The following is a 54767-nucleotide window of genomic DNA, read 5'->3' as shown; positions in this document are numbered from 1 at the left end:
AAGGCTTCGATGGCCCACGGCTCGTCGGCGCCGTAGCCCTTCCAGTTGAGTACGTGCACCTCGTCGGCCTTGGCGGCAAATGCGAGTGCGGAGGTGAAGACGGCGGTCGCCGTCAGCAGGGCAGTCAAGTCGGGCATGCGCATGTTCGTTCCTCTCTGTGTTTGCCCGCTTCCCGGGCTTTGTCAGGCTGTCGGGCGTTTGGCCTCTTGCTTCCGGCCATGGAGGCCGATCGGCGGACCGCCGGCATGGCTTAGGAATGTCTGGATCTCGTGGTCGGTCGGCGCTGATGAACCACCGTGGCGGGTGACGGAAATGGCCGCCGCCGCATTGGCGTAGCGCGCTGCTTCAAAAGGCGGCACGCCGCGCGCCAGCGCACTCACGAAAGCGCCGATATGGGTGTCGCCGGCGCCATTGGTGTCGATGGCGTCGACCTTGAAGCCGGCACTCGTTTGCGCCGAGCCATCGGCCAGCCGTATGTGGCAGCCTTTCGCTCCGGCGCGAATAACGACGCCGACGGCCTTCGGGGAGTGGTCGCTAAGAAGCCGTGACGCGAGTGTCTCGACGCCGCCCGGACCGGCAATCGCGGCCGCTTCCGTCGTGTTGCAGCTCAACCAGTTGGTGCGGGCGAGTATCCGCGACAGGATAGGGCGGGGAATGTCGACGACGACAGGTGTCGGGTCGAGGACAAGCGGTGTGTCGGCCGGAAGTGCCTCGATCCAGTCGACAAGCGCGTCTCGGCTTCCCGGATAGCTAAGCGTATAGCCGGAGGTGAACACCCAATCCCCCGGTGCGACCGAGACGGGCGCCATCATGTCAAGGCTGAGCAAGCTCTCCGCACCAGGCCACGAGACGAAGGTGCGCTCGGCATCGCTGCTGATCATGGCGACGCAATTGCCGCTGTCCATGACGGGCGATGGCGGCGTCAGTGTCTCGATCCCCTCACTGGCTAAGGCCGTGCGCAGGAAGTCGCCATTGGGTCCGCTGCCGAGCTGGCCGCCGAACACCACCTTCATGCCGGTGCGGCTGGCCGCGACCATCATGTTGAAGCCGCCGCCGGCGACTTGCGTGTAGCTCGACGCCGTCTTCTCCGTACCCGGCGCCGGCAAGGCGTCGATGCGATAGACATAGTTGACCACCGTGCTGCCGATATGGACGAGACGCCCACTCATGCCGCCGCATCCTTGCCGGGACCGGTCCTGTCCGCACGGCGCTTGGATATACGGGCCGCAACAAGGTCGGCGGTGAGCGCGCCAACCGCCGCTATGTCGATGCCCTTGAGGTCAGCAATGCGGTTCTGAAGCAATCGGGAAAAGCCGGTGCAGGCGCCGGCCATGCCGGTCGCGATGGCGCCGATCGTATCGGTGTCGCCACCGAGATTGGCACTAATCACCGCCGCTTGCCAGGGATCACCGCCGGCGATTTCCAGCACCGCGAATGCAGCCGGAATGGACTCCTGACTGGCGACGCCGGTGCCGACCAGATCGGTGATCAGCCGGATCGCGTCCTTCGTCGCCTTGCCGCGCACAAGCTCCTGCGCCCACCCAATGCGCGCGGCAATGTCACCGCCGGTCACCCAATGGCCGAGCGTTGCTCCGCCCCTCGCCGCGGCGATGGCGCTGTCGGAAGCGGCGCGCCAGTCGCCGCCGGCGACGCCGCGGCTGACGGCCGCCGCAACGGCGGCTGCGGCCGCAATGGCAATCGAGGTGTTGTGCGTGGCCCGGCAGGTCTCGGCAACTTTGGCGACCAGCGCGTCCAGCGGCTCTGGCGGCATCATGATGCCGACCGGCGCAATGCGCATGGCCGCACCATTTGTGTCGCCGCTGCGCCCCGCTTCCTCGGCCGGCACGCCATTGTTGATGGCGTCGATGGCGCGTTTGGTCGATGGTCCCAGCAGATCGTAGCTGCCGCGCGCTTTGACGTCGCGCTCCCAGTCGAGCAGCGCGTTGACCCACCGCGCATGATCGAAGCGGTTACCGGATTCGACCAGGATACGGCCAAGCAGAAGCGCCTGTTCGGTGTCGTCGGTGATCGTTCCAGCGGGAAGCCCCTTCGACACCGGATGGTCGGCGAAAGGAGCAATGAAGCCCTCTACATGGGCGTAGAGTTCGGCAATCCGGGCCGGCGACAAAAGCTGCGTCGGCATGCCCAGCGCATCCCCCAGTGCCCCGCCGACAAGCGCCCCCATGGCCCGATCAGTCATATTCCCGGTGTTGTCGTCCGGCATCACTCAGAACCTCATATGCAGCGCAAAATGCGCCGGGTTGAGCAGGCTGGTCACATATTCGATCGGCCGGTCATCGGCGGCGCGGGTCAACCGGCGACCGCGAAGGAACGGCGTGCCTTGCGGGCAACCGAGGATTGCAGAGTCCTCGGCGTTGAGCATTTCGATGCCGACCCATTCCTCGCCATGGTCGGGAATGAGGCCGGCGCCGCGCAGCGTCTGGTGCAGCGAGCCTTCGCGCAGCCCGCGTAACGGCACGTCCTCCAGTTCCGGCGACAATGGCAGGCGGCTGCGCTCGATGGAGATGGCGTGGCCGTCGCTGGCATTGGTGCGCACCCGGTCGACAGCGATGAAAAACGGGTTTTCTATACCAAGCAGTGCGGCAAGATCGGGATCCTCGATCACCTCGAGCCGCAGCGTCCGCGTCTCTGCATTGGCGCCGGCATTGGCGAGCGCCCGCGACCAACCGATGGAGTCATCAACGGGCTTGCCATCGAAGGTGACGAAAGAGCCGATGCCGACTTTGGTGGTGATCAGCCCGCGGCTGGACAGTTCCTCGAGGCCTTTGCGGACGGTGTTGCGGCTGACGGAGAAACGATGGACGAGCTCGTTCTCGCTTTGCAGCCGGTCGCCGAAGCCGAGAACACCGGAGCGGATTTCATGTTCGAGAACGGTGGCGATCTGTTCGGGCTTGCCCGTGCCGGGAGACAGTTGAACCGAGCGTCGCTTCATATGGGTACCTGTTCAGTGAGCCTGTATAATCCTGTTCATATCACGGCAGGCTTGTCAACGAGTGCCGCATGGAGCTGCTATCGGGCTTGATTAGGCGTCGCGACGAGCAGTCGCCGGTTCCGTCGTCGTGGGACCTGGCGTCCAGCGCCAGCTCCGCATCATCGGCAACATAGCGGGCGTTGCGGTAGTCGCGAATGAAGCTGATCCGACCTTCACACCACTCGAGCCACATAAAGTGGTTGGGTTCGCGTCGGCTCGGTCTCGAACACCGCGATCACCTCCCGGCCCTCGTGCCAAGCCGGCTTGAGCCACACGCCCTCGCTCTTAACGTGGTGAAGAACCTGCTGACGTCTGCTGAGCCTGAGCGAAGCGGATGCAAGGACGGATGAAGCTTCACTGTTTTTCGAAGCCGATAATCCCTTGAATGACAGGGATGGCCTGCATCGCTTGAGCACACCGGCGGTGACGATGAAATGGCCGTAAGACGGACAATGTTCATTCATTGTCGGAGGCAGTTCGTGATCCCGAGTCCGGTTCAACAGGACGGCCTAAGGAGCGTCAGCCTAGCGCCGCCGCAGCCGAGACGCGGGATCGACCGCTCCCGTCGAGGGGCGTCGTTTAGCAGGAGCTCGCGACCAAGGTGAATTCCAGGATCACAGTCGGATGTGGGGAAAGGATGCCACACAACGCACTAGATACGGCGCACGACGGCCGCCTCGCCATCGTTGATCTCGCGGTCGCCGCCTGGCGAGGGCGTCAAACTACTCCTGTCGAGTGAGGTGAATTAGGAGGGGAAATTACCAGCCCGGACCCGCGAGAGGCAGGCGTGTCTTTCGAGAGTTGGAAAATCTTACAAGTTTCGTCGGTCTGCTGCATTCTTCTTAAACATGGCCAAGACAAGCCGCTTGCCTTCGCGCACACTGTCTTCGAGCGGCTTCGCCTTCGCCAGATGCGCCGCAATCGCGCTAGCCAGCATGCAACCCGTCCCGCGCATTGATGCGACAAGACGAGGTGCGTCGAAGCGGATTGGTTCTTGATCGGAACGCAACAGAATATCGGTTGATCGAGGTCCTGATGCATGGCCCCCTTTGATCAGCAGGCCCGGCACGCCGGCTGCCAGCAATTTCCGTCCCAGTCTCACCGCGTCGCTCTCGTCGGCTGGCGGTTCCGCACCAACAAGGACCGCCAGCTCGAGGAGATTGGGGGTCACAAGGCAGCAAAGCGGCATCAGATCGCGCCTCATGGCAGCGATGGCACCTGCTTCCAGAAGCCCCCGGCCGGAGCTCGAGGCCAGCACCGGATCGAGCACTGCCGGCACCTGCGGATTTTCGCGTAGCACAGCCGCGACGGCAACGACGATCTCGGCCGTTGCGAGCATGCCGATCTTAATTACCGCCACCTTGTTGGCCTGCAGCGCGGCGCGCATCTGATCGGCCACAAGATCGGGCTGCGAAGGATGGATTTCCATCACGGCTTCGTGCGTCTGCACCGTCAGCGCTGTGACAGCCAGGCAGGTGCGCACGCCAATGGAAGCGATCGTCTCGATATCGCGTGCAATTCCAGCCCCACCGCTGGAGTCTGATCCGCCGACCACGAGCACATGCGGTTCTCGACTCAGCGCCATGGCTTTGTCTTTTCGATCCATTCTCGCGTGCGCGCTTCGGGATCGGCATTCAACGTGATGTCGGTGACCACCGCCGCGCTGTCCGCACCAGCCTCGAAGACACCGTCGAGCCGGTCGGGGTTGAGGCCGCCTATTGCGACCAATGGGATCGGTGCGACCCGGCGCTTCCACTCGCTGATCCGTTCGAGCCCTTGCGGCGCCCATTTCATCTGCTTCAGGATGGTGGGATAGATGGGGCCGAGCGCGATATAGTCGGGCTCGGCAGCGATAGCCGTTTCCAGTTCGAGATGATCGTGCGTGCTGAGCCCGAGCTTCAATCCGGCGTACTTAATCGCCAGCAGGTCGGCCGCAGCCAAATCCTCTTGGCCGAGATGGACGAAGTCGCAGCCTTCCTCGATTGCCGTGCGCCAATGGTCGTTGACGATCAGTTGGCAACCATGGACCGCGCAGACGCCGTTCGCGCGGCGGATTTCCGTCCGCAACGTGGCCTCGTCCCTATCCTTGATGCGCAACTGAACCAGCTTGACGCCAAGCGGCACCAGCCGTTCGATCCAGGCGGCGCTGTCGACGATCAGGTAGAAGGGGTCGAGCTTCATGAAAAAACTGCCCTGCCAATTGTCGGCGTCGACGGCACGGCGACGTCGCGCGGTTCGAGCATTCCCGAGTTGAAAGCTTCACGACCGGCCTCGACCGCCTTGCCGAACGCACGCGCCATGCCGACCGGATCGGCCGCCTTGGCGACCGCGGTGTTCAGGAGTACGGCGTCAAAGCCGAGCTCCATGACGGTTGCCGCGTGCGACGGCCGTCCGAGCCCCGCATCCACGATCAGCGGAACGCCTGGGAAATGTCCGCGCATCGAGCGCAGCGCCGTGATGTTGATCGGTCCGAGAGCGGAACCGATCGGCGCGCACCACGGCATCAAGACCTTGCAGCCCGCCGCAAGCAGCCGCTCGGCAACGACAAGGTCGTCGGTAGTATAGGGGAATACAGCAAAACCGTCCTCGCACAGGATGCGGGCGGCTTCGACCAGACCGAACACATCCGGCTGCAGGGTGTCGTGGTTGCCGATCACTTCGAGCTTGACCCAGCTCGTACCGAAGACTTCGCGCGCCATTTTCGCAGTCGTGACCGCTTCCTTGACGGAGTGGCAGCCAGCAGTGTTGGGCAGGATTCTGACGCCGAGCGAGCGGATCAACGACGAGAATTTTTCGCCGGCCCTGCCGCCTGCCATTTCACGGCGCAAGGAGACGGTCAGCACCGACGTGCCCGACGCCTTGACCGCATCGGAAAGGATAGCCGGCGAAGGATATTGAGCCGTGCCGAGAAGCAGGCGGGAGGGAAGCGTCGTCCCGAGAAGATCGAACATGGCTAGCCTCCCTGCATGGGCGAGAGGATTTCGATCCGGTCGCCGTCGTTCAATTGGAATTCCGCCCGGCTGGCTTTGTGCACGAGGTCGTTGTTGACGGCGGTCGCGAGCCAATCGCCCTCATAGTCAAGCGCGGCAAGCAGCTCGGCCAGCGTGGTGGCGGCAACCTCATGCACTTTGCCGTTGACCATCAGTTTCATGAGCAAGCTCCTTGGTTCCGTCTTGATTGAAAACCAGGTCGGCAGCCTGGCGCGCCATGGCGGGAGCCAGGAGAAAACCGTGACGATAGAGCCCGTTGATCGCGATGATCTCACCGTTCGTTTCGGCGCGCGGCAAATTGTCGGGAAAGGCTGGACGGACGCCAACACCGGTTTCAACGATCTCGGCCTCGCCAAAGGCCGGATGGAGGGCATAGGCGGTACCCAGCAGCTCCAACATGGAGCGCGCCGTAACCGGTCCGGCGGACTGGCTTTCAATCATCGTCGCACCAACCATGAAACGGTGGTCGGTGCGCGGCACTGCATAGAGTGGAAAGCGCGGATGCAGCAGCCTGACCGGGCGCGACAGCGAGGTATCAGGGGTGCGCAGGATGAGCATTTCGCCGCGAACGCCGCGCAACCTGTCATCGGCGGCTGCCATTCCCGTGCAATCGATCTGACGATCGAAACCAAAAACATGCTGGGCGTCGGCGCCGAAGTGGAATTCGACACCCATGGCCGCGAGCTTGTCATGAAGCGCTGCCATCGCCTGGCGCGGATCGAGATGGCCCTCATCGGGAAAGAGCAATCCGCGGCGGAAGCGGCCGGCTAAGTCGGGCTCCAGCAAGGCAATTTCATCTTCCTCGACGCGCCGATAGCCCGTCGTGCGGCTGGCGAACCGGTCGAGCTCGCCCGCATCGCGCGGCGCGGCCACGACCAGCGTTCCGGCCCGCGTCACCTGGCCGGGCGTTGCGGCATCCCACCAGTCGGCGGCACCGCGCCCGAGATCCAGCACCGGCTGCTCGGCGCTTTCGCGCTCGCACCATGGCGCCAACATGCCGCCGGCGAACCACGACGCATTGCCCCCAAGGCCAGGCCTTGTCTCGGCAACGGAAACCGCCGCGCCGCGTGCGGCGAGCTCGAAGGCGGCGGTGAGGCCGGCAACGCCGGCCCCTTTGACCAGCACCTTCATGATGGCTCATGCGCCTGTGGCGAAAGCGGTGCGCCGGTCTCGTCCGCCGGCACGTAGAGATCGCCGCCCTCGCGGTATTTCGCCGCCATCGCCGCCATGCCCTCCTTCTGCGCTTCGGCGCGGATGTCGTGGGAAATTCGCATCGAGCAGAATTTCGGTCCGCACATCGAGCAGAAATGCGCCAGCTTGTGCGCCTCCTTGGGCAAGGTTTGATCGTGGAAGGACCGCGCTGTTTCGGGATCGAGCGACAGGTTGAACTGGTCCTCCCAGCGGAACTCGAATCTGGCCCGCGACAGCGCGTCGTCGCGGATCTTCGCCGCCGGGTGACCCTTCGCCAGGTCGGCGGCATGCGCCGCGATCTTGTAGGTGATCACGCCGGTCTTGACGTCGTTGCGATCGGGAAGGCCGAGATGTTCCTTGGGCGTGACGTAGCAGAGCATGGCGGTGCCGAACCAACCGATCATCGCCGCGCCGATGCCGGAGGTGATGTGGTCGTAGCCCGGCGCGATGTCGGTCGTCAGCGGGCCAAGCGTATAGAACGGCGCCTCGCCGCAAACGGCGAGTTGCTTGTCCATGTTCTGCTTGATCTTGTGCATCGGCACGTGGCCAGGCCCCTCGATCATCACCTGGCAATCCTTCGCCCAGGCGATCTTCGTCAGCTCGCCAAGCGTTTCCAGCTCGGCGAACTGCGCCGCATCGTTGGCATCGGCGATCGAGCCGGGACGAAGGCCGTCGCCGAGCGAGAAGGAGACGTCATAGGCGCGGCAGATGTCGCAGATCTCCGCGAAGTGCTCGTAGAGGAAGCTTTCCCGGTGATGGTGCAGGCACCATTTTGCCATGATCGAGCCGCCGCGCGAGACGATACCCGTGACCCGGTCAACGGTCAGTGGGATGTAATGCAGCCGCACGCCGGCATGGATGGTGAAATAGTCAACGCCCTGTTCGGCCTGTTCGATCAGCGTGTCGCGGTACACCTCCCAGGTCAGATCCTCGGCAATGCCGCCAACCTTCTCGAGCGCCTGGTAGAGCGGCACCGTGCCGATCGGCACCGGCGAGTTGCGGACGATCCAGTCGCGGATGTTGTGGATGTTGCGGCCGGTCGACAGGTCCATCACCGTATCGGCGCCCCAGCGGATCGCCCAGACCATCTTTTCGACCTCTTCGGCCATCGAGGAGGTGACAGCGGAGTTGCCGATATTGGCATTGATCTTGACCAGGAAATTGCGGCCGATGATCATCGGCTCGCTCTCTGGGTGGTTAATGTTGGCGGGAATGATTGCGCGTCCGCGCGCCACCTCATCACGCACGAAATCCGGCGTGACGAAATCGGGCAGTGTCGCGCCGAAAGCCTCGCCGTCGCGCTCAAGCTTGCCGTGCAGGATCTCGCGACCAAGGTTCTCGCGGATGGCGGCGAACTCCATTTCGGGTGTGATGATGCCGGCGCGCGCATAGGTAAGCTGAGTCACCGCCTTGCCTGACTTGGCCCTCAGCGGCCGGTTACGGACTGGAAACTCCGGCGTCAGGCGCTCGCCTGCGGCGAATCCGTTGTCTTCCGGCCGCACGTGGCGGCCGTCATAGGCTTCGACATCGCCCCGCGCCGTAATCCATTCGTGGCGAAGCCGGGCAAGGCCGTTTTCGATGCTGGTTTCGACAGTCGGGTCTGTATAGGGGCCGGACGGATCGTAGACGGTGACGGGCGGTTCGCCGGCCGTCGGATGGACGGAGATTTCGCGCATCGGTACCCTGATCTGCGGGTGGATGGCACCGGGCTTGTGGATTTTTCGTGAGGCGGGCAGCGGTCCCGTCGAGACGGCGGGGGTGAGGGCATTCATCTTGAGGCTCCTTTGCTCGTTGCATTGGAGACCCAGTTCTGTGCCGGGAGGATGAAAAGACGCTTCTAGCGACCTGCCGAAACAGGATCTCGGGCGTAAACTCCCGCAAAGCGCTTGCACCGTCCCTACGCCAGTATGAACTGGATCAGGTTCAACGGGTCACTGCGCCGCGAATGCCAGCAGTATCTCAGCCCCTTGCCGGGACTCCCCTGGTGAATGCGTGAGGTTGGACGGGACGGCTCCGGTTTGTCAAGCGCGTTCTGGCCGCGGCTGATCGGCCGCCGGTCAGACCGTGCGGAAAAAATCGTGCATGTCTCGGCGACAAGTCAAGCGTCGGAGATGAAGGCAGGGACAAGGGAATCGCAAACCGTCGGACTAAAAATCGATCCTGATGATCACACCTTCAATGGGGACCAAAGGTTTGCGCGTAGATCGCCTCGATTCTTCCTGCCTCGTCATTGGTCAGCGCGGCGAATTCCTTTTCGCGCGCGCGGTTCGATAGATGTCCATCATTCTGGTGAAGAAAACGGAAGAGCAGATCGATCAACCGCTCGGGCATGTCGATAAAGGCGTCCACCTGCTGCCGGAACTGATCGTAGCGCTGCAGAAATGCGGTTTCCTCGGGAAGGTCCCGTTCGATCGTCCGCTGAACGCAGGCATAGAGGAATTCGGCGTGCGGGGTTGCATCGAAGAACCGGTAGAAATCACCGGTGTCATTCAGCACCCGGACGTTGAATTGCGGCGTCGGTTCCCATTCCACCAACGGCAGAAGGCGCTGCGAATAGCTCTCGAGCACGCCCCTGTACTCGTTGATCTGGTCCAGGATCGCGGCCGAGACGGGAAAGACAACTCCCGGCGGATTGAAGCCGCGCATGGCAAGGACGTGGTGGATTAGGTAGCGGTGAATGCGGCCGTTTCCGTCCTCGAACGGGTGAATGTAGACAAAGCCGAAGGCGAGGATTGCGGCGGCTACGACTGCGTCAAGGTTTTGCGCGGGGCCCTGATCGAACGCCGCCATTCCATCAATTAGCCGCGGCAGGTCCTCGGGCCGAGCGCTGATGTGATCGGGCAAGGGCGTGCCGTTGTCTCGGTCATGCTCACCGACGAAACCTCCTTCTTTTCGGAAGCCAAGTCTTACGAAACGGGCGTCGCCAAGTACAATTCTTTGCAGACGCAGCAGCTCATCGCGATTGATCGGCCAGCGGCCGGATTCGCCGATGGCGCGGCCCCAGCGCTGGATGCGATCTTGCGGCGGGTGCTCGCCCTCGATCGCATAGCTTGATCGCGAGTCTTTGAGCAAAAGAAAGGCGGCGGTCCGAGCAAGAAGGTCGCGCGGCACGTCCGCTACGATTGCCTCCGCGCGCCGCGGTAGTTCAAGGCCGATGAATTTTTCGAGAATCTTGGTGCGGAACACCAGAGGGCAGAACTCACGCGTGCCGGGGAGATTGTCCCTTACGCGGTAGCGCGAAGCGGTCTTGTCGGGTCCCGGCCACTGCAGCTCGGGATCGACAACCGGAATGTATCGTCCGGCCTTCGCGTCCGGCAGATCGATACGCGCGCCCCTCAGCCATTCATATAAAAACCAGATGCGTCGGGCATAACTGCCGGTCGGGCTTTCACGGACCAGCGCCTCGATCGGCGCGGGACCGGTCACTTGGAACAGCCGCTTGAGGACGGCAAGGTTCAGTCCCTCGTACTTGAGCGCAAAGGTCAGGTGGCCTTCGAGGGTAGGATTTGGGGCATGGCGGGGGGTCATGATCCGCCAGCCATCCCGTTCGGTAATGCGATGATGCTCGCCCGTGGCGAACAACCTACGGGGCAAGGGCACGGCGAGCCTGTAGGCTCCGATCAGGGCGCTGTACCCGGCCGGGGTCGCCGTTTCAGGAGGGCGGATTTCCTGAAAAACGGTAACAGGACCTGAAAATTGGTGCTGTTGCACCGCAGGCATGAAAAGCGAATCCTTCCATCGAATTTTGGTTAGTTCGGGCCAAAACCTATGAAAAATGATCCTATCCCATGAAAATTGATGCCACAAGACAAATTTTCCGAAAACCGATTCTAAGACGGTGCTGAAGTCGATCAAGCAAGAACTCCGCCACCGGCTCAAGGAAGCGACTTCAGACAAAAAGGTGAGTCCAGGAACCGCCATTCGCCCGTCTGTTAGTCACGAGGCCGGCACGGATGGCCCGCCTTACGTCGAGCCGGACTTGCTCGAGGAGCAGCGCGCCGTTCGGGGCTCACTCATAGAGCGCTCCGGCGCGCGATCCCGATTTGATAGCCGCGATCACGCTCGCGACTGATCTTGGTGACGTGGCGGCGTCGGAGTAGAAAAGTGATGCAGGATCTCGGTGGCGTCGTGTGTGTGTGACCTGAAATGAGTTCTCTACGGTATGGGGGGCGGCACGCAGCGCGCGCGTCTTCTCGGCAAACAGATCGACGAAGCGGCACCGAAGGGAAGTTCCCGGCATTCATTCTCGCCATCGCTGCCCCAATTTGCCGACCGGACTGCCGATCGATCTCGGCCAATACCTTGCGCGCGCAAGGGCCGAAGCTGAACTGGGCGGCACCTGCTCATTCGGGAGCTAACTCATGCTTGGCGCGCTAGCCCGAGAGAGCTGTGCCTGATCGAATGCGTGAATCGTAGCTCGGGGTGGAGAGGCTGACGCGGTCATCTGTCACCCGCCTTCGGGCTGTAACGGAAAGCGCGACATCGTCTCCAATGCTCGTTCCCCACGTCGAGGGCCCAGCGGCTTGGCTGCGGGGGGACTGTCAGCTAGTGGCCGCTGGGCCTTGACGACCAGCGAGCGTAAGAGGAGGCCCTGTGCTGGCTGACGAAAACTTGCGAGCAAAGCCGCGGAAAAGCATCATTCGAACGAATTCTTTCGTCGAGACGAGGAGGCAGTGAGCGGTAGCCGCCGCTTTGAAGCTCTCCGGCAGCTGCTACGCTGGTCGTTCAGAGGGTCGCAGCTGCGCTTGCGCCGTCATATCAGATAAGTCTAATATAATCCGCGCCTGGCCATCGAACGCCGCGGCGCCCTCGGGTCGGCGCTATTCATCGGGTGGGCATGTCGGGCACGCAAGGGAGGACGAAATGAGACTGGTTCAGTCATTTGCATTTGCTGCTGTGCTGCTTCTTTCGTCTGCATTGTCTGCGGCCCCCCACTCGGCTCGTGAGGACATCGAAGCGGCGTTGGTAAAATTCATGGACGCCTTCAACAGCGGAAACGCAGCAGCGGTAGGTCAAATGTATACCGACGATGCCGCCCTGCTGCCACCCGACGGCAAACGCATCGATGACCGCAAGGGCGTGGAAGAATTCTGGCAGGGCGCAATCAAGGCCGGGATGAAGAATCTCACCCTGAAGGCGCTGGAAGTGGAAGGGAGCGGGAATCTCGCCTACGAAGTTGGCGCATTTACGCTCAGTGTGCCGAGCAAAGGCGGTGCCCCTTCCACCGTTGCGGGCAAGTACATTGTCGTTTGGAAAAAAGGGGACGACGGGACATGGCGCCTGCATCGGGACATCTGGAACTTAGGTGCGGCCGAATAGATTCCGCGACCCGTGAGGCCGGCGCGGCTTGCAACAGTTCCAACGAAAGTCCATGGCAATAGTTGATGTGACTGAATCGATTAACAAAATTGAACAGACTTGATGGGTCTGCTCATCGAGTCGGCTCTGGATCTATCGCGCTACCGATCAGGGAGGCGGTAAGATTCGAGCTCAGCAGAACGGCTGACCACCACTTGCCGGGACTAGAGTGTTCTCCGGCTCGGCGCGCCGCTGAGGACTCTTGTTCATTTGGTCATGCGCAATCCGTGGTTTTCCAAGAACCCGTCCATCTCGTCGAATGCCATCTGAGCCGAGACAACTAACTATCATTGGGCAAGTAGCGGCTCAACGGCTCCAGAAGAAAGCAGCCCCCCTATGCTCGTTCAACATTCGAGATCGCATCGGGCAAGTCTTTCCACGTCCGGGTACGCCATGCTGCTTCGACCGCCCCTTTTTTCTTGCGAATTTAGGAATTCGAGCTTTTCGGTTGTTCCGATCATCCATTTGGGAAACGACCGATGCCGGCAAGCAAGGTTTTATGGGGCCAGATCCTCACCGCCTTTCTGATCGTCGTCGCGACAACATGGGGAGCAACACAGTGGACGGCAGGGCGGCTCGGCTTTCAAAGCCAACTCGGTCCGCCGTGGTTCGAATTGGCTGGACAGCCCGTTTACCCGCCGCCAGCCTTTTTCTGGTGGTGGTTTTTCTACGACGCCTACGCGCCGAAGGTCTTCCTGGAGGGCGCGGCGATTGCGGCGAGCGGAAGCCTCATGGCTATCGTCGCAGCGATCGGGATGTCGCTGTGGCGGGCGCGCGAGGCAAAGGATACCACGACTTACGGCTCGGCGCGCTGGGCGACGCGAGACGAAATCAAGGCCGCTGGGATGATCGGTCAGGATGGGGTGATCCTGGGTATGTTGGGCCGACACTATCTGCGCCACGACGGTCCGGAACACGTGCTATGTTTCGCACCGACCCGAAGCGGCAAAGGCGTCGGCCTGGTCGTACCGTCACTACTGACCTGGCCGGGTTCGGCAATCGTCCACGACATCAAAGGCGAAAACTGGGAACTGACGGCCGGATGGCGGGCTCGTTTCGGCCAGGTGCTTCTGTTCGACCCGACCAATGCTGGATCCGCAGCCTACAATCCTCTGCTGGAGGTGCGACGGGGCGAGTGGGAAGTTCGAGATGTGCAGAACGTGGCGGATGTCCTGGTCGACCCAGAAGGCACATTGGAACGCCGCAACCACTGGGAGAAGACCAGCCATGCGTTGCCGGTCGGCGCAATACTGCACGTGCTCTATGCGGAGAAAGACAAGACCCTCGCAGGCGTGGCGAACTTCCTTTCCGATCCAGAGCGGCCAATCGAGGCAACGCTGCGCGCCATGATGCTGACGCGGCATTTGGGTGATGCAGGCCCGCATCCCGTCGTGGCGTCGGCTGCTCGGGAACTGCTTAACAAGTCCGAGAACGAGCGTTCCGGCGTGCTCTCGACGGCCATGAGTTTTCTGGGCCTCTACCGCGATCCAGTTGTGGCCAAGGTGACGTCATGCTGTGACTGGCGGATCGCAGACCTTGTCGAGGAGGCACGGCCGACGACGCTCTATCTGGTCGTGCCGCCATCGGACATCAGTCGCACAAAGCCGCTGATGCGACTCGTGCTTAACCAGATCGGCCGCAGGCTCGCCGAAGATCTTCACGCGAAGGATCACCGGCAGCGTCTTTTGATGCTGCTGGACGAGTTTCCCGCGCTCGGCAGGCTCGATTTCTTCGAAAGCGCGCTGGCCTTCATGGCCGGGTATGGCATCAAGTCGTTCCTGATTGCACAATCGCTCAATCAGATCGAGAAGGCCTACGGACCGAACAATTCCATCCTCGACAATTGTCATGTGCGGGTGAGCTTCGCCACGAATGACGAGAGGACGGCCAAGCGCGTCTCAGACTCTCTGGGGACCGCGACCGAGTTGCGCGCCATGAAAAACTATGCGGGGCACAGATTGTCGCCCTGGCTCGGGCATCTGATGGTGTCGCGGCAGGAAACGGCGCGTGCACTGATGACGCCGGGCGAGATCATGCAGCTGCCGCCTACCGAGGCGATCATTATGATCTCGGGCCAGTTCCCAATCCGTGCGAAGAAGGCACGCTACTTTGCCGACCCGCGTCTTGCCGAGCGTGTCTTGCCGCCACCAAGGACCGGAGGGACAACGCAGAACGCTCGCTCTGACGACTGGACCAACACGACACTTCTTGCTGAGCCGGAAGGCAAATCTCGCAAGCTGAGGCTTGCCAGGGATCAGCAGGACGAGGATCCGGCCAATGGCGGCATTCGCCGCCAGCCCGAGCTTCCCGAACACGAAGACATCGCGCCGGAACGAACGCCACGCTGCGACGATGAGTTCGACCTCGACAGGGACGAGCCCGACGATGACGCCGTTCGTCGCCGCAGTGTCGATCAAGCCATGAGACGCGCAGCTCGTCAGGCCGCCCTTGACCCCAATGATGGCATTGAGCTTTGAGCGCATGAAGAACGCCAAGAAAAAACGTCTCTCTGCCTATCTTGATCCTGACGTGATGAACGCGCTGGCAGACTACGCGGAGCGGCGCGAGGCCTCGCTGTCACTGGTTGCCGAGGCTGCGCTCGCGTCGTTCCTGTCGCCGGATGCCGAAGAGCGAAAGCAAGCCGCGATCACTCGACGCCTCGACCAGATCGATCGACGTGTGCAGCGTGTCGAACGCGACGTCGGAATTGCTATTGAGACGCTCGCATTGTTCGTCCGGTTTTGGCTCAATTCGACCCCAGCCTTGCCGGAATCCGCTCAGGCCGAAGCCCGCGCGAAGGGTTTGCAGCGCTACGACAATTTCGTCAATGCGCTCGGTCGCCGGCTCAGCAAAGGACCAAGGCTCAGGCAAGAAATAGCCGACGATGTCCCGCCAGCGCCGCCAGCGACTGGATGACCTGCCGGCAAGACAGTGCGCTTCAACAGCCCAACCCCAGTGCCCGATTTCCGAGCTATTTTGCGCAGCTGATGCCCATCAGATCACCTTTCATCGGAGCGGCGGGCCTCGGCAAGGTTATTGCCAGCGAAACCGGACATCGGGCCACGATCGATGCCCAGGGCTTCTTCTTAGGCGCAGTAACTTTGAAATAAATCCTGCCGGCAGGCGTTCCAGCATGGCGGGCGGCGTTGCCGGAGGACCCAATGCCCGACGAATACAATGACATCGTCATCCCCCAAGACCACGATGCATCGCCACTTCGGGAGGAGGAGTATTTCGTCCTCTGCCCGGCGTGCGGCCAGGCGTTCGACATCAGGTGTATGGCAGAGGCGCTTCATCACAACGACCTGGGCCACGAGCCCTACGACCTTGACTCGTAGGCAGTTACCGACGAACGTCGAGCCTGGTCGAGACCCACACCGAGGGTAAGTTCTCGCTCATCTGGCCGGCGTTGCCGTCTGATCGGCTTACAACGAATCCCCGTCGCAAGGGCGGAGCTTCGCCGGCGCGCTATGTCGTGACAGATACCTTGCGGCCTTTCAGCGACGACTTGATTGCCGATGCGGTCGCGGCCGTCACCGACGGGGTTGTTGACCCAGGGGAGGGCGCTTACTCCACCGCAACCATGTCGCCCAGTTCCGTCGCGACGCTCCGAAGCAGACCTGTTGCCGGCATCGGGGTCCGGGACGAACATGTGATCTCCATAATGGGTACGAGCCGGAGCCCATCGCGATTGAAACTGCTGACCGGCGATCAGGCGCTCGTTGCAGAGAAAGATTACGATCGATCGCGATGCCCGCGCTGCCTTCACCCGAAATGTGCTGGGCGTCTCCTTCCACAGCGCACACGTGCGACACGTCCTGGACGGGCGCGCCGCCTGTTGCCGAGAGCGACGATCGCGAATCCGAACGCTGGACGGCAGGTGAGGCGCGGTTGCGATAGGCCAGGTCTGACTTGCTTCACCAGTAATCCGAAGACGCCAGGGACGCACTACGCTGGACGCGTGCCCTAGCCGTCGAGCTCCCATTTATCCGTTCGTCCGCTCCATATCCGGCTGGACCGCGCCGCACCCTTGGGCTGTTCAAAGGCGCTGGCATCTTCCCTACGCCGGCCGTTGTATCGCCGGAGCGTCAACCCGCTGAAATCCGGCGGTGCTTTCTCAGCCGGGTGATCGCCGACTTGTCGACCGTGATCACCCCGCCGCAGTCAATCCGCACAGAGAGCTTGTTCGCCCCGCGATCGATGCGGGTGACGTCCCCAACAAGAATCACTCGGTCGCCGGCCCGGACTTTGGGTGGCGGATCAATCGTATAAGGATGGTCATACGAAGGAATGCTCACCCTGGCGCGCCCGCTGGGGAGAATCGCCGTGACGGTACCTGCCAGCGCAACCTCATCGCCGACCTCAAATTCGCGAGGCATGTTAACGTGCAGCATGGTCTTCCTCCCGATGCTTTCCTATTTGATGCTTTGCTAATGCCCGGCCAACCAGGTTGGTTGCTTGCAATCGGCTTCGTACGGTTCCGCACAATTCCAAGCTGGTGTGCACTCCCAGTTGGCCTCGGATCGGCATTGTGTGCGTCGTCCTGCAGAAATGGCTTTACATTCAGCGATGACCTTGGCGCGCCCAGCCCCGTGTCAGCGGAGCGGCGAACTTCCTCTCGGTCGGCGATGGTCATAAACGCGGAGCGTAGAGCGAAAATGGATCCTTCGCCTTCGGGTACTTCGTCCGGTAAATTCGAAGAACGCCGACGCTGGCTTCAGCTGCCACGCGGGTTATTGGAGCCAGATCATTGATGCGGGTGTCGCGCGCCTACGGCAGGTCAAGTTCGGTTTCATGCGCCCCGATCTTCAACGCCAGCGACGCCATCATCGGGCAATGTTCAGCCAGCTCATATGTTGTTCGCAATCGCTGCACATGGAAGGTTCCGATCGGTTGACATTTCAACACTAGAGCAACCGGACAGACGCTGGAAGCGGCCCAAGCCTTGCCCTTCTTCGGGCCATGCTTCGGGCTTTTTGGCGAGCTATCCTGAGCTCGGGCAGCGTTGGTTGCCACCAGCCTCGCTGCCGTTCCGTTAACTCGGCAGCACGCCGAGCGGGCCATGTTCTAATCAATTCAGTCAAGGTCGCCGGACGCCATCTGCCCCAGATATAGTCGACGTTCGCCTCGATCAAATGCGGATAGAACGCTGCTAGCTCCGAGGCGACGAGTTCGCCCGAAATCTCGGTGAAGACCACGACGCCGTATTGCTCCGTTGCCACGGCAGGGCCAAGCTGGGGTAAATCGTCAGGGGGCAGTGGATAGCGACGTCGCCTGCGTTCGGCATACCGTAATCTGGCGGCTTTATATTCCTCGGAGTCTTTGGACGCTTCCCGTCGCCGTTTCCTCTCCTCCGGTTCTGCGCGGCGTGCGGCCCTTTCGATGCTTGGCCAATGGCGCCTCAACTCCTCGTAGGAGCGGAAAGGCACCCTCCAGGCCCGCAGTTCGTCGTCCCAGCTCGCCCATGGAACGGCTCGCAGTTCTTCGAGAACCGTCCGCGAATATGGCGTGCGGATGCGCAGGTCGTCCGCGACTTCCAGATACCGGCTCGACAGGGGATCGAAGGCGAAGGCGTCTCGTCCCTTGCTGTCATCATGTGCTACTCGTAGATCCGCCTCTTGCGCAAGCCAGCGCTGGATGCGCCGCGCGGCAGTCTTTCCCGGCACGAACCAGCTTGTGCGCTCGTCACTCCACCTGGCGCGCGGGAATGCCTGTCGAAACCGCTCAACCGCCGCTCGATCGTACGGAAAGCGCGCTTCGGCACCAGGAACTGTCTGCGGTGCAGCAGGGGCGTCGGATTTTTCCATCAGATTGCGAAGCACAGCACTGCTCGCAAACAACGCGGTGCAGTTCATTTGGGTCCAAGAACACCAGAACGTATGGTCAGAGCCGCTAGGGGCAGCCAATGAGGCGATCGGTGAAACTGCTGAATGCTAGCGTGGGAAAGCTTCGCCGCGCCGGACCGTTTATTTTGCTCCAGGAGAGGTCCATTCATGCCCAGACGAGATGCAAAAACCCAATTGCCAGACGGCCAACGAGCCCTCGTTCGCGTCCCCTGAAAGCGAGGAGACGGAAGTGAACCACTTCGTCGAAACGCAAAGTGTATCGCCAGCCCAGGCGCGGGAGCTTGTGCGGCGGCACGGAAACGACTGGCGTAAGATCGATGAAGCCGCCAAGTCTTATAGGGACGACAGCTAAGCACTTCCAAGCCGGGGGAAAGGGAGCTTTGTCACGCCATCCGCGGAGTTGCAAATCGAGCGGATCTGCTTGAGGTGACGAATGACCACCATCGCCATCTTGGTAGCTTTCTCAGACCGTTTGCACCGGCCCGGTCTAGGATCGAATAAAACCAGCGAAGGCCGCGTTCGAGCGGCGCTTTTGCTTCGACTGCGCTGCCGTAGAAAAGCCGCTCCGTTGTCATATTTTTTAATTAATACAGTTACTTCAACAGTCGCAGTGGAATCACGTGAGAGCTGTTGCAATCGGGCGCTCCGCCGCCTATTGTGTCTTGCAACAGCTCTGAGCTAAACGTATGGTAACTGTTGAATTGATTGATTTTGTTGAATTAAATAACGATCAGCGTCGGGAAAAAGTCAATTCCGACCAACGTTTCATTGCGCTCAAAGAGGCCCAAAGGAAGGCGAAGAGCTTTCGGGGATCCCTCGTCTGGCACACCGTGAACGGCATCGACCATTTGATGCGAAGCTACTACGACGCCGCTGGCGTACGACACCAAAAGGCAGAGGGTCGGCGCTCGCCGGCGAGCGAAGCTGTCAAGGCGGATTGGGAAGCAGCTCGCGCGTCCGCCCAAGAAACGCTCTCTGCGCGACAGGAGCAGATGGAGCGCCAATCTGCTGTCAATCGCGCGCTCCGGCTTGGGCGTGTTCCCCTGATCGCCGCAAGAATTATCAGAGCAATCGATAACGCCGGTCTTCTCGGGGAAGGCATTCGTATTGCAGGCACGAATGCGATCTACGCCTATGAGGCGGCGGCCGGAGTGTTCGTGGATCCCGGAATCACATCGACGCAAGATATCGATCTCCTCATGGACTCGCGCCAGTCCCTCAGGATCATGTCTGGCGCCAACGTCGAAGATGGAGCGCTCATCAACCTTTTGCGCAAGGTCGATCGGTCTTTCGAGCGTTCATCCGCCACATTCCGCGCGGTGAACCGCGACGGATATCTCGTCGATCTGATCAAACCGCTCGCAAACCCGGCGTGGAAGTCGAGCCGGGAAACTATCGGGAAGGCTGACGACGAATTGGTGGCCGCCGAGATCGCCGGCCTGGCATGGTTGGAAAATGCCCCTGCTTTCGAAGCAATCGCCATCGATGAAAAAGGCGGACCGTTACGGCTCGTGGCACCCGATCCGCGTATTTTTGCCGCTCACAAATTCTGGGTCTCAAAACGAGCTGATCGCGAGCCAATCAAGCGCCGTCGCGACCTGGCCCAAGCGCAAGTGGTTGCCCGGCTGACGACGCAGTATCTCGAGCATCTCCCCTACGAAGCAAGCGAGCTTCGGGTCCTCCCAAGGGCCGTTTTCGACGAGGCTCATCATTTGTTCGCACAACCAGCGTCGCGGCCGTGAATGTCTGAGCAACATGTTGGCCGGCTGGATTGGCCCTCAACTTCCAACCGATCGAAGACGCGGCCCAGCAGCGCCAGATCGGAGGGACGAAAGACGCCAGCTTGCTCTGCTTTGGGATCAATTGGCACGACACCCCTTGATGCAGGCCCAGCCGACAGGATCGAAACTAATTGGCGCTATTACAGGGTTCAAGCTGGAGACAGCCGATGATCCTAGAGTCTCGTGCTCATGCCGGTTCGATACTCGTTTGGGAGAAGTCTTTGCCGATGAAAAGCAGCGGTTCGTCTGCACGCTTTGCCAAAGCATAGGACAGGAAATCGGCAAAATTCAGCGCCGCCGGGTGGTGGCCTTTGCCGTAGGTCAGCCAACCCTGGGTCGCCAGACCAACTAATTCGGAGTCGACAGGAATGATGTCGGCCTCGATTTTGCGCAGCCACAGATCGATCTCGGCCAATGCGTGTTCGCCGCGCCTGCTGACCAGCACCATGCGTGCCTCGGGCACCCCGGTTGCCGGGACCAGTCGGATTGGGTCGGAGACCAGCGCTCGTTCCAGCCTTGCTGCCTCAGGCTCGCTCCGAAGGATCGCTACAACAGCTGAGGTATCGATCACCATCAGTTAGGGATTCCATGCTCGTCATACCCGATGATCTCCTCGTCGCTGCGAGTATCCAGTTCAGGCAATCGTGCCACTCTTTCTCGGATGGCGCGCAATTCTGCCAGCAGACGCTCGTGAGCGGTCTCTCCAAAGCCCAAGCGATGCAAGCGCTTGATGGATGGCTGCTGTCTTACTGATACCCTGGCGGCGTGCGAGTTCATCGGCGAGAGCAACGGTGGCCGGATTTTTGATATTCAGGGACACGAGAAACTCCAAAAATCTACCTTTCTGGCAATTTCCACCATAGTTCTCTAGGCTCTTCAACATACCTGCTAGCCTCGCCTACACCCGCGCCGGATTGATCATGACAATTGCCAGGCCGTTGCCTGCCAAGGCGGCGACCGCCAGTCTCTCGAAGCTGCCTGTCGACTCCAATCCGACAACGGCCGGCGAAAGGGCTGCCAATCGCCGAACCAGATCCTCCACCCCGGCATGGTCATACCCACCGAGAACGGCTCGCCGGACGGCAAAACATGCACGTCGAGCCGATCCTTGGAACGTCGATGCCAAGAATGACTTCCCAATCGGGCTTCGCTTGCGGCCCTAGATATAGCCGGCTGTTCTGCTGGAGCGGAGATAGCCAGTCGGGCACCGGGTTGCTGAGCTATCGCGGTCGCCGCACCGCATTTCGCAAGTCTCTGCACGTCATTCCACGATCGCCGGTTTTGCTTGTTGCAAGGCCGGCGCTCGTGCCTTTTCTAATGATCCCCGACCGCGGCAAGAACCAGTTCGTGGCGAGAAACGGGGACCCGCATGGCGACCAACTATCGTGCCAGCAAGGGAGCGGTATCGCGCGGCGCGCGCATGCTGCGCACCGCCCTCGGCCCGGCGATCGCAGGCTTCCTTGACGATCCAGCCATTGTCGAGGTGATGCTCAATCCCGACGGTCGCCTGTGGGTTGACCATCTCAGCGAAGGACTCGCTGCAAGCAATGAAATACTGATCGCGGCAGACGGCGAACGGATCGTCAGGCTGGTCGCGCACCATGTCGGTGCGGAGGTGCATTCGGGCTCGCCGCGCGTTTCGGCTGAACTGCCCGGGACCGGCGAACGGTTCGAGGGTCTGTTGCCGCCTGTTGTCACGGCGCCAACCTTCGCCATCCGCAAGCCGGCAGTCGCGGTGTTCACGCTTCGCGACTATGTCGCCGCCGGCATCATGACCGAAGCCCAGGCTGGCGTCCTGCAGCTTGCCGTGAAGACACGCAAGAACGTGCTGGTGGCCGGCGGCACGTCGACGGGCAAGACCACGCTCGTGAACGCGTTGCTGGCGGAGGTCGCTAAAACCGCCGACCGCGTCGTGCTGATCGAGGATACGCGAGAGCTGCAGTGTGCTGCGCCCAATCTTGTGGCGCTGCGCACCAAGGACGGTGTCGCCTCGCTTTCCGATCTGGTGAAGTCGTCGTTACGCCTTCGGCCCGATCGCATTCCGATCGGCGAGGTACGCGGTGCGGAAGCGCTCGATCTGTTGAAGGCCTGGGGCACTGGCCATCCCGGCGGCATCGGCACCATCCACGCCAATTCTGCCATTGGCGCACTGCGGCGACTGGAGCAGCTCGTGCAGGAGGTGGTCATTACGGTTCCGCGCGCACTGATTGGCGAAACCATAGATCTCATCGCAGTTCTCGCTGGCCGCGGCTCAGCGCGCCGGCTCGTCGAGATCGCCCTGGTCGACGGGCTCGATCCGGCCACCGGCGACTACCGCACCCTGGAAGCAAATTTCGAGACCACAACGACCGTGAATCGCCACTCTCCCTATGGAGCTTCAGAATGACCCAGATGCGCTTCAATTCATCGACTATCCGCAAACTTGCCGTGGAGCTGTCGTATGCGGCGACCGCCCCGATCATGACGATTGCGCCCGCCCATGCTGCCGGTTCCTCCATGCCCTGGGAGGAGCCGCTTCAGCAAATCCTTGAGTCAATCGAGGGGCCAGTCGCCAAGATCGTGGCGGTGATCATCATCATCATCACCGGTTTGTCGCTCGCCTTCGGCGACACGTCAGGCGGATTTCGCCGGCTGATCCAGATCGTCTTCGGGCTGTCGATCGCGTTCGCGGCAAGTTCGTTCTTTCTGTCCTTTTTCTCCTTCGGTGGCGGAGCTCTGATCTGATGGATGAGGAGATCCGTGGCTTTTTCGCGCCGGTGCATCGCGCGCTCACCGAACCGATCCTGCTCGGCGGCGCGCCGCGTGCGGTCGCCATCGCCAACGGCACGCTGGCCGGCGCGATTGGATTGGGGCTTCGCTTGTGGATCGCGGGGCTCATCATCTGGGCGGTCGGACATCTCGTGGCCGTCTGGGCGGCAAAGCGCGATGCGCAATTCGTCGATGTGGTTCGCCGCCACCTGCGCTATCCCACGCATTTCGGATGTTGAGGTTTCGCCATGATGAGCCTCGCGGAATACCGAAAGAAGAGTGCCAGCCTCGTCGATTATCTGCCGTGGGCTGCCCTGGTAGCGCCGGGCGTGGTGCTCAACAAGGACGGCAGTTTTCAACGGACGGCGCGTTTTCGCGGGCCGGATCTGGACTCCGCGACGCCGGCGGAGCTCGTCGGCACGACCGCGCGGCTCAACGGCGCGCTGCGCCGGCTCGGCTCCGGCTGGGCACTTTTTGTCGAAGCCCAGCGCAATCCTGCCAGCGGCTACCCAGACAGCCGGTTCCCGGATTGCGCATCCGCACTTCTCGACATCGAGCGTCGCGAACAGTTCGAAGACTCCGGTGTGCTGTTTGAAAGCAGCTACTTCCTCACCTTCGTGTGGCTGCCTCCGGCCGAGGAAGCGTCGCGCATGGAGAGTTGGCTCTACGAAGGCCGGGAAAAGACCGGCGTCGATCCTTGGGAGCTCCTGAAGATTTTTGTCGACCGCACCGACCGCGTGCTCAACCTCATCGAGGGCTTCGTTCCCGAAGCTGACTGGCTCGATGACGGAGAGACGCTGAGTTACTTACACTCAACCATTTCGACCAAGCGGCATCGCGTTCGCGTGCCAGAAACGCCGATGCATCTCGATGCTCTGCTTGTCGATCAGCCGTTGGCCGGCGGGTTAGAGCCGAGGCTTGGCGATGCGCATCTGCGCACACTCACCATCACCGGGTTTCCGACGATGACCTTCCCGGGGATTCTCGACGATCTTAATCGCCTTGCCTTCCCCTACCGCTGGTCGACGCGGGCGATCATGCTGGACAAGACCGACGCGACCAAGTTGGTGACGAAGATACGCCGTCAGTGGTTCGCGAAGCGGAAATCCGTCGCCGCGATCCTCAAAGAGGTGATGACCAACGAGGCATCCGTTCTCGTCGACACGGACGCCGCCAACAAGGCGGCCGATGCGGACGCGGCGCTCCAGGACCTGGGCTCTGACCAGATCGGCGAAGCTTATGTCACCGCCACCGTTTCGGTCTGGGATGCCGATCCGTCGATCGCCGGCGAAAAGCTGCGTCTGGTCGAAAAGATCATTCAGGGCAGGGACTTCACCTGTATCGCCGAAGGCGTCAACGCTGTCGAAGCTTGGCTGGGCGGTATTCCTGGCCATGTCTATGCCAATATTCGCCAGCCGCCGCTTTCCACGCTCAACCTCGCGCACACGATTCCACTCTCCGCGGTCTGGGCAGGTCCGATCGAGAACGAGCATCTTGGAGCGCCGCCGCTGTTCTTCGCCAGAACGGAGGGCGCCACACCGTTCCGGTTCAGCCTGCATGTTGGAGACGTCGGCCACACCCTCGTCATCGGCCCGACGGGCGCCGGCAAGTCGGTCCTGTTGGCGATGATCGCGCTTCAGTTCCGGCGCTACGAAAACAGCCGGGTCTTTGCCTTTGATTTCGGCGGCTCAATCCGCGCGGCCATACTCGCCATGAATGGTGACTGGCACAATCTCGGAAGCGATACCGCAAGCGGGCAGGGGTCTGACGATCCGTTGCCCTTGCTGACTTTGACCGATCTGTCGGACGACGTTGACACCGTGTCGCTGCAGCCGCTTGCCCGCATCCATCATACGCCGGAGCGGGCCTGGGCGGCCGACTGGCTTTTCGACATTCTACTGCGCGAAGGCGTGCCCATCACGCCGCAGGTCAAGGAACATCTGTGGTCGGCGCTGACGTCGCTGGCGTCTGCGCCAGTCCAGGAGAGGACACTGACTGGCCTGTCCGTGCTGCTGCAGTCCTCGCCGCTGAAACAGGCGCTTGGTCCCTACTGCATCGGCGGCGCTTTTGGCCGGCTGCTTGATGCCGAGTATGAGCGTCTCGGCGAAGCCTCCGTCCAGGCGTTCGAAACCGAGGGCCTGATCGGCACGGGTGCTGCTCCCGCGGTGCTTGCCTATCTTTTCCACCGCATCGAGCAGAGGATGGACGGCCGGCCGACACTGCTGCTCATCGACGAGGGCTGGCTGGCGCTCGACGATGGCGGTTTCGCCGACCAGCTGCGCGAATGGCTGAAGACGCTGAGAAAGAAGAACGCCAGCGTGGTCTTCGCCACGCAGTCGCTTTCCGACATCGCCGGATCGCCAATCGCGCCGGCAATCGTCGAAAGCTGCCAGACGCGGCTGTTCTTGCCGAACGAGCGCGCTATCGAGCCGCAGATCGCCGAGATCTATCGACGCTTTGGTCTCAACGATCGTCAGATCGAGATCATCGCCCGGGCGATACCGAAGCGCGACTATTACTGTCAAAGCCGCCGCGGCAACCGTCTGTTCGAACTGGGACTCGGTCCGATCGCGCTGGCGCTCTGCGCCACATCGTCCAAATCAGACCAGGCCGCGATCGACCGGACAATCGCCGAGGCCGGCCGAGAGCATTTCCTCGAGGCCTGGCTAGCGGAGCGCGGTCTCTCCTGGGCGGCCGACCTCATCCCAGGTCTCACCAACGTGATCGACCAGTCCACAGAGGAGATTTCGTCATGAATTCCAATCTTGCAGGCAGCCGAATCCGTCGCAAGGCGGCAGCCGGCGCCATCGCCGTCGCCATGGCGCTGTCATCGGCACCAGCATCGGCGCTGATCGTGTTCGATCCGAGGAACTATGCCGAAAACCTGCTTTCGGCATCGCGTGCCCTGGAGCAGATCCACAACCAGATCACCTCGCTGCAAAACGAAGCGCAGATGCTGATCAACCAGGCGAAGAATCTCACGTCGCTGCCGACCTCGCTGCTTGGCCAGATCGAGGGCAATTTTTCCGAGATGAAGAGCCTGCTCGGCGAGGCCGAGAAGCTGGCCTACAGCGTCCAGGACATCGAGAGCCAGTTTACCTCCGCTTACAAGAATTTCGGTTCGGAACTCTCCAGCCAGCAGCTTGTCGAGGGCGCGCGTCAGCGCTGGCAGACCTCGGTGTCTGCCTTTGAGCATTCGCTGAAAACCGGCGCCGTCGCGGTCGACAACATCGCCGGGACACAAGAGCAGACGAGTGCGCTGGTCGGTGCCAGCCAGTCGGCCGTCGGCGTGCTGCAGGCGACGCAGGCCGGCAACCAGCTCCTCGCCGTGCAAGCCAAGCAAGTTGCCGATCTCACTGCGATGCTGGCCGCACAAGGACGAGCCGAAGCCCTTGAGCAGGCGAGGCGGGCGGCCGCGCAGGAGCAGGCACGCGAACAGTTCAGCCGTTTCATGACGGGCCGCAGTTACAGCCCGTCATCGGTAAAAATGTTCCACGACTGAGGCGAGAATCGCATGGATCTCAAGATCGCCGCCCGGATAGCAGCCATTCTTGCCCTTGGCACCGCCATGACCGCCGCCTCCATGGCGCTGCGCGGCGACGGCTCGCAGGACGCGTCCTCCCCGCGCTCCGCATATCCGGGCGGCGAGCCGGCTAAGGTCGAGCTTGCCCGATGCCGGGCCATCGGCATGGCGGCCGTTGACGACGAAGCCTGCAGGAGAGCCTGGGCGGAAAGCCGCCGACGCTTCCTGCAACCATCCCTCCGCCCCATCGCGCCAAACGCGGCTCCGTGGATCGAAAAGGACCAGCGCCGAATGCTGCCGCTCCAACCGCCAACTCCGCCTCGCGCGGAAGACCGGCTGCATCTGGAAACGGTGGCGCCATGAACGACACCGGCGTGATCGATCGCTTCCTGGAGACCTTTACCCGCTATATCGATTCTGGCTTCGGGCTGCTCGGCGGCGAGGTCGCATTCCTCACCTCCACTTTGATCGTCATCGACATCACGATTGCCGGCCTGTTCTGGGCTTGGGGTGCGGATGAGGACGTCCTGCACCGACTGATGAAAAAGACGCTCTATATCGGCTTCTTTGCCTTCATCATCGGCAACTTCAATCGTCTGGCCGGGATCGTCTTCGAGAGCTTTTCCGGGCTCGGCCTGAAGGCGGGAGGCTCGGCACTTTCGGGCGCCGCACTGCTGCAGCCGGGCCGCGTCGCGCAGGTCGGCGTCGATGCCGGCAATCCAATCCTCGAAGCCGCCAGCCAGTTGATGGGCTACGTCTCGTTCTTCGAGAATTTTGTTCAGATCGTGGTCCTGATGATTGCTTGGGCGATCGTGCTGATTGCGTTCTTTGTTCTCGCCGTACAGATCTTCGTCACGCTGGTCGAATTCAAGCTGACGACGCTTGCCGGCTTCGTGCTGATCCCTTTTGCGCTGTTCAACCGGACCGCCTTCCTCGCTGAAAAAGTGCTCGGCAACATCGTTGCCTCCGGCGTGAAAATCCTGGTGCTCGCCGTCATCGTCGGCATCGGCTCGGGCCTGTTCGGCGAGTTCACTCAAGGCTTTGGTGCCGAACAACCGACGATCACCGATGCACTGTCGCTTGTTCTCGGCGCATTGTCGCTGATGGGCCTGTCGATCTTCGGTCCAGGCATCGCGACGGGGCTGGTTTCGGGTGCTCCGCAACTGGGCGCAGGTGCCGCTGTTGGCACGAGCCTCGCCGTTGGTGGCCTTGGCGTAGCCGGCGCTATGGGCGCCCGCGCCGCAATAGGCGGCGCAGCAGGCGGGCTCAGTGCAGGCGGGCGCATGTCGGCAGCCGCCGCACGTAGTGGCGCGCATCTGGCCGGCAGCACTTCGGCCGCCTGGGAACTCGCCGCAGCCACGTCTGGAAGAGGTGGTGCAGGCTCAATCGCCGCCGGCATGGCGGGTGTCGCAAAGGCTGGTGCCAGCGCTGCCGTTCAACCCGTCAAGCAGGCAATGTCGCGCGCCGCGTCAGCCCTGTCCGATAGCTACGAGGCCGGCCGCTTGGCAGCTTGGGCCACGACGAGTGGAGAGCGATCGTCGCGAACGGCTTCCTCCGGTGACTGGTCGACCACCGAAACCAGTGCCGACGCCCCGCCCGCATGGGCAAAACGCATGAAGCGCGGCCAGGCCATGAGCCATGGCGCCAGCATCGCCGCGCATTCAGTTCATTCGAGCGATGATGGCGGCGGCTCAATGAATGTTTCCCTCGATCAGGACGACCGCCGATGACCCCCTTTAGACGCCCTTTTGTTCGTTACGGAAAAACGCCTCACCCTGAGACGCCATATCAGCGTGCAGCCCAGATTTGGGACGAGCGCATCGGCTCGGCTCGCGTCCAGGCGAAAAACTGGCGGCTGATGGCCTTCGGCTCGCTCGTCTTGGCCGGCGGTTTTGCATCCGCATTGGTCTGGCAGTCGACGCGCGGCTCAGTGGTTCCCTGGGTGGTGGAGGTCGACAAGTTCGGCGAAGCGCAAGTTGTCGCTCCGGCCGTTGCCGACTATCGGCCGACCGATCCGCAGATCGCCTGGCATCTGGCCCGCTTCATCGAACAGGTCAGAAGCATTCCGGCCGACCCGATCATCGTCCGCCAAAACTGGCTGCGCGCCTACGATTACACCACAGACCGCGGCGCCATTTCCCTCAATGATTACGCTCGCTTGAACGACCCGTTTGCCAAATTGGGCAAACTCCAGATCGCCATCGAGGTTTCCAGCGTCATCCGTGCTACGCCCGATTCCTTTCGCGTCGCCTGGATCGAGCGCCGCTACGAGAATGGCAACCTGGCCGGCACCGAGCGCTGGACCGCAATCCTCACAATCGTGATTCAGCAACCCCGCGACGCTGACCGGCTCAAAGTCAATCCGCTTGGCGTCTATGTCAACGCCATCAGCTGGTCGAAGGAGTTTTCATGATGCGTGCAGCACCAACAAGAACATCGGCGAGACCGGCCACGCACAATGCGCCCAAGGCACGTAGGCTTGCCCTGGCACTGCTGTCGGCAACGGCGCTCGCCGGCTGTGCATCGAAGAAATACATTCCGCCGGAAATCGCCTACGACGATGCGGTGCCTGCCGTGCGCAGGGTCGACCCGCCTGGTCCGGTCAAAGTGGTGGAAGTGCCGAAACCGCTTCCGCTGCCTGGTCAGTTGAAACCAGTCGACGCTACGAAGGTGAAGCCGGAGCCGAACGATCCGAAGCAGCGTATCAGCCAGGCGAACGAGGCAGCGAGGATGCAGCCGGTTCGCGACGGGTTCGTCAATGCCATCCAGCTCTATCCCTGGAGTGAGGGCGCGCTCTACCAGATCTATGCCGCGCCCGGCCAGGTCACCGACATCGCCTTGCAGCCCGGCGAGCAGCTTGTCGGCTCCGGGCCTGTGGCCGCCGGCGACACGGTGCGCTGGATCATCGGCGATACGCAAAGTGGGGCAGGGGAGCGCCAGCAGGTCCATATTCTTGTGAAGCCGACACGGCCGGATCTGCAGACCAATCTCGTTATCAACAGCGACCGCCGCACCTATCATCTCGAGCTGCGCTCGACCGAAAAGACCTACATGGCTTCGGTCTCCTGGCAGTACCCGCAGGACCAGCTGATTGCTCTGCAGCGCCAGAACGCGCAGGCTTCCGCCGCAAAGCCGGTCGCGTCCGGCGTCGACATCCAGAAACTCAATTTTCGCTATCGCATCGAAGGCGACACGGCGCCCTGGCGGCCGCTTCGCGCCTTCGATGACGGTGCAAAAGTCTACATCGAGTTCCCGTCGGGCATAGGGCAAGGTGAAATGCCGCCGCTCTTTGTCATCGGCCCATCGGGCGGCTCGGAGCTGGTCAACTACCGTGCTGGCCAGAACTACTACGTCGTTGATCGGCTGTTTGCCGCCGCTGAATTGAGGCTCGGTGACAAAACAAGCGAAAAGCGCGTCCGCATCGTGCGCACGGACGGCAAACGAACCTCGCCCAGCACGAGGCTGTTCCGATGAGCGACCCTGCAAATGCACCCAACCAGGACATTCGAGCGGAACTGCGCCTTCGGCCCGAACCGGCCAGGGTCACGCGACTGTCGCGCAAGGTGCTGATAGGCGTTGGTGGGGTTGCCAGCGCTGCGATCCTCGGCACGTTGATTTGGGCGCTCGACACCAGACAGCGCGGAACCGAACAACCGCCCGAGCTCTTCACCACTGAAAACCGCTCCACTGCCGACGGGCTGCAGAGTCTGCCGAAAGATTACGCCGGTGTTCCGCAACTCGGCCCCGCGCTGCCTGGCGATTTGGGCCGGCCGATCTTGCGTGCGCAGGAGCGCGGCCAGCCGATTGGGGCGTCCAACGTCAGTGGACCGCGCGCCGATCCGGAAGAACAGCGCCGCCTGGCCGAGATCGAGGCCGCACGCGTGGCAAAACTGTTCACCGACACCAGCGCGCGGGTGCATCCGGTAAGACAGGATGCAAACACGGTCGCGAACACTTTGTCCGGCCCGACACCGCCGATCGAGGAGCCACCGATCGATCCAGGCCCCGCTCAAAACTTGCAGGACCGCAAGCTCGCTTTCGTCAATGCCGGACCGGATCGGCGCACCGTCAGCCCCGATCGGCTCGCCGAGAAGGCCTCGCCCTATATCGTGCAGGCTGGTACCGTCATTCCGGCAGCCCTCATCACCGGCATTCATTCCGACCTGCCCGGCGCCATCACCGCTCAGGTCACGGAAAATGTCTACGACAGCCCAACGGGCTCATACCTTCTGATCCCGCAGGGTGCACGGCTGATCGGCCAGTACGACAGCCACGTCGCCTTCGGCCAGTCGCGCGTGCTGCTGGTCTGGAACCGGCTGATCATGCCTGACGGCACCTCGATCGTGCTGGAGCGCCAGCAGGGCGCAGACGCTGAAGAATTTTCCGGGCTGGAGGACGAGGTCGACCGTCATTGGGGCCAGATGTTCCGGGCCGCAGCACTCTCGACATTGCTGGGCATTGGGACATCGCTTGGGTCCAGCGACGACGAAAGCGAAATCGCCAAGGCCATCCGCGAAAGCGCGCAGGATTCGGCCTCCGATATTGGCCAGCAGCTCGTGCGCAATCAGCTCAATGTCCAGCCTACGCTCACCGTGCGGCCCGGTTTCCCGGTTCGCGTGATTGTCAATCGCGACCTTCTTCTTGTGCCTTACGGCACGCCAAAGGATCCATCATGACCAAGCTGAAACTTTCTGCCATTCCCGATGACCGTCCGGTCAAGATCACCGTCGAACTGCCTGCCGCCGTTCATCGCGACCTCGTTGCCTATGTCGATTATCTGAACAGTCAACATGTCTTTGTCTCACAAGCAGGAGGTGAACCATGCCGGATCTGAGGCTCGGTCGGCTGCCGAAGGTTGGCGTCGTCCGCATGACCATCATCCTGCCGGAGCCGCTCAAGGAGGAACTCGACCAGTATGCGGCCGAACACAGCCGGCTCTACGAACCCGTGGACGCCGCAGCCCTGATTCCGCACATGCTGGAAGCCTTCGTCCGTTCGGATCGCGGCTGGCGCGGCCGTAAGGCGAAGGCCGGCCGTGCCCGTCAACGAGGGGCGTCTCCAGCCAGCAGTACGACACGAAGCGGTGCTGAAGGTGATGGCTCCGCCTGAAGCTGTCCTGGTGGCTTTACCCTAAGCGGAAGTTCGCTCGCCCTCGGTTGAACTCACACTCATGGACCCAATCCTGACCTTCCGGGACCCATTTTCCTTCCAGAAACCGGACATTGGGCCCAACCAGCGCTCGTGACCCGAAGGCGACCTTCATTTCCTAGAAGCGCGTATGACTGCTCTTAGCCGGAAACCCGGCATTTGATGGACGCTGTGCTTGGAGGGCGGGTAATGAAGCGTCACAGCATTGTCGGCATGATAGGCGCCGTCGGCTTGGCTTCTCGCCGCTGTGTTTGATTGCCTGTTGCCTTCCACTGATGAAAGAGTCGACTAGGACCTTTTTTGCTGTGACGGCACCGAATTGGTGATTAGATAAGTTGTCATGTCCGACCCACGCATCGACAGGGGCGATGACGGGCGCAATTCCAAGGATGTGGAACTGGTCCGCCGCGCGTTGGCGCGCGACGCGGACGCATTACGAACCATCATGCAGATGCACAACCAGCGCCTCTACCGTATCGCGCGTGGATTGGCCGACGACGACAGCGAAGCCGAGGACATCGTTCAGGAAGCCTATGTCAACGCCTTCGCCCACTTTGCCGAGTTTCGAGGAGAATCGGCATTGTCGACATGGCTCTGCAGGATCGTCGTCAACGAGGCATTAGGACGCTTGCGAAGGAGTCGGCGCGCGGCAGCTTTTGCAAAATCCGCGGCACGGGCCAATGCCGAAGTCATACAGTTTGCTCTCGACAAGCATTCCGGGGACGCAGAGCGAACGGTGGCGCAACGACAAATCCTGAGCTTGGTCGAACAGGCAACCGATAGGCTGCCCCCCGCCTACCGCGTTGTTCTTATTGCCCGAGCAATCGAAGGACTCTCTAATGACGAGACAGCGGAACTGCTCGGCGTGCGTCCCGAGACAGTGCGGACGCGGCTCCATCGCGCTCGCCGTCTCCTTCGCCAAGAGCTAGACGAGCAGATTGGCCCCGTGCTGCTCAATGCCTTCCCCTTCAAGGGCCGACGCTGCGAGCGACTAATCGACACCGTTATAGATCGCCTTCGTTTTCCAGCCTGACTGCGTGACGGAAGGTCTTTCTGCGCCTCTCTCTCCCATGCCGGCAGAAGGTCCATGCTCTATCGATCGATCGGTCTTCGCGCCGGACGCGGGAACGTTTTGACGGTTCGGTCATCCAATATTGTCAGCCAGATTCGGTAGCCACGCAATCGGGACGCCGAACGGGTAGACCAACTGGAAAACAATGTTCGGGAGGACAAGGCAGTGTCAGCACGGTTCAATCGTATTGGTGTCTCCTTGGTCATTCTGGTCTCCGCGGCTTTGATTCCGGCCGCTGCCCAGACGGGCGCAAAAGGATCGGTCAGTGGAAAGGATTTTGACGCCGCCGCGGCCGAGCAGGCCAAGCGATATCTCAAGGAAGGTCGCGAGACTTTCCGTTTCGATACCTTTGGTAGCGAGGAGTTTTGGGGCGGCAAGCTCAAGCTCCATGAGGCGATCGCCGGGGAGAAACTGGGCGGGGTCGGACCTGGCCTCAGCCCGGAAATGGCTCTCGAACTTGGCCTCAAGGTCGATGTCAATGCAATTCCGAAGGACGTGGCTGCAGCTCTCGACAAAGGTGAGGTCGACCTTACCGATCCTGCAAGCACGCTTCTCCTGCTCAAAGCCAATGCCGTTGTCGGGGTCACCGGGTTCTTCGCCGAGGACGGAAAGACGCTGACTTCGGTCGGCATACAATGTGCCGTGTGCCATTCGACTGTTGACGACGCATATGCGCCAGGCATCGGGCATAGGCTGGACGGCTGGCCGAACCGCGACCTCAATATAGGCGCTGTCGTTGCATTGGCGCCTGACCTCACGGCGTTCACCGAAATGCTGCAGATATCCGAAGCGGAGGTGAAGAAGGCGGTGGAAGCATGGGGCCCTGGCAAATTCGATGCTGAACTGAACCTCGACGGCAAGGCATTCCGGCCGGACGGCAAGACGGCCGCCACGCTCAATCCACCCGCCTTCGGATTGGCCGGCGTGAACAACCATACATGGACCGGAGCCTGGGGCACGGTGAGCTACTGGAACGCCTATGTCGGCAATCTCGAAATGCACGGCAAAGGCGTTTTCTACGATCCGCGCCTGGACGATACAGAGAAGTATCCGGTCGCAGCGAGAACGAAACAGGGCCACAAGCAGGACGAGGAAGACCGGATCACGGCGAAGCTGCCGGCGCTTCACTTCTATCAGCTTTCGCTGCCGACCCCGAAGCCGCCCGAGGGCGCCTTCGACAGTGCGGCGGCGGAGAAAGGCGAGGCACTTTTCAATGACAAGGCCAAATGCGGCACTTGCCACGTGCCGCCACTATTCACCGAGCCGGGATGGAACCTGCATACGGCCGATGAGATCGGGATCGACGATTTCCAGGCGATGCGATCCCCGGACGAGCGTTACAGGACGGCATCGTTGCGTGCACTTTGGAACACGGAAAAAATCCACAAGGGCGGTTTCTACCACGACGGGCGGTTCGCCACCCTCAATGACGTCATCAAGCATTATGACGACCATCTGGGCCTTGATCTGACCGATCAGGAAAAGAGTGATCTGATCGAGTACCTCAAGTCGATTTGACCCAGCACTTGACGGCGTCGGCGTTCCTCGGATGTCGATTGGGAGGAAAGGTTATGAACGGTGATCGTAGTGAGGCAAATCGCTGGTCGGCACACAGCGTGCCAAGCCAGACGCTGTCTCGTCGGAAGTTTCTGAAGGTATCGATGACCGGCGTCGCCATGCCGGTGGAGGCGGGCTTGCTTCCTGCATGACGGGCCAGCCTGCGGCGCGTGGCGCCGGAATAACGCCAAAGCCTCTGGCACTCTATCAGGATGTTCCAGACAAAGGTCGCCGCTGCGCAGGGTGCGCCCATTTCCTGGAGCCGAATGCATGCGAGATCGTTGCGGGCGAAATCAGCCCTGATGGCTGGTGCCGCTTTTACAAACCGCGGCCAGCCTGATCGGTCGGAAACCAGCGGCAGGGGAACCTCGTTGGAAACGGATCAAGGAATCACATGGGCGCAGCGAAACGTGTATTCCGCCCGAAATCCGCAGTGCACGTCCAACATCGCGGCCCACCCGATCCAACCAATGTTGATCCCGTTCCTGGTAGCTTTTGATCACGACATTCTCGTGGGATCGCTGTCAGGAAATGGATCATCAATTCGCCTGATCTTGCTGGGCAAACATCCGAGAAGAGGCCGGATCGCGATCTTCAGTGAGTCCACTGCAGACGTCCGCGCATGGCGCGACCGAGCCGGCCGAAGGATTCGTTCTGCCGTACAGCCGCGGAGCGTTCTTCGTCGCGGTTGGCCGGCGAGCCGACTTTCTGGCTGCGCGCGCCGCAGACCGGTTGACGTTAGAAAGAGGCCATTCCTTCTGTTTCCGATCAAATGGGGCTCACAAGGAGCTACCAACTGGACTCTAGCTCAATCTGCTGTTCATTGTAACGAATGGGCAACCAAAAATCCTCGGGGGAAAGCAGGCCAATCTCGGTTCAACTGGCCTTGCCGAAGCGATCCTGCAGACCATGGATCAGCCGCTGCTGGTCCTAAGAGACGACCTTACGGTCGAGGAAGCCAATTCGGCGTTCTATACGCTGTTCAAGGTCGACACCGAAGAGACCCGCGGGCGCCTGCTCTACGAACTCGGCAATGGCCAGTGGAATATCCCCGAGCTCCGTCGGCTCCTGGAAGAGATCCTGCCGCAGCAGTGGGTAGTGGAGCACTACCGGCTAGAGCATAAGTTCCCGGAGATCGGCAAAAGGATCATGATCCTGAACGCGAGGCGGCTGCCGCCCGAGGGCGACCGCCCTGAACTGATCCTTTTGGTCATCTCAGATCGCACCGAGACCGAACAGGCCCGGTTCGAACTCGAAGGCTACGTCGAGTTCGGGGAAAAGCTGATCGACAGTACCCGGGAGGCGCTCCTGGTGCTCGATTGGGACCTGAAGGTGGTTCGCGCCAACCGGCCCTTCTATGACGCCTTCCAGGTGTCTCCTGACGACACTAAGGGGCGGCTGATCTACGAGCTCGGCAATCGGCAATGGGACATCCCGCGTCTGAGAGAGCTGCTTGAGAACGTCCTGCCCAACAACAACGCCTTCGATGATGTGGAAGTGGAGCATGATTTTGAGCACGTCGGCCGCCGCGTCATGCTCCTCAACGGGCGACGCCTCGACCACCTCGACCTCATACTGCTGGCGATCCGCGACGTCACCGAGCAGCGCCGCATGGAGAAGGAGCGGGAAACGCAGGTTGGCGAGCTCCATCACCGGATAAAGAACGTCCTCACCACCGTCGATGCGCTGGTAAGACGAACGCTGCGCGACAGCGGTTCGCTTGAGGAATTCGGCCGAGCCTTCGAGAGCAGGCTCGGTGCCATGGCACGCACGCAGGATCTGTTGGTGCGCGCGCCGAGGGGAAGTGTTGATATGTCCGAGATTCTGCGGCTGGAGCTGCAGGCGCATGGCGGACGGGAAGGTGGGAACTTCAATCTCGACGGCCCCGCAATCGCGCTACCGCAAGATGCGGTCCAGGCATTCGCAATGGCCGTTCACGAACTCACCACCAACGCAGTCAAGCATGGCGCGTTTGCTTCGCCTGAGGGGCGAGTTGACATTCAATGGACGGTGCAGGCGGGCGAAGGGGGCGCGACGCGTGTAATGTTTCGCTGGCGGGAACGTTGCCCGATCATAACCAGCGCCGGCCGCACCGGCTACGGCTCCCGCGTCCTGGAGGCAGCGTTCCGCCACACCCTGAAGGGCAGCTCCCGGCTTACGCTGCATCCTGATGGAGCTGAATTTTCGGCTGAGTTCCAGCTCTAATACCGCGCGGACATGTCGAGGCTGCGAGGACTGCGCCAAATCCCATATCCACATGATGGTGTCAGGCCGCGGTTCTGCATGCTGGCATAGCAACCGGTCTGGATCGAACGGGTTCCGCCGGGGGCGATGGGAGGAATGACTGCGGAACCCTGGGCAGCGGTCGTTTCGGGCCATGGGAGGTCGCATCAAGTCATAGCGCGAACGGCAGGTTTGTAGATGCCATGAAGGTCAGCAAATGGCGCGCAACATGACCTCCAGCATTGTCACCCGCGATGTCCGCTTCCGGGCGGAGGCTGAAGAGACTGCCACCGCACTTTCAACCTCGCCAAGGAACACCTCGAACAGCTCAAGGCGAGGCCATCGACTTAAGCCTAGCTGTGCGTGTTTCGACATTTCGACGTCGCGGTGTCGGATTATTTGCATGCAAACCAGTTTTACGACGCTATCCTCCCATCCTCAACGGAAGATTCTGGGAGGAATGCATGGCTGCGCATGAGCAACATGCCGTTGAAATCATTAGGGACAAAGAGTGGTCGGTTCGCGTGACGGTCAACGGCACCACCACCACGGTCCCTTTTACATCTGAGAGCTACGCGCGTTCGTTCGCAGACGGTCAGGCGTTCCGACTGGGCGTTCAGGTCGCGGAGATCAAGAAGGCGGCCTAGCCGCGCGCTTGCCCCAAGAGCCCCACAGCGATTGAACCTCGAGTGACCAAAGCCGGTTGAAATTAGCCGTTGCGCGGCATAAGAGCTTGTGCCTATAGTTAGTACGTGGCTCGCACGAACAAACAGACTGACTGTGACGACCTGTAGATGGCGCCCAAGCTGGGCTGCTGCGCGGTCTGGAGGTGAGCCGGAACACTCGGTCAACAGGGGATACGCACAGTGAACCGCTTTCAGAAACTCTCGACCGCAGCGCTCGTCGCAGCATCCTTCACGTCGACCGCCCTCGCCACGAATGACAAGCTGACGATCGGCATCGTCACCTTCTCGACATCCGACGTCGACACAAACCAGATGGTCGACACGATGAGCCAGGAAGCCAAGTCTAAGGGCTGGTCGGTGGAAACGCTCAATGCCAATGGCGATCCTTCGCAAGCGATCACCAGCATCAAGCAGCTGGCAACCAAGAAGGTGGACGCCATCATCGTCACGGTCTTCGATTCGACGGGCCTGGCGGCCGGGCTCCAGGCGGCGGCGGACGCAAAGATCCCCGTGCTTTCGGCCGGCGGCGGCATGGCAGACGGGATCGCGCTATCTGCAAGTACCGGTGCTGCGCAACCGCTGATGGACTTGATGCTGAAGGACATCGGCAAGTCCGGAACTGTACTCGACCTCACCTACCATCCCGGCATTCCGTGCCGCGAACGAGCCGACGCCTTCGATACGGCCGTCAAGGCAAATCCGGGGCTCAAGGCGACCTCGCACGAGATCAGCATCCCGGGTGCTGCCGAATCGTCGCAGGCCGCGACCAGCGCCTGGCTTGCAGCTAATGCCAACGCCAAGGGGCCGTTCGCCATCTTCAACTGCTATGACGACAACGCTATGGGCGCGATCGCGGCGCTGAAGCAGAACGGCCGCAGCGACGTGAAGGTCTATTCGTTCAACGCCACGGCGCCCGCTGTCCAGGCTGTCAAGGACGGGACGATGACCGCCACGCTCGGTGTCGATCTGACTTCGGCAGGCAAAATGCTAGTCGATCAGATTCCCGACATCCTGGCAGCCGGCGACCAGTGGAAGCCCAAATCCTTCGTGCCAGGCTATACGCTCGTCACCAAAGAGAACGTCGACAAGTTCATCAAGGACAATCCGCAGTAAGCTCTCCTGATTGTGGGTCTGGGCCGGACTTGCCTGGCCGGGCCGGAGTGCTGTCATGAGAGCCGCCATGTCCGCTGATCATTCCCTGCCCGAAACCCACGCTCCGGCAGAGGCGCCCCGCGTCCTGCCGTCAACGCAGACCGGCTATGCCTCGCCCAATGCCCGACAGCGGCGCGCGTTGCTCATGCGCCTGCTTGGAACCTACGGCACCATCATCGTGCTGGCGTCGATGCTGGGGATCTTCTCGGTGCTGGAGCCGGGGACCTTCGCAACCATCGGCAATTTTCGCAACATCGTAAACGACATGGCGATCGGCACCATTGTCGCGGCCGGCCTCACCGTGCCCCTCGTCGCCGGTGATTTCGATCTCAGTATCGGCTATGTCGCGAGTTTCTGCGGGCTTCTCGTGGTCGGGCTGTTGAGCAGCAGTGGCTTGCCGATCCTACCCGCCATCTTCCTTGTCGTCGGCCTCGGAACGGTCATCGGCATTGTCAACGGCATTGTCGTTTCGAAGATCGGGGTGAACGCCTTCATTGCCACGCTTGGCACGGGCACCATCATCGTCGGGCTGAACTACGCCTATTCGGGCGGAATTCCGCTGCAGCTCACCCAGTCGCGCGAATTCACCAGTATCGCGATCGGCCGGATTGCCGGAGTGCCGCACCTCGTCATCATCATGGCCGTCGTGCTTGCGCTGCTGTGGGTGATCCTCAACCGAACAGTGCAGGGCCAACACATCAAGGCCATCGGCGTCAGCCCGGAATCAGCGCGCCGCGCCGGCGTCGCCGTCGATCGCAGCCGCATCGTTGCCTTCGCCATCGCCAGCACCTGTGCTGCTATCGGTGGCGTGCTGATGGCCTCCAATCTCGGCTCCGGCCAGGTGACGGCGGGTGACAGCTTCATGCTGACGTCGTTTTCGGCCGCCTTCCTCGGTTCGGCGGCGCTGCGAGAGGGTCAGTTCCATATCCTCGGCACCTTGATCGGCGTGCTGACGGTCGCCGTCGGCAACAATGGGCTGGCCATGATCGGCGCGCCGATCTTCACGCAGTTCCTGTTCACCGGCTGCCTTCTCGTCGTCGCCGTAGCGCTCGGCGGTATTGGCCGCCGCTATGCGAGGGGATAGGCCATGGCGCAGAAGATGCTGCTCAGCCTGCGCCGGATCTGCCGCAGCTTCGGCGGCATCCAGGCACTCGATGACGTTTCGCTGGACATCGCCAGGGGCGACATACTCGGCCTCGTTGGCGACAATGGTGCCGGCAAGTCGACGCTGATCAAAATCCTGGCCGGCGCGCATGACCCAACTTCCGGCGACGTGATCCTCGAAGGGCGGCCGCAAAAGTTGTCGCCGCCGTCCGAAGCGCAACGCCTCGGCATCGAGACGGTCTATCAGGACCTGTCGCTGATCGGCACGTTCACTGCCGCCGAAAACTTCTTTCTCGGCCGCGAGATTGCGCTTGGCCGCGGCCCGGCGCTGCTGCGCTGGATCCGCCGCAAATCGATGGGCGACATCGCGATGCGCGGCCTCGAGGAACTGCACATCGAGATCCCCGGGGTGCGCAGCAAACCGGTGGATCGCATGTCCGGCGGCCAGCGCCAATTGGTGGCGATCGCGCGCGGTGCCTTTTGGGGCCACAAGCTGCTGCTGCTCGACGAGCCCACCGCGGCGCTCGGCGTGCGCGAATCCCGTGAGGTGCTCGACCTCATCAAACGACTCGGCGCCCAGGGGCTGACGATCGTCATGGTCACCCACAATCTCGATCATCTCTGGCAGGTGTGCAACCGCGTGGTGGTGATGCGCAGGGGCCGCAAGGTCGCCGATCTCGCAAGTTCCGGCACCAACATGGAGGATGTCGTCGCTTATATCACCGGCGCCAGGCAGCCGGCGACCGCGCAGGCGGAAGCATGAGCGCGGCTGAAACGATGACGCTGCGCCGGCTGCTGGGCAATGCGCCGAGCCGCTGGGGGCATTGGGGTGCCGACGACGAGATCGGAGCGCTCAACTATCTGACCGCCGACGAGGTCAAGCGGGGCCTGGCGTTGGTGCGGGACGGCCGCACCTTCACCCTCGGCGTGCCGGTCGGGACTTCTGAGGGCGATGCCGTCTTTCCCGGCCGCTGGCCGGCGAAGCATTTCATGGTCGCCGACAAGGCCGGCTTCGAGAACGGTCACTGGCAACCGCTTGCCGGCGGCCTCGAATTCGCAGACGACTATATCACCAGCTTCGCACAGGCCGGCACGCATTGCGACGCGCTCGGCCACATGTGGTTCGACGACACGCTTTGGAACGGCTTCGCGGCAAGCAGTACCAATGGCGGCATGACCAAGGCCAGCATCATGCCGATCGCGGAGCGCGGGATCGTCGGACGCGGCGTGCTGCTCGACATCGCCCGGTTCCGCGGCAAACCGGCCCTTGAGCGCGCTGAAACATTCACGCATCGCGACCTCATGGAATGCGCCCGGGCCCAAGCGGTCGATATCCTGCCGCGCAGCATCCTTCTCGTTCGCACCGGCTGGGTCGGCGCACTGGCGGCGGGAAGCCAGCGCGTCGGCGATGGATATTGGGAACCCGGACTGACCTTCAGCCTCGACCTCGTGCGCTGGTTCGACCAGATGCAGATCCCCTGTCTGGTTACCGACACACTGGCCAACGAGACAACCTACGAGCCCGAGACCGGGTTGATGCTGGTGCTGCACGCCGCGCTGATGCGCAATCTGGGCGTGGCGTTCACCGAAATGGCATCGCTCGACCTGCTGGCCGCCGACTGTGCCTCGGACCGCCGCTACGAAGGCTTCTACTGCGCCAGTCCGGTCAAAGTGAGCAAGGGCACCGGCGGCGCGGCAAATCCAGTGTTCATCAAATAGCACCCAACAAGCTGGAACGGCTTATGACTTCTGCAGACGACCAGATCTGTTTCCTGCCGGCCACGGAACTGGCCCAGCGCATCCGGCGCCGCGACCTGTCGCCGGTTGAAGTAACCGAGGCCTATCTGCGCCGCATCGAGGCGCGCAACCCGGTGGTCAACGCCTATACGCTGGTTCTCGGCGACCAGGCGATGGAAGCTGCGCGGGCCGCCGAAAAGGCCGTGATGGCAGGCGGTTCGCTTGGACCGCTGCATGGCGTCCCCGTCGGCATCAAGGACCTCGACGATATGGCCGGCGTGCCGACCTCGATGGGGTCGTGGGCGGTGCACGACCGGGTGCCCAAAACAAGTGCTGTGGCGGTCGAGCGCCTGCTCGACGCAGGCGCCATCGTGCTCGGCAAGACCAACACGCCGGAGTTCGGCCATAAAGGTATCACCGACAATCTGCGCTTCGGGCCGACCAGCACGCCCTTCGCGATCGGCTACAATTCCGGCGGCTCGTCCGGCGGCAGTGCGGCAGCGGTCGGCGACGGCATGGCGGCCCTGGCGCAAGGCACGGACGGCGGCGGTTCGGTCCGCATCCCCGCCTCGTTCAGCGGCACCGTCGGCTTCAAGCCCTCTTTCGGCCGCATTCCTTCGGTGACTCGCCCCGACGCCTTCTTGTGGGGACATCCTCTGGTCCATATCGGACCGCTGACCCGCACCGTTGCGGACGCCGCGCTGATGACCAAGATCATGGCCGGGCCTCACAACCGCGACCCGTTCTGCCTGCCGGATCACGGCGTTGACTATGTCGGCGCCGTTGCCGGGCGGACGCCGAAACTGCGCGTGGCCTACAGCCCGCGACTGGGCAATTTTCCGGTCGAAGCCGGGGTCGCCACCGTCGTTGCCCGGGCAGTCGATGTCATGCGAGCACATGGCATTGAGGTTGATGAGGTCGAGCTCGATTTCAGGGCCGATCACAAGGAACTGGCTGCGCTTTGGGTGCGCACGATCTCGATCCACTATGCTGCCATCGCCGTGTACTGGAAACAGGAGGGCATCGACCTAATGGGCAAGCACGCCAAGGTGCTCACCCCGCAGTTCCTCGCCATGCTGGAGGGCGCCTACAAGGTGTCCGCCGTCGACCATGCGCTCGACGATCTTTTGCGCACCGGCGTCCTTGACGGCCTCGAGGATGTATTCGAAACCCATGACCTGATCGTCTCGCCGACGCTGGCCGTTCCGCCCGTCAAGAATGCCCCCGACGGCAACACGATCGGGCCGACATCGATCAATGGCGAGGCGGTCGATCCGCTGATCGGCTGGTGCATGACCTATCCGATCAACTATACCGGCCATCCGGCGATTTCGGTTCCGGCCGGCCTGACGGCGCAGGGCCTGCCGGTCGGCCTGCAGATCATCGGGCGGCGGCACGCCGACGAAACCGTTCTGGCGATGGCGGCTCAGTTCGAACGTATGCAGCCCTGGTTCCAAAGCTATCCGGGGCTCGCTGGATAGTTGGGTGTCGGAATACCTAGATCGGAAGCTGCAGCAGCTCGGAAATCACCAGACCGGCTGCGCCTAGGAGGGCGGCCCGGTCACCTGCATCGCCGGCAATGAATTCGATCGCGCCGCCGGGTCGTGACGGAACCATGGCGCGGACATGCTCCGCGATTGCGCCGAGCAGGCAATCGCCGCCGAGCACGACATCGCCATGCATGATGAAAATGTTGGGCGCCACCGTCTGCTGCAGATTGGCGATGCCGACGGCGACGTTGCGGGCATAGCGGTCGAGCAGCTCAGCCGCTCCCGGCAGCCGCCGCGCCGCCATGTCGACGAGGCGGGCCGAGTCGATCAGGTCTGGCTCTGGCAGAGCCGTGCGGGCGGCCTCCCGCCGGAGCCAGCTCAAGGTGGCAATGGTGTCCCAGCAGCCGCGCCTGCCACAGCGGCAGGGCTCGCCGTCGAGCTGCACGAAAGTGTGTCCGAGTTCGCCGCCTGCGCCTGCCGTGCCACGATAGAGGTGCCCGTCGAAATAGAGTGCGCCGCCCAGCACCTCGCCCGTGTAGACGACCGCGAATTGCCTGACGCCGCGCCCGGCGCCGAACCAGCGGTCGCCGACCAGCAAGGCGCGCGGATGATGGTCGAGCTTGACCGGCAGGCCGAAGCGTCGCCCGAGATCGTCGGCTAGCGGGTAGCGGTCGAGCGCCGGCGCGAGATTGACAGCGACGATCGACCCGCGATCGGTGTCAACCATGCCGCCGACGCCAACACCGATCCCGAGAGGCATGCGCCGCGCCCTGGAGAGAGTGTCGCCGACGCATTCAGCGATCGACTCGATGATTGGCCGGACCGGCCCCCTGCCGTCCGGCAGGGCCATCTTGCGTTCCGATTCGATCTTGCCGTCGAGCGTCGCCACGCAGGCATGCACGGCATCCGGCATCAGCAGCACACCGCAGATCGGACGGGCATTGGGCGAGAACCACAGCGGCCGGGCCGGCTTGCCGCCGCCCGGACTGGGAGGAACCGGGTCGCTCTCGACCAGCACCTGATCGTCGATCAGCGGCTGCACGATTCCGGAAATGGTGGTGCGGTTGACCCCGGCCAGGCGGGCCAGTTCAGCCCTGCTCGTCGGCCCAAGATCGAACAGGGCCTGCAGCACACGGCCGCGATTGGTCGAGCCGACCATCGAGGACGACAGCAGCGCCTTGCGCCGGCGCGAAACCCGCTCCGCGCCGGACGCATCGCCGGGCGGCGTGAACAGAGCGCTGCGTCCGCCATTCGGGCGCCCATCGTCGGTATCGTCCATCGTCGGGTTTTTCATAAGGGGCATCCTGCCAGCTCTTCTAACCCAGGACCTTACCGGTTTCGAGCACTTTGTGCGAGCAGGCAACAAACTCGTGCATTGCCAGGACAAGATGCGTCGCAAATGTTCAAAGACACGCCAGCTCGGCGTCTCCTGACTAATTGGTGTCACAATAAGTTCCTGACCCACTTCGGCTTTGACACGTTGCGCGACCTGCCGGATTTCGAGGCACTCGAGGACGCTGGCCTGCTGCCAAAGACAAGCTGCTCGCCGGCGATATTCCGGTTGGCCAGACGAGCGGGGAGCGTGATGATGAGGTGGACATCGTCGCTGAAGGCGAGATGCCATGAGCAGACAGGCTTCTCTCTTCGACTCTCGGCAATCTCACGTCCAGGACCGACCGAACTGCAAATGCCCTCTCACGCTCCACCCATATAAATATCCATGATCTGCCGATCGTCGCGCACATCCTGAGGCTTTCCCTCGAAGCGCCTTTCGCCGGCCGCCAGGATGTAAAGCTTGTCTGCCATCGGCATCGCCTCACGGATATTCTGCTCCACCATCACGATGCCGATGCCGTGCGCGGTGAGGCTGCCAATGCGCTCGAGCGTCTCGATGACCATGGCCGGCGATAATCCGGCGGAAGGCTCGTCGAGCAGAATGAAGCGCGGTTCCGAGACCAGCGCTCGCCCCAGCCCAAGCATTGCCTGCTCGCCGCCAGAAAGCGAACCGGCCGCGGTTCGCCGTCGCCGCGCCAAAGAAGGATATTGCTCGATCACCGCCTCGATGCGCTGTTCGACTAGCCGGCTGTCCGCGATGGCGTAGCCCCCCATGCGCAAATTCTCTATCACTGTGAGGCGCGGAAACACACCGCCGCCCTGCGGCATCAGCACCAGCCCCTGGCGCACCACCTCATGGACGGCAAGGTTGGAGAGCGTTGCATCGCCCAGGCTGGCCGTGCCGCTCCACACCGGCAGGGCGCCGGCAATCGCCTTGAGCAGGGTCGACTTGCCACAGCCGTTCGGTCCGAAGATGCAGGTGATCTTACCAGCCTCCGCGCTTAGTGAAACGCCATGGACGATCTCCTGCTTGCCGTAGCCGGTGACGATGTTTTCGGCGGTGAGGGTGGTGCTCATTGCGGCCGCCCCAGATAGGTCTGCATAACTTCCGAATTGCGAACGATGTCGTTAAAAGAGCCGCTGGCCACGACGCGCCCTGCATCCATGACGATGATGCGATCGCACACGTTGCGTACCATCTCCATGTCGTGCTCGATGACCAGGAAGGTGATGCCGTGTTCGCGCAGCCGCGCGATGGCCTCTAGGATGATCTTGCGGATGTTGGGATGCACGCCCGCCGTCACCTCGTCGAGCAAAATGAGCGTGGCCTGTCGCATGATGACGCGCCCGAACTCCAGCAGCTTCTGCTGGCCGCCCGAAAGGTCCGAAGCGCGATTGTCGGCGACATGGTCCAGCGTGAGCAGCGCCAGCGTTTCGGCTGCCCGATCACGGGCGCCCTGCCAATGGCCCTCGGCCGCTGCCGCTAGCAGGTTTTCGGTGACGCTCATATTGTCGAACATGGCCGGAATCTGGAAGGTGCGCGCAAGCCCCAGCCGCGCGATCGCGTGAGCCTTTCGGCCGCCAATTTCGTGACCGTCGAAGCGGATCTGGCCACGATCCGGCGCCACCGTGCCCGACACCAGGCTGAACAGAGTCGACTTGCCGGACCCGTTGGGCCCAATCAGGCCGGCGATCTCGCGCCGACCGACCTCCAGAGACACACCGTTGACAGCCTTGATGCCGCCGAAATGGCGGTAGAGTTCGCGCACGACGAGGATAGGGTCGCCGGCCCCGGCCGTTTTGCCCTCGACCACGCTCAATTGGGCCCTCCATGGCCGTCGCCGACAACCTTGCCGACCGCCTTGTCCAGCACGGCGCCGGACTTGGCCCCGTGCCGCGAAAACAGACCGGCGATGCCGTTCGGCATGAACACCACCACCAACACGATGGCCGCGCCCAATATGGCGATATAGAAGGCGGTGTCGCCCCAGTACATCCAGATCACGCGGTTGACGACGAACAGCCCTACACCGCCCAGTGCCGGCCCCCACAGGCTGCCTAACCCGCCCAGCAGCACCATTACCACCATCTGGTCGGTGATGTCGCCGCCGAAGACGCTTTTCGGATTGATGAAGGTGACCCAGTAGGCGAAGATCGCGCCGAACACCGAAGCGGTAACGGCGCTGAGTACGAAGGTTTGCAGCTTGACCAGCGACGTGTTGATACCGATTGCCTCGGCAGCCGGCTCGTGGTCGCGCAGCGCCTTGACCTTCAGCCCGAAACGCGACCGCTCGAACAGCGCCCAGGTGATAAGGTAGGTCAGCGCAGCCGCGCCGAACATGGCGAAGTAGAAGAAGCGCTCGTCGAGAAAGGGCGGCAGCCCAATTCCGCCAATGCCGCCGGTAAAGTCCATCACCGAGGTGAACTGGATGAGCACCTCGGCGAATGCCCAGGTGGCTATAGCGAAATAGGCGCCGCGCAGGCGAAGTGTCGGCGCGCCGATCATGATGGCAAACAGCGCCGTCACCACGATACCGGCCGGGACGGTGGCAAAGAAGGGCCAGGCGAGTTTGTCGCCCATCAGCAGCGCCGTGACATAGGCGCCGAGCCCGAAGAAAGCCGAATGGCCGAAATTGATGTAGCCGGCATAGCCGCCGAGCATGTTCCAGGAGCAGGCCAGCCCCGCCCACATCAGCGCGCCGGTGGCGATGCGCAGCCAGTAGTTGTTGACCAGCATCGGCAGGAGCGCCAGCACAATGATCACCCCAATCAGCAGGAGGAGGCCGGTCCGGCGTTGCTTCATGTCCGGCCTCACAGGCCGTGTCGCAGGATCCCGCTCGGGGACAGGAGCAGGACGAGGAACAGCGTGGCGAAGATCGCCAGCAGCGAATAGCTCGACCCGACATAGGTCGCGACGAAGGCTTCGATGACGCCGAGCAGCAAGGCGGCGACAAGGGCACCGCCGACGGAGCCCAACCCGGCAAGCACAGCCACGAAGAACGCGAACAGCGTATAGCGCAGGCCGACCTCCGGATTGACTGAAAAAATTGCACCCATCAGCACGCCGGCCATGGCGGTGATGCCTGCGTAGAGCCCGTACACATTGGCGCTGAGGCGGCGAATGTTGACGCCCATCAGCGCAGCGTTCTGCCGGTTTTCGGCCGTCGCTCGGATCGCCAACCCATAGCGGGTGCGGTAGAGGAACAGGAACAGCCCGCCGGCGATGGCGATGGCGAACGCCGCCGCCGCCACGCGGATCAGCGGCACCGTCACCGGCCCGACGGCAAGGCTCTCGCCGCTCAACGCCGTCGGAACGCTGTGGGTATTGAAGCCCCACGCGGTCAGCATGCCGCCGCGTAGCAGCGTGAACAGGCCGAAGGTCAGCGCCAGCGCCATCAATTCCGGCCGAGCCGTGCGGCTGTTGCGGACATTGTAGAGGATCGGCCCAATCAGATAGCCAATGGCGCCGAACAGCACGAATGCCACGGGGATCGCCAGGAATCCGTCTACGCCCAGTCCGGCGGCCATGTAGTAGCCGAGATAGCCACCCAGTACGACCCAGCCGCCCACAGCGAAATCGATGACGTGCAGCACGCCGAAAGCGAGCTGGAATCCGATCGTAAAGGTGGCGATGACGCCGCCGATCAGAAGGCCGTTCAGCAAGGTCTGTAGGAAAAGATCCAAGGCGGGAACCATCCGTCAGTCAGCCAAACCAAAAAAACGCGGGGTGCCGCGGCAAGGCGGCCGCACTCTATGGCATGGTCCGTTATTTTCTGAGCACGCGCAACCGTCGTCGTTCCCCCAGAAAGGGTGATGGCGATGAGGCTGCCCACCCCCTGTCCGAAGCCGCTTATTTCCAGGCCGGCAGCGGGTAGGTGAGGTTTGCCGACGCGGCCTCTTTCGGGCCCACCGCCACCGTCTTGCCGCCCTGAATCTGGATCAGCACCGGAACCGGTTGGACGTTGTCATGGTAGTGGTTGCCTTCCTTCTCGAACTTGATCGGCCCATAGAAGGTCTGGATTTCTGTCTCCGCGATCGCGTCCTTCAGCGCCACCCTGTCTTCGGGCGTTAGTGCCGGCTTCTTGCCGAGTCGCTTGACGGCATCGCCGAAAACGAGGCCGCTGGCCGCGCAGGCCGCTTCGGTGTAGTCGGGCTCGTGCCCGGACTTCTTTTGCGCCATCTCGGCAAACTCCCTTGCGGTGCCGAAGACGTCGTCCTTGTACGGAACCGATGGCAGCCACACCGAGACGCCGCAGGTGCCGTCGGCGTCCGCGGCCAGCGCCTCGGCGAAGGCCGGGTCGGTGACGCCGTAGTGCATTATCAGCGCCTTGGGCCGGAAGTTTAGCGACTTCGAGGTCTTGACGACATTGATCAGCGGCTCCTCATGGCCGCCGACGGCGACGATGTCGGGATTGAGCGCTGCGATCTTAGAGATAACTGGGGTTAGGTCGCCCGAGGCGGGCACCAATTCGTAGGCGAGGACTTCCAGCCCGGCCTCCTTGGCTCCGTCGCGGAAACCTTCGCCGGTTTCCTTCGAGAAGGGCTCGTTGACCCCGATCACCGCAATCGTCTTGGCCGTGGGGTTGGACAGTTTCGCCAGCACGGCCAGCGACTTACCGGCAGTGGTGTCTACGGCCGGGATGATGCCGAAGTTGAATTCCGGCTTGGCCTTCCAGACGTTCGGCGATTCCGCGGAGCCGGAAATCATCGGCACCTGATACTTCTGGCAGATCGGCTGCACGGCGATGGTCGAGCCGCTGGTGTAGGGGCCGAACAGCACGTCCACCTCGTTCTGCACGATTAGGCGCTCGGCGGCGTCGGCGCCGGTCGCCGGGTTGCTCTGGTCGTCACCGTAGAACATGTCGACCTTGAAACGCTCGCCGGCGACCTCGACGCCCCCCTTGGCATTGATCGCCTCCGCCCACAGGTCGTAACCGCGCTTGGTCAGGTTGCCGCCGAGGATGTTCTCGCCCGACAGCGAGGTAATAACGCCGGCCTTGTAGGTCGCCACCTGCGCGTGTGCCGTTCGCACGAACGGCATTCCCAACGGACCGGCCGCGAAGGCGACAGCGCTGCCGCCGAGGACCCAGCGACGCGAAAAACCTTTGCTGTTCGTGGACATCATTCAACTCCCTTTGCCCGGCTATGAGATTTGGAAACCGACCATATTCTTGTTCCTACCACTATATGCCCTTTGTGCGGATAAGGAAGATTTCGCTGCCGTCCTCGGATCACGGCGGCGCAGGCGGCGATGAAAGCCATCTGGAATGACGATGGCTCCCGCTCGGTAGCCCTATGTTGATGACTATTGCAAACTCGCCAGCGGATTGCTCATCGGCTTGATTAATGCCAGCGCGGGCCGGCGCTTCCGCAATGCCGCGCCGCTCGCCGTCAACTGCAGAAATGGGACAGTCGTCATCAGGACAGGTCAGCTCGTCGCTGCTCGACTCCGCGATCGAGAGGAGAAACGCCGGAAGTGGCGGCTTAGCTCAAGCCAGGATGGAGCGACCCGGCGCCCGCAGGTCAAATCCGGCTGTCGCAACGATTAGGAGGGCCCGACAATCTACCTTGATCGCAACGCCACGGTAGTCAACACGATAGCTGACGCCGCGAAAGCGCTGGAACAACCATGGCCATACATGGGCAGGCAAGGGACGTTGTGGAGGCGTTTCGTCAGGAAGTGGGTGGCGCCCATGCGGGCCTTGATCGTGCCGAAGGGATGCTCGACCGTCTCGCGCCTGTCCGCATGGCGTCGGGATTGGCGTCGAGCCGGCGCTGGACCTCCTCCACGACATGCTCGCGCTCCCATCGGGTGATCCGGCGCTCCTTGGACGGCGTGCATTGCCGCTTGATCGGGCAGGCCGCGCAAGCTGCGGTCGACCAGTAGCGACGCAGCGTCATGCCATTCTCGACGTTGCTGTAGTGGTAGGTCAGCAACGCTCCGGACGGGCAGCGATAGACATCCTGATCAGGTAGATAGGCGAAGTCCTGCTTGCTGAACCGTCCGTCGGCCTTCGCGCCGGCTGTTCACAGCTGCTCTACGCGCTCAGTTCTCGACAAGCCGGCCAGAGAACTATCCTTCCAGAAGCGACGCGGGATCAAGGGACGTCGCCTGGCCAGACGTGACGCGCAGGAGAGGGCATCTTTGCAAACGCGACGATCACTCCGGCACGCCGGAGATGCCCAGCGCCTCGACGTAACGCTCGGCGAACACCTTGTCCCGCCACGGGTTGATCTGTCTCTGCAGGGTGAGCGTGTAGGTCGGGAACGCCTCCATCAGCCGCCGCGCCGCCGCCTGCGCTTCGTCCAGCCGGTTGAGTTTGACCAGCGCCATGATCACCACCCGGTGCGAGGAGCCGTAATTCGGCATCTCGCGCAGCGCTCGTTCTCCCCAAACCAGCGCTTCCTCGTAGCGTTCGAGCATCAGGTAGCTCATCCCGATGCCGGAGAGCGCGATGCCCTTCTCGGGGTCGACCGGACTCAGCCGCATTGCCCTGTGGAAGTGCTCGATCGCGACGAGGGGGTGGCCGGAATGGGCGTTCACCCAGCCGCTGCCCGTATGGCCCTGCGCCGAATTGGGGTTAAGGAGCAGGGACCGTTCGATCGTGTCCAGCGCCGTCTCGTAATCCTTGGCGCTGTAGGCGATTACCTGCGCGGCGAAACGCAAGCTTGTCGGGTCGTCTCGCGCGTCCGCCAGCACCTCGCGAGCCATGCGCACGGCGACGCGGATATCGTCGGGCTCGTGCCAGCACTGACTCACCGACAGGCTGCGGATATAGGCACCGAGTGCCTTCGCCAGGGTGAAGCCTGGGTCGATGCTGAGCGCCTCGTTGGTGAGCCGGCGCACGTCGGCGAAGCCTTCGCGCGTCATGCTGTAGAAGCGCGGCAGCGCACGAAGGTAGAGGTCGTAGGCACCGATGTAGTCGGTCGGCTTCATGCGCGCCTGCTTGATCTCCTGCAGCCGGATGCTCGGTTCGACAGCGCCGACGACGCTCTCGGTCACCTTGTCCTGCAGGTCGAAGATATCGCTCACGTCGCCCTCGAAGCGGTCGGCCCAGACATGATGTCCGCTGATCGCGTCCACCAACTGCCCACTGATGCGCACCCGCGATCCTGCTCTGCGGATGCTGCCTTCGAGCACGTAGCGGACGCCCAGCTCGCGCCCGACCTGGCGAAGGTCCACCGCCCGGCCCTTGTAGGTGAAGGACGAGTTGCGCGCGATCACGAAGAAGGAGTCCACCCGGCTCAATCCCGTGATGATGTCCTCCACCAGCCCGTCGGCGAAGTATTCCTGATCGGGATCGCCGCTCATGTTGGTAAAAGGCAGAACCGCGATCGAGGGTTTCGCGGGCAGCGGAGGCGGTGCAGCCACCGAGGCACCGGCGTCGGTCTCGACGCGGTAGGCGCGCACAGGCCGCTCGATGTTCTTGAGGCGCAGGTCGCCGAGCGGCGTGAAGCCGCAGTCGAGCTTGCCCTGAAGGTGGTCGTAGGCGGTGCCTGAGACGACCACGGTGCCGGGGTCGGCGATGCTGTCGAGGCGGGCGGCGATGTTGACCCCGTCGCCGTAGAGGTCGCCGTCCTCCTCGCAGACCACGTCGCCGAGATTGATGCCGATGCGGAAGCGAATCCGCTCTTCCTCGGGCATCTCCGCCTCGTGTTCTGCCAGGGCCTGCTGGATCGCCATCGCCGAGGCCACCGCGTTGACGACGCTCGCGAACTCACACAGCATGCCGTCGCCGGTGAGCTTGACGATCCGACCCCGGTGCTCAGAGACCAGCGGTTCGAGGAGGTCCTTGCGGTAGATCTTCAGCCGCTCGAGCGTGCCGCGCTCGTCGCGCTCCGTCAGGCGCGAATAGCCGACCACGTCGCAAACCATGATCGCTGCGAGGTGGCGCTGCGTGGTCATTGCACCGCTCAGCCAAGCGCCTGCACGCGGGCCGCCCCGCGTCCATGTCCTGCCAACTTCCAGACGCCCCACGTGCATGGTATCCGTCTCTCCCAGTCGCCGCCCGTCGCCGATACAGAACGGAAAACGCAGCTCGACCTTGCCTTCACGAGATTTCGCTATCCCGCTTGCGAGGCGTGGAGCGTTCCAGTCGCCGCGCTAACAGCCAACCGGCGACACGCCCACGCAGCCTCTGGGGACGCTGACACGCCAATCCCAGAAGGCCGGAGATATTTGCTGCCCTTGGTAACCGGTTGACGCCACCGTCGCGGTGCTTTTGTCACCGCGATGTAACAGCGAGATGGCCCTACGAACGCGCGCATCGGGCATCACACCAGACGTTCGCGCTTAGAGGTGCTGAGGTCGGAAAGTGGCGCGTTCTTCCGCTTGGCGAACGCGTAACAATGACTCTCGTTGCTGCCGTTTAGTCGCAAAATCCCAAAGCCCGGATCGGGTGACGGGCATCTACTGTTCCGAGACACCGGCCGCGCGGTGCGAGGCCATGTCTGCGGCCATCCGCTCGACATCCCTACGGAACTGCGTTCTAAACCAGGACGTGATGGTGAACGTTGGCCGCGCCGCGACAAGCTGCGCCGCCCCGTCCGACGAGCTTCTTCGATGCGCCCCGCCTGCTCCTAGATCATCAATGATGTATTGGCATGGCGCGACCCCAACTACGGCAATGTCGCATATTGCTATTCAGGAATCACTCGATTGCAAGGCCGTCGAGCGGATGGAGAAAGTCAGCGACGAACAATACCGCCGCTGAACCTTACCGGGGCCGCACCGTCTCGCACTTGGCGAAGTCTTGCGCTGCCGAGTTCTGCAATAGTGACAGGCACGCTGCCAACTCACCCCAGCCAATACCTCGGCCCCGGCCCCTTGCGTCCTGCCATATCGGCAGGGTTCGCAAGGCTACACCGGTCGATCGACAGGCAGCCGCAACCGATGCACTCGGTAAGCCCCGACCTCAGGCGCTGCAACTCGGCGATGCGCTGGTCGATGCGCTTGGTCCACTGGCCCGATAACCGCGACCAATCCCAACGCGACGGCACGCGATCGGCTGGCAACTTGGCCAGCTCGGCGCCGATCTCCTCAAGCGTCAGCCCAATTCGCTGCGCGAAGACGATGAAGGCGATCCGGCGCAGCACGGATCGCTGGTAGCGTCTGTGTCCCGAGCCGGCCCGCTCGGACGCGATCAGCCCGCGCTCCTCGTAGAAGCGCAGGGCCGATGATGCGACGCCGCTGCGCCGCGCCACGTCGGTGATGGTCAGCATGGAATCCATGCATGAACGAAAGCACAATTCCCGCTTGACTTCAAGTTAACTTGAACTTGTACCAAGAGGCATACGGATTAAAGGAGCACTGGCAATGCAGACGAATGTCGAACTTCAGGGACTTCGCGTGGCGGTCACGGGCGGCACCTCCGGGCTCGGAATGGCGCTTGTGCGGCAGCTGACCGCGCAGGGTGCGTGCGTCGCCTTCGTCGCCCGCACCGCCGCGAATGTCGAACGCATCGCCGACGAGACGGGCGCGCACGGCATTGTCGGCGACGTCGGCAAGAAGGAGGACATCTACCCGATCGCGTTGCAGGTCACTGCCAGCCTCGGCGGGCTCGATGTCCTGATCAACAATGCGTCGAGCCTCGGCCCTGTCCCTCTGGCGCTCCTTGCCGATACCGAGTGCGAGGAGCTGGAAATGGCGCTCGCGGTCAATCTCGTCGGCGCCTTCCGGCTGACGAAAGCCCTGTTCGGTGCGCTTGCCGCGTCCGCACGCGAGGGCCGCGGCGCGCTGTCATCAACATTTCCAGCGACGCCGCGGTGAACGCCTATCCCGGCTGGGGAGCATACGGCGCGAGCAAGGCCGCTCTTGCCCATCTGACGGCGATCTGGGACGAGGAGGCAAAAGCCGACGGCATCCGGCTCCTCGCGCTTGACCCCGGCGATATGGACACCCCACTGCACGCGCTCGCGATCCCTGATGCTGATCCGGCGACCTTGAAGCGCCCCGAGCAGGCAGCTGCCGAGATCATCGAAAAGATGCTCGACGCGTTGCCGGTCCGCTCTACGCTTCTCGCCGGAGCACATGGATGATTGCCGCCGATCGTCCCGATCGGCGCTCCGCCAGGCTGTTCGTCGTCGAGGCCGACGGCACGATGCGCGACCGGCCGCGAGCTGGACTCGCGACGCTGTTCAACCCCTGCGATCTGGTCGTCGCCAATGACGCCGCGACCTTGCCTGCCAGCTTGCACGGCACGCATGTCCCAAGCGGTGAGGCGATCGAGATCCGCCTGGCGGGCTGGCTGTCACTTCCCGATCCAACCCGTTTCGTGGCGATTGCCTTCGGCTCGGGCGATCACCGCACGCGCACGGAAGACCGGCTGCCTCCACCTCCGCTGTCACCAGGCGATCGCCTCCGGCTCGGCTCGCTTGACGCCGTCGTCGAGCGCCTTCTCGACCATCCACGCCTTCTCGAGTTGCACTTCCCAGGCAACCGCGCAGCGGTGCTTGCAGGACTGGCGCACGACGGCCGGCCGATCCAATACGCGCATGTTCCCGAGCCGTTGGCACTGTGGGATGTTTGGACGAAGATTGCCGCCGGGCCGGTCGCGTTCGAGGCGCCGTCGGCAGGCTTCGCGCTTGACTGGCGAACGCTCCAAGCCTGGCGTCGGCGCGACGTCGGCTTTGCAACCCTCACGCATGCTGCGGGCATTTCTTCCACCGGCGATCCCGCGCTCGATTCGCATCTTCCCTTCGACGAGCCATACCGCATCCCTGGGCGCACCGCGGCGCAGGTCGCGCGGGCGAAGCTGCCCGGCAGCCGCATCATTGCGATCGGCACGAGCGTAGTGCGCGCACTTGAGGCAGCCGCCAATCCCGGCGGCAATGT

50 protein-coding genes, 3 pseudogenes and 1 riboswitch are annotated in these 54767 nt (G+C 62.5%); of the genes and pseudogenes, 30 read left to right on the top strand and 23 right to left on the bottom strand.

The features are described from left to right. Positions 1–182 precede the first annotated feature (182 nt). The 10 genes from NKI59_RS29475 to NKI59_RS29430 all read right to left on the bottom strand — a co-directional run bounded on the left by NKI59_RS29475 (position 183) and on the right by NKI59_RS29430 (position 10893). Positions 183–1169 carry a PfkB family carbohydrate kinase gene (locus NKI59_RS29475; protein WP_352708182.1) on the bottom strand — a complete coding sequence of 329 codons (987 nt, stop codon included), beginning with the start codon at positions 1167–1169 and terminating at the stop codon, positions 183–185. Further along, positions 1166–2200: an ADP-ribosylglycohydrolase family protein gene (locus NKI59_RS29470; RefSeq protein WP_352708181.1), complete on the bottom strand. Its 1035-nt coding sequence runs from the start codon at positions 2198–2200 to the stop codon at positions 1166–1168. The genes NKI59_RS29475 and NKI59_RS29470 overlap by 4 nt, the downstream gene beginning before the upstream one ends. Before the next feature lie 27 nt (positions 2201–2227). Next, complete coding sequence (locus tag NKI59_RS29465) at positions 2228–2953, bottom strand: GntR family transcriptional regulator (RefSeq protein WP_352571237.1); 726 nt, start codon at positions 2951–2953, stop codon at positions 2228–2230. 850 nt (positions 2954–3803) lie between these two features. Further along, positions 3804–4577, bottom strand: coding sequence for a hydroxymethylpyrimidine/phosphomethylpyrimidine kinase (locus NKI59_RS29460; RefSeq protein WP_352708191.1), 774 nt, complete (start codon positions 4575–4577; stop codon positions 3804–3806). Next, positions 4568–5173 carry a thiamine phosphate synthase gene (locus NKI59_RS29455; RefSeq protein ID WP_352596356.1) on the bottom strand — a complete coding sequence of 202 codons (606 nt, stop codon included), beginning with the start codon at positions 5171–5173 and terminating at the stop codon, positions 4568–4570. Before NKI59_RS29455 ends, NKI59_RS29460 begins: the two co-directional genes overlap by 10 nt. Further along, positions 5170–5943, bottom strand: coding sequence for a thiazole synthase (locus NKI59_RS29450; RefSeq protein WP_352708180.1), 774 nt, complete (start codon positions 5941–5943; stop codon positions 5170–5172). The genes NKI59_RS29455 and NKI59_RS29450 overlap by 4 nt, the downstream gene beginning before the upstream one ends. A gap of 2 nt (positions 5944–5945) precedes the next feature. Further along, entirely contained in the window at positions 5946–6143 is a 198-nt protein-coding gene (gene thiS, locus NKI59_RS29445; RefSeq protein WP_023679205.1) for a sulfur carrier protein ThiS, read from the bottom strand. Beyond that, positions 6112–7113 carry a glycine oxidase ThiO gene (thiO, locus tag NKI59_RS29440; RefSeq protein ID WP_352708179.1) on the bottom strand — a complete coding sequence of 334 codons (1002 nt, stop codon included), beginning with the start codon at positions 7111–7113 and terminating at the stop codon, positions 6112–6114. The genes thiS and thiO overlap by 32 nt, the downstream gene beginning before the upstream one ends. Then, complete coding sequence (thiC, locus tag NKI59_RS29435) at positions 7110–8945, bottom strand: phosphomethylpyrimidine synthase ThiC (RefSeq protein WP_352708177.1); 1836 nt, start codon at positions 8943–8945, stop codon at positions 7110–7112. Before thiC ends, thiO begins: the two co-directional genes overlap by 4 nt. Positions 8946–9049: 104 nt before the next feature. Then, positions 9050–9166, bottom strand: a riboswitch (TPP riboswitch). A gap of 182 nt (positions 9167–9348) precedes the next feature. Then, on the bottom strand, positions 9349–10893 hold the full coding sequence (locus NKI59_RS29430) for a Fic family protein (RefSeq protein WP_352708189.1): 1545 nt from the start codon (positions 10891–10893) through the stop codon (positions 9349–9351). A 1143-nt stretch (positions 10894–12036) separates the two neighbouring features. On the opposite strand from NKI59_RS29430, the gene NKI59_RS29425 reads away from it, so the two are divergent. The 4 genes from NKI59_RS29425 (at position 12037) to NKI59_RS29410 (ending at position 15869) form a co-directional block, all read left to right on the top strand. Further along, positions 12037–12492: a YybH family protein gene (locus NKI59_RS29425; protein ID WP_352596050.1), complete on the top strand. Its 456-nt coding sequence runs from the start codon at positions 12037–12039 to the stop codon at positions 12490–12492. 518 nt (positions 12493–13010) lie between these two features. Further along, complete coding sequence (locus NKI59_RS29420; protein ID WP_352708176.1) at positions 13011–15008, top strand: conjugal transfer protein TraG; 1998 nt, start codon at positions 13011–13013, stop codon at positions 15006–15008. Then, the gene (locus NKI59_RS29415; RefSeq protein ID WP_502901116.1) at positions 14992–15447 is read left to right on the top strand and encodes a CopG family transcriptional regulator; all 456 of its coding nucleotides are present in this window, start codon (positions 14992–14994) and stop codon (positions 15445–15447) included. The genes NKI59_RS29420 and NKI59_RS29415 overlap by 17 nt, the downstream gene beginning before the upstream one ends. Positions 15448–15692: 245 nt before the next feature. Continuing rightward, a complete protein-coding gene (locus tag NKI59_RS29410; RefSeq protein ID WP_352708175.1) occupies positions 15693–15869 on the top strand; it encodes a hypothetical protein in 177 nt (58 codons plus the stop codon). Between the two features lie 750 nt (positions 15870–16619). Here NKI59_RS29410 and NKI59_RS29405 read toward each other — a convergent pair. Next, positions 16620–16925, bottom strand: coding sequence for a hypothetical protein (locus tag NKI59_RS29405; RefSeq protein ID WP_352708173.1), 306 nt, complete (start codon positions 16923–16925; stop codon positions 16620–16622). A 513-nt stretch (positions 16926–17438) separates the two neighbouring features. After that, positions 17439–18338: a hypothetical protein gene (locus NKI59_RS29400; protein ID WP_352708186.1), complete on the bottom strand. Its 900-nt coding sequence runs from the start codon at positions 18336–18338 to the stop codon at positions 17439–17441. A gap of 725 nt (positions 18339–19063) precedes the next feature. On the opposite strand from NKI59_RS29400, the gene NKI59_RS29395 reads away from it, so the two are divergent. Beyond that, positions 19064–20119 (top strand): GSU2403 family nucleotidyltransferase fold protein, encoded by a 1056-nt coding sequence (locus NKI59_RS29395; RefSeq protein WP_352708172.1) that lies wholly within the window; start codon positions 19064–19066, stop codon positions 20117–20119. A 226-nt stretch (positions 20120–20345) separates the two neighbouring features. Here the strand turns inward: NKI59_RS29395 and NKI59_RS29390 are convergent, their stop codons facing one another. Both NKI59_RS29390 and NKI59_RS29385 read right to left on the bottom strand, forming a co-directional pair. Further along, positions 20346–20732: a type II toxin-antitoxin system VapC family toxin gene (locus tag NKI59_RS29390; protein WP_352708170.1), complete on the bottom strand. Its 387-nt coding sequence runs from the start codon at positions 20730–20732 to the stop codon at positions 20346–20348. Beyond that, positions 20732–21041, bottom strand: a pseudogene (locus tag NKI59_RS29385) (type II toxin-antitoxin system VapB family antitoxin). The gene NKI59_RS29390 and the pseudogene NKI59_RS29385 overlap by 1 nt, the downstream one beginning before the upstream one ends. A gap of 486 nt (positions 21042–21527) precedes the next feature. On the opposite strand from NKI59_RS29385, the gene trbB reads away from it, so the two are divergent. The 21 genes from trbB (at position 21528) to NKI59_RS29280 (ending at position 42589) form a co-directional block, all read left to right on the top strand. Continuing rightward, positions 21528–22544: a P-type conjugative transfer ATPase TrbB gene (gene trbB, locus NKI59_RS29380; protein WP_352708168.1), complete on the top strand. Its 1017-nt coding sequence runs from the start codon at positions 21528–21530 to the stop codon at positions 22542–22544. 74 nt (positions 22545–22618) lie between these two features. Beyond that, a complete protein-coding gene (locus tag NKI59_RS29375) occupies positions 22619–22882 on the top strand; it encodes a TrbC/VirB2 family type IV secretion system protein (RefSeq protein WP_352492921.1) in 264 nt (87 codons plus the stop codon). Continuing rightward, positions 22882–23145, top strand: a complete 264-nt coding sequence (locus NKI59_RS29370) for a VirB3 family type IV secretion system protein (RefSeq protein ID WP_023679160.1) — start codon at positions 22882–22884, stop codon at positions 23143–23145. Before NKI59_RS29375 ends, NKI59_RS29370 begins: the two co-directional genes overlap by 1 nt. A 9-nt stretch (positions 23146–23154) precedes the next feature. After that, complete coding sequence (gene trbE / locus NKI59_RS29365; protein WP_352708167.1) at positions 23155–25662, top strand: conjugal transfer protein TrbE; 2508 nt, start codon at positions 23155–23157, stop codon at positions 25660–25662. Then, positions 25659–26408 (top strand): P-type conjugative transfer protein TrbJ, encoded by a 750-nt coding sequence (gene trbJ / locus NKI59_RS29360; RefSeq protein ID WP_352708166.1) that lies wholly within the window; start codon positions 25659–25661, stop codon positions 26406–26408. Before trbE ends, trbJ begins: the two co-directional genes overlap by 4 nt. Positions 26409–26420: 12 nt before the next feature. After that, positions 26421–26792 (top strand): putative entry exclusion protein TrbK-alt, encoded by a 372-nt coding sequence (gene trbK-alt / locus NKI59_RS29355; protein WP_352708165.1) that lies wholly within the window; start codon positions 26421–26423, stop codon positions 26790–26792. Further along, positions 26789–28159 carry a P-type conjugative transfer protein TrbL gene (gene trbL / locus NKI59_RS29350; protein ID WP_352708163.1) on the top strand — a complete coding sequence of 457 codons (1371 nt, stop codon included), beginning with the start codon at positions 26789–26791 and terminating at the stop codon, positions 28157–28159. The genes trbK-alt and trbL overlap by 4 nt, the downstream gene beginning before the upstream one ends. Continuing rightward, complete coding sequence (gene trbF / locus NKI59_RS29345; RefSeq protein WP_352708162.1) at positions 28156–28842, top strand: conjugal transfer protein TrbF; 687 nt, start codon at positions 28156–28158, stop codon at positions 28840–28842. Before trbL ends, trbF begins: the two co-directional genes overlap by 4 nt. Continuing rightward, complete coding sequence (gene trbG, locus NKI59_RS29340) at positions 28839–29903, top strand: P-type conjugative transfer protein TrbG (RefSeq protein WP_502901115.1); 1065 nt, start codon at positions 28839–28841, stop codon at positions 29901–29903. The genes trbF and trbG overlap by 4 nt, the downstream gene beginning before the upstream one ends. Continuing rightward, a complete protein-coding gene (locus NKI59_RS29335) occupies positions 29900–31105 on the top strand; it encodes a TraB/TrbI/VirB10 family type IV secretion system protein (RefSeq protein WP_352708160.1) in 1206 nt (401 codons plus the stop codon). Before trbG ends, NKI59_RS29335 begins: the two co-directional genes overlap by 4 nt. Then, on the top strand, positions 31102–31263 hold the full coding sequence (locus NKI59_RS29330; protein WP_502896937.1) for a DUF2274 domain-containing protein: 162 nt from the start codon (positions 31102–31104) through the stop codon (positions 31261–31263). The genes NKI59_RS29335 and NKI59_RS29330 overlap by 4 nt, the downstream gene beginning before the upstream one ends. Beyond that, positions 31251–31538 carry a DUF2274 domain-containing protein gene (locus NKI59_RS29325; protein WP_352624525.1) on the top strand — a complete coding sequence of 96 codons (288 nt, stop codon included), beginning with the start codon at positions 31251–31253 and terminating at the stop codon, positions 31536–31538. Before NKI59_RS29330 ends, NKI59_RS29325 begins: the two co-directional genes overlap by 13 nt. 379 nt (positions 31539–31917) lie before the next feature. Then, positions 31918–32610 (top strand): RNA polymerase sigma factor, encoded by a 693-nt coding sequence (locus NKI59_RS29320; RefSeq protein WP_023679398.1) that lies wholly within the window; start codon positions 31918–31920, stop codon positions 32608–32610. Positions 32611–32814: 204 nt separating this feature from the next. After that, entirely contained in the window at positions 32815–34167 is a 1353-nt protein-coding gene (locus NKI59_RS29315) for a hypothetical protein (protein WP_352624521.1), read from the top strand. 852 nt (positions 34168–35019) lie between these two features. Continuing rightward, positions 35020–36411: a sensor histidine kinase gene (locus NKI59_RS29310; protein WP_502901117.1), complete on the top strand. Its 1392-nt coding sequence runs from the start codon at positions 35020–35022 to the stop codon at positions 36409–36411. Positions 36412–36893: 482 nt separating this feature from the next. Continuing rightward, entirely contained in the window at positions 36894–37076 is a 183-nt protein-coding gene (locus NKI59_RS29305) for a hypothetical protein (RefSeq protein WP_023679139.1), read from the top strand. Positions 37077–37295: 219 nt separating this feature from the next. Beyond that, positions 37296–38228 (top strand): sugar ABC transporter substrate-binding protein, encoded by a 933-nt coding sequence (locus NKI59_RS29300; RefSeq protein WP_352595153.1) that lies wholly within the window; start codon positions 37296–37298, stop codon positions 38226–38228. Between the two features lie 67 nt (positions 38229–38295). Beyond that, complete coding sequence (locus tag NKI59_RS29295; protein ID WP_352624516.1) at positions 38296–39351, top strand: ABC transporter permease; 1056 nt, start codon at positions 38296–38298, stop codon at positions 39349–39351. A 3-nt stretch (positions 39352–39354) separates the two neighbouring features. Then, complete coding sequence (locus NKI59_RS29290; RefSeq protein ID WP_352457238.1) at positions 39355–40134, top strand: ATP-binding cassette domain-containing protein; 780 nt, start codon at positions 39355–39357, stop codon at positions 40132–40134. Further along, entirely contained in the window at positions 40131–41090 is a 960-nt protein-coding gene (locus NKI59_RS29285; protein ID WP_352624514.1) for a cyclase family protein, read from the top strand. Before NKI59_RS29290 ends, NKI59_RS29285 begins: the two co-directional genes overlap by 4 nt. 23 nt (positions 41091–41113) lie before the next feature. Next, on the top strand, positions 41114–42589 hold the full coding sequence (locus NKI59_RS29280) for an amidase (protein ID WP_352595146.1): 1476 nt from the start codon (positions 41114–41116) through the stop codon (positions 42587–42589). A gap of 16 nt (positions 42590–42605) precedes the next feature. Here the strand turns inward: NKI59_RS29280 and NKI59_RS29275 are convergent, their stop codons facing one another. Further along, positions 42606–43892 (bottom strand): ROK family protein, encoded by a 1287-nt coding sequence (locus NKI59_RS29275; RefSeq protein WP_352595144.1) that lies wholly within the window; start codon positions 43890–43892, stop codon positions 42606–42608. A 156-nt stretch (positions 43893–44048) separates the two neighbouring features. Between NKI59_RS29275 and NKI59_RS29270 the strand changes: the two are divergent. Continuing rightward, positions 44049–44224: pseudogene (locus NKI59_RS29270) on the top strand (SMC-Scp complex subunit ScpB); the annotation flags it as partial. A 69-nt stretch (positions 44225–44293) separates the two neighbouring features. Here NKI59_RS29270 and NKI59_RS29265 read toward each other — a convergent pair. The 8 genes and pseudogenes from NKI59_RS29265 to soxR form a co-directional block, all read right to left on the bottom strand. Further along, complete coding sequence (locus tag NKI59_RS29265; protein WP_352595141.1) at positions 44294–45010, bottom strand: ABC transporter ATP-binding protein; 717 nt, start codon at positions 45008–45010, stop codon at positions 44294–44296. Beyond that, a complete protein-coding gene (locus tag NKI59_RS29260; protein ID WP_156937422.1) occupies positions 45007–45747 on the bottom strand; it encodes an ABC transporter ATP-binding protein in 741 nt (246 codons plus the stop codon). The genes NKI59_RS29265 and NKI59_RS29260 overlap by 4 nt, the downstream gene beginning before the upstream one ends. A 2-nt stretch (positions 45748–45749) precedes the next feature. Then, positions 45750–46736, bottom strand: coding sequence for a branched-chain amino acid ABC transporter permease (locus NKI59_RS29255; RefSeq protein ID WP_352595138.1), 987 nt, complete (start codon positions 46734–46736; stop codon positions 45750–45752). A gap of 8 nt (positions 46737–46744) precedes the next feature. Continuing rightward, positions 46745–47617, bottom strand: a complete 873-nt coding sequence (locus NKI59_RS29250; RefSeq protein WP_352642802.1) for a branched-chain amino acid ABC transporter permease — start codon at positions 47615–47617, stop codon at positions 46745–46747. Between the two features lie 166 nt (positions 47618–47783). Then, positions 47784–49055 (bottom strand): amino acid ABC transporter substrate-binding protein, encoded by a 1272-nt coding sequence (locus tag NKI59_RS29245; RefSeq protein WP_352708159.1) that lies wholly within the window; start codon positions 49053–49055, stop codon positions 47784–47786. A gap of 531 nt (positions 49056–49586) precedes the next feature. Next, a pseudogene (locus NKI59_RS29240) lies at positions 49587–49960 on the bottom strand (transposase); the annotation flags it as partial. Between the two features lie 133 nt (positions 49961–50093). Then, positions 50094–51839, bottom strand: coding sequence for an adenylate/guanylate cyclase domain-containing protein (locus NKI59_RS29235; protein ID WP_352595132.1), 1746 nt, complete (start codon positions 51837–51839; stop codon positions 50094–50096). A gap of 890 nt (positions 51840–52729) precedes the next feature. Then, positions 52730–53164, bottom strand: a complete 435-nt coding sequence (soxR, locus tag NKI59_RS29225) for a redox-sensitive transcriptional activator SoxR (RefSeq protein ID WP_352708157.1) — start codon at positions 53162–53164, stop codon at positions 52730–52732. An 85-nt stretch (positions 53165–53249) separates the two neighbouring features. On the opposite strand from soxR, the gene NKI59_RS29220 reads away from it, so the two are divergent. From NKI59_RS29220 to NKI59_RS29210, 3 genes are all read left to right on the top strand, one after another. Continuing rightward, entirely contained in the window at positions 53250–53702 is a 453-nt protein-coding gene (locus tag NKI59_RS29220; RefSeq protein WP_352708156.1) for an SDR family NAD(P)-dependent oxidoreductase, read from the top strand. Continuing rightward, complete coding sequence (locus tag NKI59_RS29215; protein WP_352708155.1) at positions 53699–53971, top strand: SDR family NAD(P)-dependent oxidoreductase; 273 nt, start codon at positions 53699–53701, stop codon at positions 53969–53971. The genes NKI59_RS29220 and NKI59_RS29215 overlap by 4 nt, the downstream gene beginning before the upstream one ends. Continuing rightward, a partial coding sequence (locus NKI59_RS29210; RefSeq protein WP_352708154.1) for an S-adenosylmethionine:tRNA ribosyltransferase-isomerase occupies positions 53968–54767 on the top strand: 800 nt, incomplete at its 3' end. The genes NKI59_RS29215 and NKI59_RS29210, both read left to right, overlap by 4 nt.

The sequence above is a fragment of the Mesorhizobium sp. M0598 genome (assembly GCF_040320865.1).
GTDB lineage: Bacteria > Pseudomonadota > Alphaproteobacteria > Rhizobiales > Rhizobiaceae > Mesorhizobium.
Note: the sequence above shows the minus strand (reverse complement) of the source record. Positions and strands in the feature narration are given on the sequence as shown.

Excerpts from the sequence above, each read along its gene's own strand:
- NKI59_RS29265 (WP_352595141.1), bottom strand. The coding sequence starts at position 45,010 with ATGAGCACCACCCTCACCGCCGAAAACATCGTCACCGGCTACGGCAAG.
- NKI59_RS29475 (WP_352708182.1), bottom strand. The coding sequence starts at position 1,169 with ATGAGTGGGCGTCTCGTCCATATCGGCAGCACGGTGGTCAACTATGTC.
- NKI59_RS29405 (WP_352708173.1), bottom strand. The coding sequence starts at position 16,925 with ATGCTGCACGTTAACATGCCTCGCGAATTTGAGGTCGGCGATGAGGTT.
- NKI59_RS29325 (WP_352624525.1), top strand. The coding sequence starts at position 31,251 with ATGCCGGATCTGAGGCTCGGTCGGCTGCCGAAGGTTGGCGTCGTCCGC.
- thiO (WP_352708179.1), bottom strand. The coding sequence starts at position 7,113 with ATGAAGGTGCTGGTCAAAGGGGCCGGCGTTGCCGGCCTCACCGCCGCC.
- trbF (WP_352708162.1), top strand. The coding sequence starts at position 28,156 with ATGACCCCCTTTAGACGCCCTTTTGTTCGTTACGGAAAAACGCCTCAC.
- thiC (WP_352708177.1), bottom strand. The coding sequence starts at position 8,945 with ATGAATGCCCTCACCCCCGCCGTCTCGACGGGACCGCTGCCCGCCTCA.
- NKI59_RS29305 (WP_023679139.1), top strand. The coding sequence starts at position 36,894 with ATGGCTGCGCATGAGCAACATGCCGTTGAAATCATTAGGGACAAAGAG.
- NKI59_RS29400 (WP_352708186.1), bottom strand. The coding sequence starts at position 18,338 with ATGGAAAAATCCGACGCCCCTGCTGCACCGCAGACAGTTCCTGGTGCC.
- NKI59_RS29290 (WP_352457238.1), top strand. The coding sequence starts at position 39,355 with ATGGCGCAGAAGATGCTGCTCAGCCTGCGCCGGATCTGCCGCAGCTTC.
- NKI59_RS29335 (WP_352708160.1), top strand. The coding sequence starts at position 29,900 with ATGAGCGACCCTGCAAATGCACCCAACCAGGACATTCGAGCGGAACTG.
- NKI59_RS29280 (WP_352595146.1), top strand. The coding sequence starts at position 41,114 with ATGACTTCTGCAGACGACCAGATCTGTTTCCTGCCGGCCACGGAACTG.
- NKI59_RS29410 (WP_352708175.1), top strand. The coding sequence starts at position 15,693 with ATGCCCGACGAATACAATGACATCGTCATCCCCCAAGACCACGATGCA.
- NKI59_RS29450 (WP_352708180.1), bottom strand. The coding sequence starts at position 5,943 with ATGTTCGATCTTCTCGGGACGACGCTTCCCTCCCGCCTGCTTCTCGGC.
- NKI59_RS29425 (WP_352596050.1), top strand. The coding sequence starts at position 12,037 with ATGAGACTGGTTCAGTCATTTGCATTTGCTGCTGTGCTGCTTCTTTCG.
- trbB (WP_352708168.1), top strand. The coding sequence starts at position 21,528 with ATGGCGACCAACTATCGTGCCAGCAAGGGAGCGGTATCGCGCGGCGCG.
- NKI59_RS29455 (WP_352596356.1), bottom strand. The coding sequence starts at position 5,173 with ATGAAGCTCGACCCCTTCTACCTGATCGTCGACAGCGCCGCCTGGATC.
- NKI59_RS29285 (WP_352624514.1), top strand. The coding sequence starts at position 40,131 with ATGAGCGCGGCTGAAACGATGACGCTGCGCCGGCTGCTGGGCAATGCG.
- NKI59_RS29415 (WP_502901116.1), top strand. The coding sequence starts at position 14,992 with ATGGCATTGAGCTTTGAGCGCATGAAGAACGCCAAGAAAAAACGTCTC.
- NKI59_RS29465 (WP_352571237.1), bottom strand. The coding sequence starts at position 2,953 with ATGAAGCGACGCTCGGTTCAACTGTCTCCCGGCACGGGCAAGCCCGAA.
- NKI59_RS29235 (WP_352595132.1), bottom strand. The coding sequence starts at position 51,839 with ATGACCACGCAGCGCCACCTCGCAGCGATCATGGTTTGCGACGTGGTC.
- NKI59_RS29370 (WP_023679160.1), top strand. The coding sequence starts at position 22,882 with ATGGATGAGGAGATCCGTGGCTTTTTCGCGCCGGTGCATCGCGCGCTC.
- trbG (WP_502901115.1), top strand. The coding sequence starts at position 28,839 with ATGATGCGTGCAGCACCAACAAGAACATCGGCGAGACCGGCCACGCAC.
- NKI59_RS29295 (WP_352624516.1), top strand. The coding sequence starts at position 38,296 with ATGTCCGCTGATCATTCCCTGCCCGAAACCCACGCTCCGGCAGAGGCG.
- NKI59_RS29420 (WP_352708176.1), top strand. The coding sequence starts at position 13,011 with ATGCCGGCAAGCAAGGTTTTATGGGGCCAGATCCTCACCGCCTTTCTG.
- trbE (WP_352708167.1), top strand. The coding sequence starts at position 23,155 with ATGATGAGCCTCGCGGAATACCGAAAGAAGAGTGCCAGCCTCGTCGAT.
- NKI59_RS29460 (WP_352708191.1), bottom strand. The coding sequence starts at position 4,577 with ATGGCGCTGAGTCGAGAACCGCATGTGCTCGTGGTCGGCGGATCAGAC.
- NKI59_RS29375 (WP_352492921.1), top strand. The coding sequence starts at position 22,619 with ATGACGATTGCGCCCGCCCATGCTGCCGGTTCCTCCATGCCCTGGGAG.
- thiS (WP_023679205.1), bottom strand. The coding sequence starts at position 6,143 with ATGAAACTGATGGTCAACGGCAAAGTGCATGAGGTTGCCGCCACCACG.
- soxR (WP_352708157.1), bottom strand. The coding sequence starts at position 53,164 with ATGGATTCCATGCTGACCATCACCGACGTGGCGCGGCGCAGCGGCGTC.
- NKI59_RS29330 (WP_502896937.1), top strand. The coding sequence starts at position 31,102 with ATGACCAAGCTGAAACTTTCTGCCATTCCCGATGACCGTCCGGTCAAG.
- NKI59_RS29275 (WP_352595144.1), bottom strand. The coding sequence starts at position 43,892 with ATGAAAAACCCGACGATGGACGATACCGACGATGGGCGCCCGAATGGC.
- NKI59_RS29220 (WP_352708156.1), top strand. The coding sequence starts at position 53,250 with ATGCAGACGAATGTCGAACTTCAGGGACTTCGCGTGGCGGTCACGGGC.
- NKI59_RS29390 (WP_352708170.1), bottom strand. The coding sequence starts at position 20,732 with ATGGTGATCGATACCTCAGCTGTTGTAGCGATCCTTCGGAGCGAGCCT.
- NKI59_RS29395 (WP_352708172.1), top strand. The coding sequence starts at position 19,064 with ATGGTAACTGTTGAATTGATTGATTTTGTTGAATTAAATAACGATCAG.
- NKI59_RS29255 (WP_352595138.1), bottom strand. The coding sequence starts at position 46,736 with ATGAAGCAACGCCGGACCGGCCTCCTCCTGCTGATTGGGGTGATCATT.
- trbL (WP_352708163.1), top strand. The coding sequence starts at position 26,789 with ATGAACGACACCGGCGTGATCGATCGCTTCCTGGAGACCTTTACCCGC.
- NKI59_RS29245 (WP_352708159.1), bottom strand. The coding sequence starts at position 49,055 with ATGTCCACGAACAGCAAAGGTTTTTCGCGTCGCTGGGTCCTCGGCGGC.
- NKI59_RS29320 (WP_023679398.1), top strand. The coding sequence starts at position 31,918 with ATGTCCGACCCACGCATCGACAGGGGCGATGACGGGCGCAATTCCAAG.
- NKI59_RS29470 (WP_352708181.1), bottom strand. The coding sequence starts at position 2,200 with ATGACTGATCGGGCCATGGGGGCGCTTGTCGGCGGGGCACTGGGGGAT.
- NKI59_RS29430 (WP_352708189.1), bottom strand. The coding sequence starts at position 10,893 with ATGCCTGCGGTGCAACAGCACCAATTTTCAGGTCCTGTTACCGTTTTT.
- trbK-alt (WP_352708165.1), top strand. The coding sequence starts at position 26,421 with ATGGATCTCAAGATCGCCGCCCGGATAGCAGCCATTCTTGCCCTTGGC.
- trbJ (WP_352708166.1), top strand. The coding sequence starts at position 25,659 with ATGAATTCCAATCTTGCAGGCAGCCGAATCCGTCGCAAGGCGGCAGCC.